At 59.5% G+C, this 56,717-nt stretch carries 57 protein-coding genes; 25 read left to right on the forward strand and 32 right to left on the reverse strand.

Features of this window, described 5'->3' with window-relative positions; all coding sequences use genetic code 11:
• The first annotated feature begins 657 nt into the window (after positions 1–657).
• The 5 genes from EXQ56_04795 to EXQ56_04815 all read left to right on the forward strand — a co-directional run bounded on the left by EXQ56_04795 (position 658) and on the right by EXQ56_04815 (position 4,739).
• On the forward strand, positions 658–960 hold the full coding sequence (locus tag EXQ56_04795) for a YtxH domain-containing protein (protein MSO19771.1): 303 nt from the start codon (positions 658–660) through the stop codon (positions 958–960).
• A gap of 136 nt (positions 961–1,096) precedes the next feature.
• Positions 1,097–1,624 carry a hypothetical protein gene (locus EXQ56_04800; GenBank protein MSO19772.1) on the forward strand — a complete coding sequence of 176 codons (528 nt, stop codon included), beginning with the start codon at positions 1,097–1,099 and terminating at the stop codon, positions 1,622–1,624.
• Between the two features lie 33 nt (positions 1,625–1,657).
• A complete protein-coding gene (locus EXQ56_04805) occupies positions 1,658–2,383 on the forward strand; it encodes a glycosyltransferase (protein MSO19773.1) in 726 nt (241 codons plus the stop codon).
• Positions 2,384–2,516: 133 nt separating this feature from the next.
• The gene (locus tag EXQ56_04810) at positions 2,517–3,401 is read left to right on the forward strand and encodes a hypothetical protein (GenBank protein ID MSO19774.1); all 885 of its coding nucleotides are present in this window, start codon (positions 2,517–2,519) and stop codon (positions 3,399–3,401) included.
• 171 nt (positions 3,402–3,572) lie between these two features.
• On the forward strand, positions 3,573–4,739 hold the full coding sequence (locus EXQ56_04815; protein MSO19775.1) for an alpha-hydroxy-acid oxidizing protein: 1,167 nt from the start codon (positions 3,573–3,575) through the stop codon (positions 4,737–4,739).
• 110 nt (positions 4,740–4,849) lie between these two features.
• Here EXQ56_04815 and EXQ56_04820 read toward each other — a convergent pair whose 3' ends face one another.
• From EXQ56_04820 to EXQ56_04840, 5 genes are all read right to left on the reverse strand, one after another.
• Entirely contained in the window at positions 4,850–5,170 is a 321-nt protein-coding gene (locus tag EXQ56_04820) for an iron-sulfur cluster assembly accessory protein (protein ID MSO19776.1), read from the reverse strand.
• 114 nt (positions 5,171–5,284) lie between these two features.
• Positions 5,285–6,466 (reverse strand): cysteine desulfurase, encoded by a 1,182-nt coding sequence (locus EXQ56_04825; GenBank protein MSO19777.1) that lies wholly within the window; start codon positions 6,464–6,466, stop codon positions 5,285–5,287.
• A gap of 165 nt (positions 6,467–6,631) precedes the next feature.
• Positions 6,632–7,186 (reverse strand): hypothetical protein, encoded by a 555-nt coding sequence (locus EXQ56_04830; protein ID MSO19778.1) that lies wholly within the window; start codon positions 7,184–7,186, stop codon positions 6,632–6,634.
• Positions 7,187–7,215: 29 nt separating this feature from the next.
• Positions 7,216–7,434 (reverse strand): hypothetical protein, encoded by a 219-nt coding sequence (locus EXQ56_04835; protein MSO19779.1) that lies wholly within the window; start codon positions 7,432–7,434, stop codon positions 7,216–7,218.
• 55 nt (positions 7,435–7,489) lie between these two features.
• A complete protein-coding gene (locus EXQ56_04840) occupies positions 7,490–8,218 on the reverse strand; it encodes a TrbI/VirB10 family protein (GenBank protein MSO19780.1) in 729 nt (242 codons plus the stop codon).
• Positions 8,219–8,509: 291 nt separating this feature from the next.
• Between EXQ56_04840 and EXQ56_04845 the strand changes: the two genes are divergently transcribed.
• From EXQ56_04845 to hemW, 3 genes are all read left to right on the forward strand, one after another.
• Complete coding sequence (locus EXQ56_04845) at positions 8,510–9,574, forward strand: class I fructose-bisphosphate aldolase (GenBank protein MSO19781.1); 1,065 nt, start codon at positions 8,510–8,512, stop codon at positions 9,572–9,574.
• Between the two features lie 12 nt (positions 9,575–9,586).
• On the forward strand, positions 9,587–10,744 hold the full coding sequence (locus tag EXQ56_04850; GenBank protein MSO19782.1) for a cupin domain-containing protein: 1,158 nt from the start codon (positions 9,587–9,589) through the stop codon (positions 10,742–10,744).
• Between the two features lie 136 nt (positions 10,745–10,880).
• Entirely contained in the window at positions 10,881–12,056 is a 1,176-nt protein-coding gene (gene hemW / locus EXQ56_04855; GenBank protein ID MSO19783.1) for a radical SAM family heme chaperone HemW, read from the forward strand.
• Positions 12,057–12,121: 65 nt separating this feature from the next.
• Here the strand turns inward: hemW and EXQ56_04860 are convergent, their stop codons facing one another.
• Together EXQ56_04860 and EXQ56_04865 are read right to left on the reverse strand one after the other, a co-directional pair.
• Positions 12,122–12,451 (reverse strand): PilZ domain-containing protein, encoded by a 330-nt coding sequence (locus tag EXQ56_04860; GenBank protein MSO19784.1) that lies wholly within the window; start codon positions 12,449–12,451, stop codon positions 12,122–12,124.
• A 227-nt stretch (positions 12,452–12,678) separates the two neighbouring features.
• Entirely contained in the window at positions 12,679–15,735 is a 3,057-nt protein-coding gene (locus EXQ56_04865) for an ATP-dependent helicase (GenBank protein MSO19785.1), read from the reverse strand.
• 401 nt (positions 15,736–16,136) lie between these two features.
• On the opposite strand from EXQ56_04865, the gene EXQ56_04870 reads away from it, so the two are divergent.
• Together EXQ56_04870 and EXQ56_04875 are read left to right on the forward strand one after the other, a co-directional pair.
• A complete protein-coding gene (locus tag EXQ56_04870) occupies positions 16,137–16,463 on the forward strand; it encodes a hypothetical protein (protein ID MSO19786.1) in 327 nt (108 codons plus the stop codon).
• A gap of 164 nt (positions 16,464–16,627) precedes the next feature.
• A complete protein-coding gene (locus tag EXQ56_04875) occupies positions 16,628–16,978 on the forward strand; it encodes a hypothetical protein (protein ID MSO19787.1) in 351 nt (116 codons plus the stop codon).
• On the opposite strand, the gene EXQ56_04880 is transcribed toward EXQ56_04875, so the two are convergent.
• The 12 genes from EXQ56_04880 to hisI all read right to left on the reverse strand — a co-directional run bounded on the left by EXQ56_04880 (position 16,965) and on the right by hisI (position 26,577).
• Positions 16,965–18,008 (reverse strand): GNAT family N-acetyltransferase, encoded by a 1,044-nt coding sequence (locus tag EXQ56_04880; protein ID MSO19788.1) that lies wholly within the window; start codon positions 18,006–18,008, stop codon positions 16,965–16,967. The two genes, EXQ56_04875 and EXQ56_04880, sit on opposite strands and share 14 nt — an antisense overlap.
• On the reverse strand, positions 18,008–18,694 hold the full coding sequence (locus tag EXQ56_04885) for a 1-(5-phosphoribosyl)-5-[(5-phosphoribosylamino)methylideneamino] imidazole-4-carboxamide isomerase (protein MSO19789.1): 687 nt from the start codon (positions 18,692–18,694) through the stop codon (positions 18,008–18,010). The genes EXQ56_04880 and EXQ56_04885 overlap by 1 nt, the downstream gene beginning before the upstream one ends.
• A gap of 29 nt (positions 18,695–18,723) precedes the next feature.
• Positions 18,724–19,341, reverse strand: coding sequence for an SAM-dependent methyltransferase (locus tag EXQ56_04890; GenBank protein ID MSO19790.1), 618 nt, complete (start codon positions 19,339–19,341; stop codon positions 18,724–18,726).
• A gap of 123 nt (positions 19,342–19,464) precedes the next feature.
• Entirely contained in the window at positions 19,465–19,887 is a 423-nt protein-coding gene (locus EXQ56_04895) for a DUF2087 domain-containing protein (protein ID MSO19791.1), read from the reverse strand.
• A gap of 34 nt (positions 19,888–19,921) precedes the next feature.
• Positions 19,922–20,707: an imidazole glycerol phosphate synthase subunit HisF gene (gene hisF / locus EXQ56_04900; protein ID MSO19792.1), complete on the reverse strand. Its 786-nt coding sequence runs from the start codon at positions 20,705–20,707 to the stop codon at positions 19,922–19,924.
• A complete protein-coding gene (hisH, locus tag EXQ56_04905) occupies positions 20,697–21,380 on the reverse strand; it encodes an imidazole glycerol phosphate synthase subunit HisH (protein MSO19793.1) in 684 nt (227 codons plus the stop codon). Before hisH ends, hisF begins: the two co-directional genes overlap by 11 nt.
• 39 nt (positions 21,381–21,419) lie before the next feature.
• A complete protein-coding gene (gene hisB / locus EXQ56_04910; GenBank protein MSO19794.1) occupies positions 21,420–22,085 on the reverse strand; it encodes an imidazoleglycerol-phosphate dehydratase HisB in 666 nt (221 codons plus the stop codon).
• Positions 22,082–22,762, reverse strand: coding sequence for an HAD family hydrolase (locus EXQ56_04915; protein MSO19795.1), 681 nt, complete (start codon positions 22,760–22,762; stop codon positions 22,082–22,084). Before EXQ56_04915 ends, hisB begins: the two co-directional genes overlap by 4 nt.
• Positions 22,759–23,868: a histidinol-phosphate transaminase gene (hisC, locus tag EXQ56_04920; GenBank protein ID MSO19796.1), complete on the reverse strand. Its 1,110-nt coding sequence runs from the start codon at positions 23,866–23,868 to the stop codon at positions 22,759–22,761. The genes EXQ56_04915 and hisC overlap by 4 nt, the downstream gene beginning before the upstream one ends.
• Positions 23,869–23,876: 8 nt before the next feature.
• Positions 23,877–25,166, reverse strand: a complete 1,290-nt coding sequence (gene hisD, locus EXQ56_04925) for a histidinol dehydrogenase (GenBank protein MSO19797.1) — start codon at positions 25,164–25,166, stop codon at positions 23,877–23,879.
• A 121-nt stretch (positions 25,167–25,287) separates the two neighbouring features.
• The gene (locus EXQ56_04930; protein MSO19798.1) at positions 25,288–26,160 is read right to left on the reverse strand and encodes an ATP phosphoribosyltransferase; all 873 of its coding nucleotides are present in this window, start codon (positions 26,158–26,160) and stop codon (positions 25,288–25,290) included.
• Positions 26,161–26,577, reverse strand: coding sequence for a phosphoribosyl-AMP cyclohydrolase (gene hisI, locus EXQ56_04935; protein MSO19799.1), 417 nt, complete (start codon positions 26,575–26,577; stop codon positions 26,161–26,163).
• A gap of 320 nt (positions 26,578–26,897) precedes the next feature.
• Between hisI and EXQ56_04940 the strand changes: the two genes are divergently transcribed.
• Together EXQ56_04940 and argS are read left to right on the forward strand one after the other, a co-directional pair.
• Positions 26,898–27,080, forward strand: a complete 183-nt coding sequence (locus tag EXQ56_04940) for a hypothetical protein (GenBank protein ID MSO19800.1) — start codon at positions 26,898–26,900, stop codon at positions 27,078–27,080.
• A 38-nt stretch (positions 27,081–27,118) separates the two neighbouring features.
• Positions 27,119–29,137 carry an arginine--tRNA ligase gene (gene argS, locus EXQ56_04945; protein ID MSO19801.1) on the forward strand — a complete coding sequence of 673 codons (2,019 nt, stop codon included), beginning with the start codon at positions 27,119–27,121 and terminating at the stop codon, positions 29,135–29,137.
• A gap of 274 nt (positions 29,138–29,411) precedes the next feature.
• On the opposite strand, the gene EXQ56_04950 is transcribed toward argS, so the two are convergent.
• The 3 genes from EXQ56_04950 to EXQ56_04960 are packed head-to-tail and all read right to left on the reverse strand — an operon-like array spanning position 29,412 to position 32,081.
• Positions 29,412–30,320 (reverse strand): tetratricopeptide repeat protein, encoded by a 909-nt coding sequence (locus EXQ56_04950; GenBank protein MSO19802.1) that lies wholly within the window; start codon positions 30,318–30,320, stop codon positions 29,412–29,414.
• Complete coding sequence (locus EXQ56_04955; GenBank protein ID MSO19803.1) at positions 30,320–31,102, reverse strand: hypothetical protein; 783 nt, start codon at positions 31,100–31,102, stop codon at positions 30,320–30,322. Before EXQ56_04955 ends, EXQ56_04950 begins: the two co-directional genes overlap by 1 nt.
• Before the next feature lie 16 nt (positions 31,103–31,118).
• A complete protein-coding gene (locus tag EXQ56_04960) occupies positions 31,119–32,081 on the reverse strand; it encodes an ABC transporter ATP-binding protein (protein MSO19804.1) in 963 nt (320 codons plus the stop codon).
• A 128-nt stretch (positions 32,082–32,209) separates the two neighbouring features.
• On the opposite strand from EXQ56_04960, the gene rsmA reads away from it, so the two are divergent.
• The 5 genes from rsmA to EXQ56_04985 all read left to right on the forward strand — a co-directional run bounded on the left by rsmA (position 32,210) and on the right by EXQ56_04985 (position 37,365).
• On the forward strand, positions 32,210–33,052 hold the full coding sequence (rsmA, locus tag EXQ56_04965; protein MSO19805.1) for a ribosomal RNA small subunit methyltransferase A: 843 nt from the start codon (positions 32,210–32,212) through the stop codon (positions 33,050–33,052).
• A 173-nt stretch (positions 33,053–33,225) separates the two neighbouring features.
• Complete coding sequence (locus EXQ56_04970) at positions 33,226–34,236, forward strand: PhoH family protein (GenBank protein ID MSO19806.1); 1,011 nt, start codon at positions 33,226–33,228, stop codon at positions 34,234–34,236.
• Positions 34,233–34,775: an rRNA maturation RNase YbeY gene (gene ybeY / locus EXQ56_04975; GenBank protein ID MSO19807.1), complete on the forward strand. Its 543-nt coding sequence runs from the start codon at positions 34,233–34,235 to the stop codon at positions 34,773–34,775. Before EXQ56_04970 ends, ybeY begins: the two co-directional genes overlap by 4 nt.
• Before the next feature lie 15 nt (positions 34,776–34,790).
• Positions 34,791–36,125, forward strand: a complete 1,335-nt coding sequence (locus tag EXQ56_04980) for an HlyC/CorC family transporter (GenBank protein ID MSO19808.1) — start codon at positions 34,791–34,793, stop codon at positions 36,123–36,125.
• Complete coding sequence (locus tag EXQ56_04985) at positions 35,959–37,365, forward strand: GTPase Era (GenBank protein MSO19809.1); 1,407 nt, start codon at positions 35,959–35,961, stop codon at positions 37,363–37,365. Before EXQ56_04980 ends, EXQ56_04985 begins: the two co-directional genes overlap by 167 nt.
• A gap of 95 nt (positions 37,366–37,460) precedes the next feature.
• On the opposite strand, the gene EXQ56_04990 is transcribed toward EXQ56_04985, so the two are convergent.
• Complete coding sequence (locus tag EXQ56_04990) at positions 37,461–38,864, reverse strand: sigma-54-dependent Fis family transcriptional regulator (GenBank protein MSO19810.1); 1,404 nt, start codon at positions 38,862–38,864, stop codon at positions 37,461–37,463.
• A gap of 59 nt (positions 38,865–38,923) precedes the next feature.
• On the reverse strand, positions 38,924–41,209 hold the full coding sequence (locus EXQ56_04995; GenBank protein MSO19811.1) for a HAMP domain-containing protein: 2,286 nt from the start codon (positions 41,207–41,209) through the stop codon (positions 38,924–38,926).
• A gap of 322 nt (positions 41,210–41,531) precedes the next feature.
• Between EXQ56_04995 and EXQ56_05000 the strand changes: the two genes are divergently transcribed.
• The 8 genes from EXQ56_05000 to EXQ56_05035 all read left to right on the forward strand — a co-directional run bounded on the left by EXQ56_05000 (position 41,532) and on the right by EXQ56_05035 (position 49,106).
• Positions 41,532–42,470 carry an ABC transporter permease gene (locus tag EXQ56_05000; protein MSO19812.1) on the forward strand — a complete coding sequence of 313 codons (939 nt, stop codon included), beginning with the start codon at positions 41,532–41,534 and terminating at the stop codon, positions 42,468–42,470.
• Between the two features lie 23 nt (positions 42,471–42,493).
• On the forward strand, positions 42,494–43,939 hold the full coding sequence (locus tag EXQ56_05005; GenBank protein MSO19813.1) for a hypothetical protein: 1,446 nt from the start codon (positions 42,494–42,496) through the stop codon (positions 43,937–43,939).
• Positions 43,940–44,060: 121 nt separating this feature from the next.
• The gene (locus EXQ56_05010) at positions 44,061–44,867 is read left to right on the forward strand and encodes an ABC transporter permease (GenBank protein MSO19814.1); all 807 of its coding nucleotides are present in this window, start codon (positions 44,061–44,063) and stop codon (positions 44,865–44,867) included.
• 70 nt (positions 44,868–44,937) lie between these two features.
• Positions 44,938–45,180 (forward strand): AbrB/MazE/SpoVT family DNA-binding domain-containing protein, encoded by a 243-nt coding sequence (locus EXQ56_05015; GenBank protein ID MSO19815.1) that lies wholly within the window; start codon positions 44,938–44,940, stop codon positions 45,178–45,180.
• Positions 45,180–45,590, forward strand: coding sequence for a type II toxin-antitoxin system VapC family toxin (locus EXQ56_05020; GenBank protein ID MSO19816.1), 411 nt, complete (start codon positions 45,180–45,182; stop codon positions 45,588–45,590). Before EXQ56_05015 ends, EXQ56_05020 begins: the two co-directional genes overlap by 1 nt.
• Before the next feature lie 128 nt (positions 45,591–45,718).
• Entirely contained in the window at positions 45,719–46,819 is a 1,101-nt protein-coding gene (locus tag EXQ56_05025) for a hypothetical protein (protein MSO19817.1), read from the forward strand.
• A 157-nt stretch (positions 46,820–46,976) separates the two neighbouring features.
• Positions 46,977–48,227, forward strand: a complete 1,251-nt coding sequence (locus EXQ56_05030; GenBank protein ID MSO19818.1) for a metal transporter — start codon at positions 46,977–46,979, stop codon at positions 48,225–48,227.
• Between the two features lie 210 nt (positions 48,228–48,437).
• The gene (locus tag EXQ56_05035) at positions 48,438–49,106 is read left to right on the forward strand and encodes a metal-dependent transcriptional regulator (GenBank protein ID MSO19819.1); all 669 of its coding nucleotides are present in this window, start codon (positions 48,438–48,440) and stop codon (positions 49,104–49,106) included.
• Between the two features lie 180 nt (positions 49,107–49,286).
• On the opposite strand, the gene EXQ56_05040 is transcribed toward EXQ56_05035, so the two are convergent.
• From EXQ56_05040 to EXQ56_05075, 8 genes are all read right to left on the reverse strand, one after another.
• Positions 49,287–49,865, reverse strand: coding sequence for a gliding-motility protein MglA (locus EXQ56_05040; GenBank protein ID MSO19820.1), 579 nt, complete (start codon positions 49,863–49,865; stop codon positions 49,287–49,289).
• Between the two features lie 209 nt (positions 49,866–50,074).
• Complete coding sequence (locus EXQ56_05045; GenBank protein ID MSO19821.1) at positions 50,075–50,722, reverse strand: ribonuclease HI family protein; 648 nt, start codon at positions 50,720–50,722, stop codon at positions 50,075–50,077.
• A complete protein-coding gene (locus tag EXQ56_05050; protein ID MSO19822.1) occupies positions 50,719–51,531 on the reverse strand; it encodes a hypothetical protein in 813 nt (270 codons plus the stop codon). The genes EXQ56_05045 and EXQ56_05050 overlap by 4 nt, the downstream gene beginning before the upstream one ends.
• 212 nt (positions 51,532–51,743) lie before the next feature.
• Positions 51,744–52,193 (reverse strand): putative toxin-antitoxin system toxin component, PIN family, encoded by a 450-nt coding sequence (locus EXQ56_05055; protein ID MSO19823.1) that lies wholly within the window; start codon positions 52,191–52,193, stop codon positions 51,744–51,746.
• A gap of 28 nt (positions 52,194–52,221) precedes the next feature.
• A complete protein-coding gene (locus EXQ56_05060; GenBank protein ID MSO19824.1) occupies positions 52,222–52,494 on the reverse strand; it encodes a hypothetical protein in 273 nt (90 codons plus the stop codon).
• A gap of 178 nt (positions 52,495–52,672) precedes the next feature.
• Positions 52,673–53,635, reverse strand: coding sequence for a D-2-hydroxyacid dehydrogenase family protein (locus tag EXQ56_05065; GenBank protein MSO19825.1), 963 nt, complete (start codon positions 53,633–53,635; stop codon positions 52,673–52,675).
• 105 nt (positions 53,636–53,740) lie between these two features.
• Positions 53,741–54,982, reverse strand: coding sequence for a C4-dicarboxylate ABC transporter (locus EXQ56_05070; protein ID MSO19826.1), 1,242 nt, complete (start codon positions 54,980–54,982; stop codon positions 53,741–53,743).
• The gene (locus EXQ56_05075; protein ID MSO19827.1) at positions 54,979–56,418 is read right to left on the reverse strand and encodes an MmgE/PrpD family protein; all 1,440 of its coding nucleotides are present in this window, start codon (positions 56,416–56,418) and stop codon (positions 54,979–54,981) included. The genes EXQ56_05070 and EXQ56_05075 overlap by 4 nt, the downstream gene beginning before the upstream one ends.
• Positions 56,419–56,717: the final 299 nt, after the last annotated feature.

The raw sequence follows: 56,717 nt of genomic DNA on the forward strand, positions 1-56,717 counted from the left end.
AGATATTCTAAGCAACAATGCGCGCAAGGCCGCGCCGTACGGCAGGATGGCCATCAAGAAACTTCCGCGCCGCGGATACTCCCGTTCGCCGATCAGTGACACCAGCGAGCGTCAATGTCACATAACCCTCTTGCGCAAGACGGCGCGCCTGGGCGCGGTGGCGCTCGTCTAGTTGTGCCTCGCGTGAATAGATGAGGATGGCAGGGCATAGCCTGGCGATGGCAGGACGGGCCAAATACACCGGGAGCGTCGCACCCAAGGCCGGTATTTTGATCGTGCGAGTGACAATCTCCACCGACAGGTTTCCTTGCGCATTTGGCAGGAATGAATCGCTGGAACCCGCAAGAAGTTTGCCTGGGTCAGCCGCTGTCAGTACCAGTCCCAACGCCTGCCCAATCGTCTGCAATGCCCGGCGGCGCGTCCACCGACGTGGCTCTCGGGTTCCCTCGTCTCGATTTAGACTCGCAGTCATCTGGAATTGACTATTCATACAGGTTGCCGAATCACTGTTCGATACCGCTCCCTTCCAGCCGCGGAGTGGGCGGTAAACTAGGGAAAATATAGCCCACACTAGCTCAGCGCTAGGCAACAATAGATTGAGTTCCCTTCCTGTGGGTGCTAGTATAGAGCCAGTTCAGATCTATAGGGGAGGTCAACATGGAAGACAATAATTCCGGAACCAAATTTGTTTACTTTCTGACCGGCGTAAGCATCGGCGCGTTGGTAGGAATTCTGTTTGCCCCCAAGTCGGGACGCGAGACGCGCGAATACATCTCCAACAAGGCCGAAGAGGGTCGCGATATGCTGGCCAAGAAGAGCGCCGAGTATCGCGATCAGGCGACGGAATATTTGGAGCGCGGCAAGGGAGTCATCAGCCAGCAGAAAGAGCATCTGGCCGCTGCAATCGAGGCGGGTAAGACTGCCTATCGCGCCGAAAGCAAGGCCAACTCAGGCCACTAAGTGAGTCCGTTTCCGCTGCGACTCCCCCCTCGTAGCGCAATTTGGCAGCCTTCTCCGGTGGGCTTGCAGACTGGCTCATCCGGTTGGCTGTAAGTGTGAGTTTTCGACAGGAAGATCACAACAGGCGGGCATCCTTATGAACAACGCAATCTCGGGATCACTTGAGGGCACCATCTTGTTTCTAGCCACCGTGGTCGTCGCCGTACTTGTCGCGCAGACCATTCTGATGGCGTTGTTCGTCATCGCCTTCCGCCGGTGGTCCGACAAAACCTCCGCCAAGCTCGACGCCATCGCCAATGTCACGGTCCCGGCCGTTCAATCGTTGCGCGAACTGGTTGACGATAGCCGCCAGCGCTTCAACACCATCGGCGCGAATCTTGAAGAAATCTCTACGATGACCAGCAAGCAAGTACAACGAATCGACGGCGTGGTCAGTGACGCTTCCGAGCGCGCGCAGTATCAACTGGTGCGCCTCGACAGTCTGGTTTCTGACACCATCACCAAAGTGGAAGTTACGTCGGACGCCATTCAACGCGGCGTGGTGCGACCTGTGCAGGAGATATCCGCAATCCTGGCCGGCGTGAAAGTGGCAATCGACTTCCTGCGCCGCCGCAACCGCCACTCGATAGACCGCGCCACCCACGATGAAGAAATGTTCATCTGATCCGCCCGCTCACCAACCATCGGAACACAGTCCATGCCACCCACAACAAAGGACGCACTCTGCGCTCCCGGTGAGGATGTAGCCATTCTATTTGCCCGCGCCCCCGTGCCGGGCCAAGTGAAGACACGCCTTATTGACTCTGGCCCACAGCGTCTCAGCGCGGAGCAGGCCTGTGCGCTGCATGTAGCCTGCACCGGGGACGTAGCCGATCTATTGGATCGCGCTCTGCCTTCTGCTCGGAAATGGCTATTCTGGAGCAAAGCACCTAGCGCAGAATATCCGCTTGCCGGGCTACGATTGCCGTCGTCATTTGGCATCACGCTGCAATCAGGTCTCGATCTCGGCGAGCGAATGGGCCGCGCCCTGGAGCGCACGTTACGCAGCGAGGCGGCCCGCGTGCTCCTGGTCGGCAGCGACAGCCCGACTCTGCCGGAGGCATATCTGCAGAAGGCTCTTGAACTCCTTGGCACATCCGACGTTGTGCTGGGACCAAGCGAGGACGGTGGCTTTTACCTGATCGCCTGTCGCCGTTTTGATCGCGGCCTGTTTAACGAAGTCGAGTGGGGTGGCCCGGATGTCTCCGCGCGAACGCAGACCAACGCGCGACATCTGGGAATTTCTCTGGGGATACTACCTCGCTGGTATGACCTCGATCAGTGGTCTAACGTAGAGCGAATGATCGAGGAATCCCATGCGGGAGCACCGCTACCCTCACGGCTCGCCGAGTTCTTCGGTGCATCCAACACACAGTCGTCCTGAGCGAAGCGAGAACCTGCTGCTGATTTTCGTGGTGCGGGCAACATATCCTTCGCTGCGCTCAAGATGACATCAGAAAGGTACTATTAATTTCCTGGGAAGCCCTGAAGCCCAGCAGACTGCTAGAATAATCACGATGACACACTCCCTGCCCGAACATCCACTCTCGATTGATGACGAGTCTCTGCGCCAACTGCGCTCACTGCTGCGCCAGCCCGAGGAGCAGATTAGCCTGGCCGAGGTCGCGCTATGGATTGCCGCATGCGAGTACCCGCATCTCGACCGCGCGAAGTATCTCTCGCAACTCGATGCGCTGGCCGCACCGCTGCCCCCACACATCGCGGGCGAGACCGACCCGAACAAAAGCATCGCGGCCATCAATCAGCGGCTGTTCGTGGAAGAGGGCTTTCGCGGCAATTCGGAGGACTACTACGACGCGCGCAACAGCTATCTGAACGAAGTGATGGATCGCCACTGCGGCATTCCCATCATGCTCTCGACGATCTATCTGGAGGTAGCCAGTCGCATAAACTTCCCACTGGTCGGCGTGGGCATGCCGGGACATTTCCTGGTGAAGCACACCTATATCGACATCTTCATCGACCCCTACGAGCAGGGCAGCATCATCAGCGAAGCCGAGTGCGAACAGCGCATGCACAAGGCGCTCGGCAGGGAGATACCCTTTGACCGTGAGCTGCTCGCGCCCTCGCCCAAGCTGCGCACCGTGATGCGCATGTTGAACAACTTGCGCAACGTTTACGCAGGCACGCGGCAATTCACCCGCGCGTTGCGCATGACCGAACTGGCGTTGGCATTGAACCCGGAGTCTGGCGGCGAGTGGACGCTGGTGTTGGCGAACGATCTACGCCAGAAGGCCGGCCTGCTAATGGAACTGCGCCTCTACTCACCTGCGCTGGCCGCGCTTGAGCGTTATCTGGAGATCATCCCCGAAGCCGACGACGCAGCTGACATCCGTAAAGCCGCCGTGAACATTCGCCGCACCCTTGCGCAGATGAATTAGGTCCTCTGCAATTCTGCAATCGCCATCTACTCTCTCCCTATTCTCTTGAAAGCTCGCCGCGCCGGAGTGTAGAATCGGCCCTGGATTTCCGTGGCGGATATTGCGCTTGTGGCGGAGGGGAACATGGATCGACGCGATGCACTGCAAACGATGGCTGGAGCCCTGGCTGGCATGGTGGCAGCGGGTACAACCGCAGCCAGTAAGGCCGCTGCGCAATCAACCAACGCAACTGCTCCCTCCTTCACCACCACGCATATTCCCGATACTGAGTTGCCGGTGAATGTACTTGAATACGAGCCGGCCGCGCAGAAGCGTATTTCGCAGATGGCCTACGACTATGTGGCTGGCGGCGCGGGAGATGAGATCACGCTGCGCGCCAACCGAAGTTCGTTTGACCGCATTCGGCTGATGCCGCGCGCGCTGGTGGATGTGAGCAAGCTTGATACGAAGCTCAAGCTGCTCGGGCAGGACTTCGACTTCCCCATCATTCTCGCGCCCACCGCGTATCACAAGCTGGTGCATCCGCAAGGCGAACTGGCCACGGCAGCGGGCGCGGCGGCGGCGGGAGTCACTTACACGGTCAGCACCTTCGCGACTACTTCCATTGAGAAAATCGCGGCCTCCACGAAGGGCCGTCTATGGTTCCAACTTTACGTTCAGCCGGACCGCGACTTCACGCGCGACCTGATCCAAAAAGCCGAGGGACTCGGCTGCAAGGCGCTTGTAATTACCGTGGACACCCCGGTGCTGGGCGTGCGTGACCGCGAGAAGCGCTCGCGCTTCAACCTGCCGCCGGGGATCGAGCGCGAGAATCTGGTGGGCCTCGGCTCGCCCGCCGCGCGCGCGCATAGTCCCACGGAGTCCGCCATCTTCTCCGCCGCGCTCGATCCCACGCTCACCTGGGATGTAGTCAACTGGATACAGTCCATCGCCAAAGTGCCAGTGATTCTGAAAGGCATCATCAACCCTGCTGACGCGCGTCGCGCCGTCGAGCAAGGCGCGCACGCCATTCTGGTCTCCAATCACGGCGCGCGCAACCTGGACACTTCTCCGGCCACGATTGAGGCGCTGCCGCATGTGATAGAGGCTGTCGATGGAAAGATTCCAGTGCTGATGGATGGTGGCGTGCGCCGCGGGACGGACATCGTGAAAGCGCTGGCCATGGGCGCGAGCGCGGTGCTAATTGGTAGGCCCTATTTGTGGGCGCTCGGCCTGCAAGGAGCTGACGGCGTCCAGCGAGTGGTGAATATGCTGCGCACAGAACTGGCTGCGGCGATGGCGCTGTGCGGGACGACCAACATCAAGGAGATTGATAAGAAAGTATTGTGGCCGTATTGAGAACGCGCGACGTCAAACGCGTCACAGAGCCGCGACCGTCAGGAAGCGGACACGCACAACGGGCATCGGATGCCTGCGAATGTGTCCGCTCCCTGACGGTCGCGGCTCTGTCACACCGAAAATGAAGTCCCGCAGCCGCAGGTGCTCTTGGCGTTGGGGTTGTGAATCAGGAAAGTCTGCTGCATCAGGTCCGCCTTGTAGTCGAGCGTCATGCCATTCAGAATCTCCAGGCTCTTGGGATCAACGAAGACCTTCGCGCCATCCAACTCGTAAACATTGTCGGTGGGCCGCTGCGTCTCATCAAACAGAATCGAGTAGCTGAATCCCGAGCAGCCGCCGCCGAGTACGCCCAGGCGCAGACCCTTCAACTCCGGCTTGCCGGCGACCACATGCACAATGCGCTTGGCGGCGCTGGGTGTTAATTCAATCATTCATCCACCTCGTAAAATTCCGTATCAGAGCCCCGACCGCCAGGGAGGGGGCACGGTCAGTGGTCAGCAACATTCGGCGAGCGTGCCCCCTCCCTGGCGGTCGGGGCTCTGATACTATCTTGCCGACGTGGGCACCAGTTCGCGCAGGCTGGCGACGGCCTCGACCATGCGCCGCGCGACGTAGTCCACTTCTTCTTCCGTCGTGAATCGCCCCAGCCCGAAGCGGATGGTGCAGAGCGCATAACGTTCATCCACGCCGAGCGCCTCAATCACGTGGCTGGCCTTAATGCTACCGGACAGGCACGCCGATCCGCTGGAAAGTGCAATGTCATTCAGACTGAGCAGCAGCGTCTCGGCATCGAGATTCGCAAAGCTGATGCTCATATTGTTCGGCAGGCGATTGGTCTGGTGTCCGTTGACGACCACATCGCCAACGCCGCTGAGGATTGCCTGTTTCAACTTGTCGCGCAGCGCGGCCAGGCGCGCACCTTCCGCGGCCATTTCAATTTGATTGATGCGACAGGTCTCGCCCAGTCCCACAATGCCCGCGACGTTTAACGTGCCGCTGCGCACGCCTCCCTCCTGCCCGCCACCATCGGCGATGGGGGCGACAACATCACCGGGCCGCTCGCCACGGATATAAATTGCGCCGACGCCCTTGGGGCCGTACATCTTATGCGCAGTCAGAGAGAGCAGGTCAATGTTCATCGCGGCGACGTCCACGGAAACCTTGCCAACGGCCTGCGCCGCGTCCGTGTGCAGCAGGATGCCGCGCGCGCGAGTAATGCGACCGATCTCGGCAAGCGGCTCGATGGTGCCGACTTCGTTGCTGGCGGCGATCACGCTGACCAGCACCGTACGCGGAGTGATGGCGCGCTCGACCGCGACCGGGTCCACCATGCCGAAACGGTCAACGGGAAGAACCGTTACTTCAAAGCCCTGCGCCTCGGCGCGCTTGCAGGATTCCAGAATCGCCTTGTGCTCGATGGCCGTAGTAATGATGTGCCCGTCGCGACCGGCGTTGCGAGCTACCTGGTTCAGAACCACGCCCTTAATCGCAAGATTGTCTGACTCCGTCGCACCAGAGGTGAAATAGATTTCAGAGGGCTCCGAGTTGATCAGGCTGGCCACCTGCTGTCGGGCACGTTCGACAGCTTCGCTGGCCTTCCAACCGAACGAGTGGCTGCGGCTGGCGGGATTGCCGAAAACTTCAGTGAAATAGGGCGTCATGGCCGCAAGCACGCGGGGATCAATGGGCGTGGTGGCGTGATAATCCATGTAAATGGGTAACTGCATGGGAAGCCTCTGCATTGATTCTAACACAGGGGGGATTTATGGGAGTGCCCGGGTATTTCTTAGGATGGTTTAAGGGAGCCGCGACCGTTAGGAAGCGGACCGGCACGGCGATTGTCCGCGACTGCTGAATCGGTCCACTCCCTAGCTGTCGCGGTTCTGTTAAACCTAGGTCAGCTTCCACCAAAGCAAATTGCGCCAACGGCGAAGGTAATAGAAGAAGGCGGTAAGCATCAGGAACAGCACCGTAAACGGAAACGCCACCGCACGCAGAAGTATCGCCGCACCGTGCCGCAGGTTCACGCCCCAGCGCGCACCGAGAAACGCCTTCAGCGTGCCGCGATTTTCCCAGCTCAACCAGAAAAAGTCGGCATTTTCATTGACGATAATAACCTTGGCAGGAATCAGCGCGAGCGCCAGCGTCCGCCACAGGGACATCACCGCTTCGCCCGTACACAGAATGACCAGTACGGTGTAGCCATGGCGTCGGAACTTGCGTAGCAACCCAATCTTGGCGCTGCGCCCCAAATAGTCACCGACAGCGTACACTTGCGCGAAAGCCGGCGAAGCCCGATCAGGCCAGCAGGTTGCCAAGTGGTAAGGTGCATTCGGGTAGAGTCTCCGGAGGCTCCGGCAAGCGCGGTCGCTTATCTGCGGCGCGCCGCTTTCAATGATTAGGATGTCGCCCGATTGGGGAAACTTCTTGCCGAAGAAATACTTCATTCCTGCTCTCCCTTCCCTAATATTCGCAGCTAGTAGAAGTCCGAGCAGGAGAGGAAGAATCCACAGCGCGGGCAGACCATTTTGCAATGGATGTTCGATAGCGCCGCCGAGCAGTTGGGGCAAAAATCGGCGGGCACGTCGGCGGTGTCTTTAGCGGACCGGCCCAAAGCCGAAGTGGACTCAGGAGTCGCCGGGGACGGCACTGGCTTCTGGGGAAGAATGTAATGGTCCTGAATGGAGCAAGCCATGAAGAGATTATAGGCTATGTGCCGGTTTACCAAAACCCAAAATCCTGGATCCCAATTATTCCGGTTCCCGGCTCAGGGTGGGCCGCCGTTCGCTGCGCGGTACGACGAAGGTGCCGTCGTCCTTGCGCTCCAGGGCAACTTCCTGCATGGTGGGATTGAACGTCAGTGCGCGGTTCAACTCGAGAGTTAATTCGCTTCCTGGCGGCAAGTCGGCATTCTTGCCCCTCTTGAATATCCGCGCAATCACCGCCGCTGCAACAGCCGCGCCGGCGCCAATCGCAGCACCCTGCCCACCGCCCACATTAGCTCCGATAATGGTCCCCATGGTGGCGGCGGAGGCGATGCTGCGGACCTTGACGCCGTCCTTCCCAGATCCCTGGATAGTGCCTTCTCCGCCCAGTACTTCAGTGTTCTCGCCGGCCTTGCCGCCGGTGATGGCCGCCGAAAGCGGCAGCACATCGCCAGCCGGTGTGGTGATTTTTTCCGGCCGCAGTTGAATCTCCGCCTTGCCCGAAACACGCCCCGGCGCCTGCACACGAACAACCGTACCTTCGACTAGACAGCCATGTGGGAGCGCCTGCGTGTCCTCCACGAACACCGGCATCACCAGACGCGCTTTGAATGGATCGCCCGACTGTGCGTCCTGAGTGTTCAGATGGGTTTCCAGAACCACTTCAAGCACTGTCCCGGCAGGCATGGTAACCACCTGCGCGCGGGCCGGTTGGTCCGTAGCCCAGACCAGGGCGCTTACTACCGCCATCATCCATAGATGCTTCGTCTTCATCGGCTGCCTCCCTGGCGCAGGCTGGAATTGCATGTTCATACATATCATAATGCGCGGATCTTGCCTACGGTTGCCTTAACTATAGCAAAAACCACGGGAAAAACCCCGCGCCGTCCTAAAAATCAGGATGATACGGCTACCTGAGCCTTGCCGCCCGCGCTTTGGTAGCCGCTTCAAGCGCGTTTCTTGGCGTGGGCTTTTTCGCTATCCCGCCGAAAATCCTGAATACGCCGCTCCCGCATTTGCTAGAATAGCTATTCACCAACCTTGGACTAGTTGGAGTCATCGCCCATGTCAAACGTTACGACGAAGATTGAAGAAATTCTCGGTGTCGACGGCGCCGCGCTGCTCACGCACCAGTGCAGGACCATTTCGAAGGACTTGCTGCACCTGCCCGGTCCAGACTTCATCGACCGCGTGATGGTGGGCACGGACCGCCCGGTAGCGACGCTGCGCAATTTAGGATATTTGTTCAATCACGGACGCTTGAACGGGACCGGATACCTATCGATCCTGCCGGTCGATCAGGGTATCGAGCATTCCGCCGGAGCATCGTTCGCGCCCAACCCCATCTACTTCGATCCAGAAAATATCGTACGCCTGGCGATTGAAGGTGGATGCAATGCGGTGGCCACCACGCTCGGCGTGCTGGGCTCGGTCGCGCGCAAGTACGCGCACAAGATTCCGTTTATCCTGAAGTACAATCACAATGAGTTAATCTCCTACCCGAACCAGTTTGACCAGATCAAATTCGCCTCCGTCGATCAGGCGTTTGACCAGGGCTGCGTGGGCGTGGGTGCCACGATTTATTTTGGCTCAGAGGAGTCCAAGCGCCAGATACAAGAGGTTACCGAAACCTTTGCCTATGCGCATGAATTGGGAATGTTCACGGTGCTATGGTGCTACCTGCGCAACCCCGCCTTCAAGACCAAGGAAAAGGACTACCACGTTGCCGCTGACCTGACTGGGCAGGCCAACCATCTTGGCGTCACCATTCAAGCCGACATCATTAAACAGAAACTGCCGGAGAACAACGGCGGATATACCGCGGTAGCGAACTTTGGCAAGACCCACAAGAAGGTCTATTCCGAGTTAAGTTCGGATCATCCAATCGACCTGACACGCTATCAGGTGGCCAACTGCTACATGGGCCGCTCCGGGCTGATTAACTCCGGCGGAGCCTCGGGCGACAACGACATTCAGGACGCCGTGCGAACCGCCGTCATCAACAAGCGCGCCGGTGGAACAGGGCTTATCTCCGGGCGCAAAGCCTTCCAGAAGCCCATGGCCGACGGCGTAAAGATTCTCAACGCCATTCAGGACGTCTATCTCGACAAGGGCATTACCGTAGCCTAACTTCACAGGGCGATGTCTGCCGGAGATTCCCGCGTGGCCTCGCAACTCTCATCCACGAAAACCACTGCCTCGCCAACCACCACGGCGGCGCGCGACACGTTTCGCGCCGAGATCGAGCAGTGGCAGATGGGGCCGCTGTGGGAGATTTACCGCGCCGTGCTGACGCGCGAGCCGCAGCTACGCGAAGTGCCGTACCTGTGGCGCTGGAGCGTGGTGCGCCCGCGGCTGCTGCGTGCTGGTGAGCTGATCACCGCGCTCGAAGCGGAGCGCCGCGTACTGATGTTTCTGAATCCCAAGAATCCAGCTCGTATCGGCGCGACCGCCACTCTCTACGCGGCGGCCCAACTCATCCTACCGGGCGAGACGGCGCGCGCGCATCGGCACTCGCCCGCCGCGCTGCGCTTCCTCATCGAGGGGCGCGGCGCATACACGTCGGTCGAAGGCGAGAAAATTTTCATGGAGCCAGGAGACCTGATTCTGACACCGTCAGGTCAGTGGCACGATCACGGCAACGAGGGCAACGATCCGGTGATGTGGCTCGATGGGTTAGATATTCCCTTCACCGCATTTCTGAACAGCATGTTTCTGGAAGACGGTGCGGAATTGCATCAAGCCGTATCACTGCCTGCCAACCACTCGGAGACGCTCTACGGTCGCTCCTTGTTCCCCGCCGACTCTTCCGCCGGTGCGCGGCTTTCGCAACCGGGATCGGCATCGCCCGTGCTGGCTTATCGCTGGGGTGCCGCGCGCGAGGCGCTGGCGTTACTTGCCAAGAGTCAACCGCCTGATCCTTTCGATGGACATCTTCTGCGCTACGCCAACCCCGCCACCGGCAGCGAGGCGCTGCCCACCATGGGCTGCCGCATCCAGATGATACCCAAAGGTCTGCACACGCGCGCGCACCGGCACACCATCAGCACCGTCTACCATGTAGCCGAAGGCAGCGGCTGGTCGGTCATCAACGGTGTGCGCTTTGACTGGCAGAATGGCGACACCCTCGCCGTGCCGACGTGGTGCTGGCATGAGCACGTGGCGGAGACCGCCGACGCCGTGCTGTTTTCCATAACCGATGAACCCATCCTAAAGCCTTTCGGGCAGATTCGTTGGCAGGAATTCATCGAATCAGAGCATCAATCCGTGCAATCCAAATTCAGCGAATCCGCGATCTAACAAACCCGCCTCGCCAGCGAGCGAACCGGGTGGGACGAGCACGGTGTGCGGCGACTCGTGCATAAACCGCGCCGGGCGCTGGATTTGAGCGCCCCAGCCCGCTTGCTGACGAGCGCGGCTCTGTTACAGTAATCACATGGCCGCTGGTATCTATCTCAGCATTCCGTTCTGCCGGCAGAAGTGTACCTACTGCAACTTCGCCTCGGAGGCACGCGCCTTCTCTGCGCTGCCGTCCTACCTCTCTGCACTGAGCAAAGAAATAGCGCAGAGCTCCGCTCGCTGGGAGCAGGCCGGACTTCCGCGTTATGAAGGCGCGCCAGCTGACAGCATTTTCATGGGCGGCGGCACACCGGGACTTCTGAACGGTGGTCAGCTACGGAATCTGATTCTGTCCATCTCGGCGCGATTCTCCCTGGAGCCGGATGCTGAAATCACCATCGAGGCCAGCCCGGAAAATATAGGTTCCGAAGGAGGCGCCGAACGGGCCGCCGAGTGGGCCGCGGCGGGAGTGAATCGCGTCAGTATGGGAGTGCAGTCGATGGTTGAACGCGAGTTGCGCGCCGTCGGGCGCCAGCATACCGCCGCCACGGTAGCCGAGGCCTGCAACCATCTGCGGCAGGTGGGAATCTACAACATCAGCATCGACCTCATCGCCGGACTCCCGCACCAGACCGCAGAAAGTTGGCAGGGGTCCCTGGATGCGGCGTTGGCGTTGGGCGTTCCGCACATCTCCGTGTATATGTTGGAAGTGGACGAGAACAGCCGCTTGGGCGGCGAGCTGCTGCGCGCTGGTCCTCGCTACGGCGCCGGCGCTGTCCCGCCGGAAGAAGCGATCGTCGAATTCTATTTTCAAGCGATGGCGCGACTCAATAGCAATGGATATGAACACTACGAAATATCCAACTTTGCCCAGCCAGGACGGGCCTCGCGGCATAATGAAAAGTATTGGACCGCGGCTCCCTACTTCGGATTCGGCGTGGATGCCCACTCTTACGATGGCCACCACCGCTGGGCCAACACCGATTCCATTGACAGCTATCTGCAAGGCATCGAGAGCAACGCGCTCATTTTCAATGAGCCCCGCGCCTTGAGCGACACGGAACGTCGTGAAGAAAGATTTTTCCTCGGCTTGCGCCGCCGCGAGGGGATTCAGCTTGACCATCGGGATGTAGAGAATGCGGAGGTGACAGCACAGATTAATAGCTGTATTGCATCCGGTTGGGTTGAGCGTAATGAGGGAAGAGTCCGCCTCACCAATCAAGGTGTAGTTTTCTCAAACGAAGTTTTTGCGGGATTTCTGGGTATTGCCTGAGGAAAGGAGAGCAGAACAGGAAACCTGGAAATAGAAATACGGCACAGGAAGAAAGCGCGAGTACCTTAGTTTTCGCGGACAAACTCGTAGCGTTCGATAGTGGCTGCAATCCCCACATGTGAGGAGCTTCCGTTGCCATTCTGCGCGACACGCACAACCTTACCGATACACTTGATGCGCACCGGGCTCCCCTTGGTTAGCGGTTCGGGAAGAGTCATGAGGAACTCGACTGAGGTTCCCACACTCATCGGCGACTGGAAATCAAAGTAGATCCCGCTGGAGCTTACATCGCGTGTCTGCACTGTCTGCGCGCCGTTCTTGGCATTCTCCGGTCGGATGGAGACTGGCAGTTGCATCGGGAACCGACGGGCTCGGCGTTTGTCAGTGGCGTTCATGCAAGACCTCTCTGCCTGCTGTAATAATTTCTACTGCTACTTACACTTTCGATTCTCCGCTACACGTGGTCTTCACGCAATAGTCCGCTGGTCCTATTATGGGTAGGAGGTAACTAGTACTAATATCAGCTTGGAGCCCCTCGCCTAAATCTACGGAACCTTCAGTGGATCATCAACTTATCACTGCTTGAGTTTGTCATGTATCCATTTGCCGATCCAGTTTTCGTTTAATTGTCGCGCTGCTCATGCTGAGGGCAAATGGGACGATAGGCGCAGTTGCGGCAAGTCATGAAACCGGGCTGGGCGGGAAACGACTCGGCGGAAATGCGCTGATGTGCATCCTTGAATTCATCCTCTAGTGCGATCAACTCATCCGCGCTGCGTGAGGTGTGGAGAAGCTCCTGTCCGGTCAAGTTACACAGGGCGATGGCCTCCGGCTTGACGCCCAGCACCTTGCGGCATGCTTCAGCATAGAGCGTCAACTGACGCATCTCATCGGTTTCCTTCTGCGTCTTCGGCCGCCCGGTCTTGAACTCCAGCAACTCCACCTCTCCTGCTTCATTGCGATGCACCTGATCGATTCTGCCGGTAACGCGGCAGCCTCCAAACTGCATCTCGAAAGGCTTTTCCTGGTGCAGTAGCTTGATCTTCCGCTCTTTCCACGCATCACGGAGTTGCTTAAGCTGCGCCATCCCCTGCTCGCGATACTTGGCCTCCTGAAGCGAATCGTCCATCGATACCTTGTCCCAATGCTGATTCAGAATCGCTTCGACTTCGAGGTCGGATAAATCCTTGCGCATTTCGCAGACGAGACGAACCACTTCGCGCGCAGCGGCATGCATCACCGTCCCAAACAGCAGAGCGGGCGCGGCGGGAACGGGAATTTGCAGAACATAGCCAAAGTAGTATTTTAAGGGACAATCCAGGTAGCTTTCCAACTGCGAGATACTCAGTGACACCGGGCGGGTGGCATCCTCGCGCCGTGGGACCAGACCAAGCGGCAACGATTGCGTGGCAGCATTCACCCGATCCAATGCAGCGTGTAGAACGGGAGATACAATGGGCCGCGTCCAAACCAGATCGGAAGGCGGCACGTCCCGCAAGTCATCCACAAAAGGCGATGGCCGGCTGGCCTCATTCGACACGGTTACCAACGTCAGTGACTCACGAGCCCGTGTGAGTGCGACATAGAACAGCCTCCGCTCCTCTTCCAGATGATAGTCACCCGTGGGCAGCGCCCCTTTCCACAGCTCCTCCGGAAGCGCGATCAATGGCTTGCGATTCGCTGTTGGGATTGATCGGCGTACCAACCTCCAGGCAAACACATGGTCGAATTCCAGCCCCTTCGACGCATGAATCGTCATCAATTGCACGCGGCCCAAGGGATATTTACTTGCCTCCGCGGCGCCCCCGGAACTTATGCTTTCTCCGGCGAGTTCCCCGGCGGCGAACAGCTCCGTCTGTCCTCCGGCGGGCGCGGCCGGTTCACTGCGTCCGCGCTTTCCTCCCACCAAATTACGGGTGAACTCCGGTTCCTCATCATCCGGCAGAGTGATCCTGCCGCCTGCTTCCTCGAAGTAGCCAAAGTATTCGAGAAATTCCTCGAGCAATCCCGTCTCGCATTTTTCCTCATTCCATGTTTCGAAGAACTCCCGGAAAGTCTTCAGCGGCGTGCGCTCTGACTCCGCACGCGGAAGGCCGATATCGTCGGCCAGCAGAGGAAACCACGCTGCTACGCGCACCTCCGTCGCGCGCTGGCGACAGCACAGGAGAAACTTTGTAAAATCGTCGCAGCCCGTCCATGCCGCTTTTGACGCCGCCAGCGAAAGACTTATCCGCTCACGGCTGGCGCGCTTGCAACACTCCGCGAACACTTCGTCCGGCATATTCCAGCGCGAACTGCGAGCGAATGATCGCAGCACTCGCGCCATGCTAACACTGTCTTGCGAATCGCCGATGACGCGCAGAAACGCAATCAAGTCGCGCACCACGGGCAGATCGTTGATTGCCAACCCACGAATCGCAAACGGAATCCCCCGCTCACGCAATGCATTGACCAGCAACTGGCGGTGCGCGTGCGCGCGATACAGCACGGCAAAGCTGGAATAGTCGATGACCTTGTCTACGCCAGTGGAATTGGCCTGCGCCTCCGTGACAGAGCGCGCGATCTCGTCCGCCGTGTGGCGAGCCTGCGCGTGCTCGTTGGCAAACTCCCACACTTCCACCTGCGGTCCGGCAGGCCTGCTGGCAATGAGTTTTTTGTCCGGCAGATAGCGATTCTTATTGCGAGAGATTGCGCTACCCGCCACGGAAAGAATTTTGTCGGTGGAGCGGTAGTTGCGGTCCAGCACGACGCGCGCGTGCCCGGCGAACTGCTCGCGAAACTGATCGAAGCTGGCGAAGCTCGCCCCGCGAAACCGGTAGATCGCCTGATCATCATCGCCCACCACGGTGATGTTGTGGGGCTCCCCCGCCAGTCGCCGCAGCAGTTCGAACTGCGCCGTGTTGGTGTCCTGGAATTCGTCCACCAAAATGAAGCGAAACTCCGCTCGCAGGCGCGAGAGCAACTCAGGGGAGTCATCGAGTAGGCGCACTGCGCGTGAGATCATCGCGCCATAACTCAGGTAGTTCTGTTGCTCCTGCATCTCCTCCAGCAATTGATAGACGCGCGCCACCTCACGCTGGCGCTTGAGTTCGGCCTCGAACTCCGCCACCGGATCAATCACCTTCTTCGGCTTGCGTTGCTTGCTTCCAATCGCTTCTGGCTCTGCTAGTGCGAGGGGCGGACCCGCCACTGCCAAGCGGTGAACATAGTCATTGTAATCGCCCGGAGAAACGAGGTTGTCGTGGCAGCGCGATGCAAAATCGACCAAGTCGCTCAGGAACTGCCCAGGGTTGGATACTTTGAAGTAATGATCGAGATCCAGCTTATCGAGATTACGGCGCAGAAATATCCACTGATCAATCTTGTCGAGCGGGCGACTGTCGGTCTCGCTGCCGATCAGATCATTGCAAAACGAATGGAACGTGGAGAATCGCGCCCCTGCCGCGGCTGACCCGAAGCGCTCGGCAGCGCGCTGGCGCATCTCCGAAGCGGCTTTGCGCGAGAACGTCAGCGCCAGGATGTTCTCCGGCTTGAGGCCCTTGACCTCACTTAAAAGATGTCCGACACGCTCGATCAGCACACGCGTCTTACCCGTGCCCGCGCCGGCCACAATCAGCAACGGCCCTTCGCCGTATTCCACGGCCCGCCGCTGCTCGGCATTTAGTTTGATATTCGGCATGGGTCACCAATAATTGTACCGGGCGGAGGACAATTTTCGCGGTTAATTCCCGCTATATAATTCGAAAACGTAAGCCCGCGGTCGGCAGGCCTCCTACTCATGTAATTGTGTGTCCAAGCAACTCGGAATAGAGTGCTTTGTCCTGCCGCAAATTCGCTTGACATTACACGAACGCAGGCAGCTTAATTGTCAACGATAGGGGTCTGGAGCCCCTCCAGCCGTCGGCTTTGCCGCCGCATCACCGAAAGGAGATCACCGTGCGCGTACACATCTTCGGAATCACCCTCGCGTTTATCCTGGCCAGCGGCAGTTTGCATGCCCAGCAGAACCCTCTTATGGGCACCTGAAAGACGAATCCGGCAAAATCCAAGGTTTCCCTTGGCTCACCGGCTATTACGCAGGTGGCCAAATACGAGCCTGTTGGCGGTGGGGCCGTGAAGTACACGTCGGATCGGGTCGCCTCCGACGGCACGAAAAGTCGCATCGAATTCACGGCCTTCATGAACGGGTCACTGGCCCCCTACAAGGGAGTGGCGGGCCGCGACGCGATCAAAATCAAGAAAATCGACCCCAACACCTATGAGGTTTTCTACCTGAACGCCGGGCAGGTCGTTCAGATCAACTTCTGGATCGTTTCCCCGGACGGCAAGACAATGTCCACCGTCTCCACCGGCGTGGGTACCGACAACAAGGTTTATAGCCGCCTCGTGGTCGCCGACAAGCAATAGCAACATAGCGGATAGTTGGTAGCGTAGCCACGTCATCCCGGCTGGCTGGATTGCCGTGGCAGGTCATGCCGAATTCCGACACGGAACAAGATACCCTTGCTGTGCCGGAATCATTGCTGGGAAGGTGAGGATGGACCATCGGGAGATCGTGCTACGATCAAGTCATGGGTGCTGATCGCTTCAACGTGCCGCTCTACCGCCCTTTCGAAAAACTCATCTCCATCACGGTGCGTGGCAAGCAGATGCAGGTTCCGGAGAACCAGATACTGTTGCGCGCCTTTCAGTATCTCTGTCCCGAGACCATCCCTTATGGCCGCTATTGCTGGAACGAGGAGTGCCAGTACTGCCGCGTGGTGATCCGCAAGTCAGACAGCGACAAGGTTTCGCAGGCGCTCTCCTGCAAGCTGATGGCAGAAGAAGGTTTGCAAGTCATGGAACTCGCCCCCGAGCTGCAATGGAACCTGAGCCAGTTGTTTCAGGAAACCGCTCAAGACCCCATGCCTACGGACGAATAGCCAATCCGTCTACAAGTGACTCCTGTCCTTGCGAACCAGATTCCCAGGCAAATGCCGGAAAACTTTGCATCGTGGAGAACCCTGCTCTTCGATATAGATTCATGGCGCCGCCGTTGGCGTCGGTGGCGGTCAGGGTTACGGCCTGGAAGCCACGGGCGGCCAGCACGTCCAGCGCCCGCTGCAACAGACTGTACCCCACTCCAGCCCCCTGCTGTTCTGGGGAAACGCACAACTGGGTGATGTGCGCCACTCCCGGACTGACCACGCTGGTAAGCAACATTCCACACGGCTGGCCATCAAGATGCGCGAGGGGAGTCGCTTCTGGATCGTGCCCGCCGTCTCGATACGCCAGCAGCGACGCGGGCGGACAAAACTCCCCGCAGCCGGGATAGTGAATGATGTTGTCGAGAAAGCGTAATGCACCAGCCTGGGTGCGGTATTGGTCGCTGACCTCGCAGTCCACGTGCCCTGCGTAGGAACGCGTAATAAGATTCGCGGAATCAAGAAATTTTCCGGCCTCCCACTCGGAAATCACTAACCCGAAAGGCAAATGTGTGGCGGAGGCTGAGGGCACCGATGACAGCTTCAGCTTCAAAAAGCTACGTCCAAAGCAGGTGTACCCGCGCCCGGCGAACAGCGCGCGCACGGCGGGCGTATCGATGTGCAGCAACTGCGCCTCGATGCGTCGCACGCCGGGAATGGCCTCTAAAGTCTCCAGCGTGTGCGCGAGCAGAAGACTGTAGATGGCGTCATTGCGCCAGTCAGGGCAGGCAAACACATCGCCGACCAACCCCTTGCCCGCTTCGCAAACGTAGAAAGTGAAGCCCACGGCGCGACCGTTGCTCATCGCCGCGTAACCGGTCAGCGCACGCCCATCCAGGAAGCGCCGTATCATGCCGACGGTCGCCGTATAGTCCCACAGAAGGTTGTCCCGCCATGCGCGAGCCTCATCCGCCAGCAGCGACTCCATCGCTTCGGTGTGCAAATGGCGCAGATCAACTATTTCAACGGAATTTTCCATAACAGACATCAGGGTCGGGGAGCAACAAGTCGAAGCTTTCCGGTATAGACGGCCATGCCCACCGCGGCGTCCATACCCATCTGCTCAAGCGCATCGACCTCCTGCTGCGTGGTGATCCCCCCGGCGGCGATGATCGGTAGCCGCGTGGCCGCGCGCAGCCGGGCGAACCAGCGCAGGTTGGTGCCTTGCATCATTCCTTCTTTGTCGACATAGGTGCATAGCAGCCCGCCGCAATAGGGCTCAACCTGTGGGATTACGTCTTCCGCGCGCAACCCTGTACGCGCACGCCAGCCCCTGACAACGATGCGGCCCCGGCTGGTATCGAGCGCCAGAACGATGCGCCGCTTCCCCGCCGCGCGGCGCACGGAGCGCAGAAACTTTTCGTTCACGCCATCCTCGCCGAAGGCCGCCGTGCCGATGATGATCTGCTGTGCGCCCAGCGCCACTAATTCGCGCACGCGCGCGACGCTTCGCACGCCCCCCCCCACACGCACCGGCCTGCGGCGGCAGAGTCGCGCCACCATCTTGTCGTTATTGCCCGTACCCAGCGCGGCATCCAGATCAATCACATTGATGACCGGGAAACCGCGAAACTTTCTGAGCATCACCATCGGGTCTACTTCGAGTTTTTTCTCACGACCGCGCACGAGCTGCACGGCCATCCCATCCATCAGATCAATGCACGGCACGATCATAGGCACGTTCCTTAGTGGAAATTACCGACTTATTTAATGGCCCGGCCCGCGATCTGCGGCGCCACATGAGCAAGTGGCAGGCGGAAATGCTCGATCTCCACACGCGCGAATCCGGCGTCCTCAATGGCTTGCCATGTTTCGCGGTCGGGGTGGCATCCGTTGCCGATCCACATTTCGATCGGTCGCAGCCATCGCTGAACCTTGCGCAATCGTGTGCCCAGCGGGGCGGCGACATGCTCCAGAAACACAAACTGCCCGCCCGGCTTCAGCACCCGGCGTATTTCGTTTAACACCTGTTCCGGATTAGCCACCGAGCACAAAACCAGCGTGCTGACAACTGCATCCTGGCTCGCATCTTCGACGGGCAGCCTCTCCGCGTATCCATGTCGAAGATCAGCCACCACGCCCGCATCCATGATCGCGCGCGCGAGATGGCGATCCATGTGGACGTTGGGCTCGACGCCAGTCCAGATATTGTCGCGCGAGTAGTAACGCAGGTTCGGGCCTGTGCCCGGCCCTATCTCCAGTATCTTCCCGCGCAGGCCGCCGAGCAGCACGCGTTTGCGTTCCGCCGTCAACGCATCATACCTTGGCCCGGCATGCGACATCAGCCAGGCATGGAACCGCGCGCCCATATCGTTCCTCATTCGCGGCGCCGCTGTATTCCCATCTGGTGACGACTCAGCAGCGCTCATGACGCATCATTCAGATCACATCGCTCACTGCGTCCCTCTACTCAGTGCGTCACGTTGCTCAGTGCGTCCCGTTGCTCATGGCTGCTTATTTCGAAACGCTTCGCGCTTGGCGGCAGCCTCAAGAATGGCGTCGTTTACCACGGCGGACTGGTCGATGGCGCTGATCTCCGGGGCGAACAGCGCGGCATTCGTGTCCGCGATCAACTCATACATCCGGCCATCCGCCGAGCGGCTCAAATATTTCTCGTCGATCAAATTGCGACGCAGTGCGGCGTGATCCACCTGCATCGTATTTCCCACCGCACCACTCCATGCTGTAAGCGCCGTCTTCAAGTCCATCTCGGAGTACACCCGACCCGGCTCCAGCGTCAGAGCGATGGACTTCAAGACTATCGAGCGGTCGCGCGGTTTGCGCGGCAGATCGCTCGACCGGCCCGTAGTGCAGAGTTGCGCGAGGCGCTTGCGAAATTCATCAGCGGTGATACTCTCGTCCGGCATTGCTGAGAACTCCTCGGTAAATTGGTACAAGAAGCTACAATCGCACGGGAATTCCGCGCGACTTTAGATGATTTTTGAGGTCGCTGACGCGAACCTTGCCATAGTGGAAGATCGACGCGGCTAACGCAGCGTCGGCCTCACCGCGCGATAGCACGTCGGCAAAATGCTCCGCCGATCCCGCTCCGCCCGAGGCGATCACCGGAATCCTAACGGCGCGGGAAACGGCGCTCGTTAATTCGCAGTCAAAACCCGCTTCTGTGCCATCGCAATCCATGGAAGTCAGTAGAATCTCTCCAGCGCCCAACTGTTCGCCTTGAGCGGCCCACTCGATCGCCGACAACTCCACGGGCCTGCGACCTCCGTAGGTGAATACGCGCCAACCACTGGTGCTCGATTGCAGCTCCACGGGCCGCTCACACTCGCGGCGAGCGTCAATGGCTAATATCACCGCTTGCGCACCGAACTCCTCGGACAACTCGGTGATCAGCGCGGGCCGCTCCACGGCGGCAGTATTTACCGACACTTTATCCGCGCCCGAAGTGAGAATGGCACGCGCGTCCGCTACCGACCGAATCCCGCCACCCACGGAGAGCGGAATAAAAACCTTCTGCGCGGTGCGGGCAACGGTCTCGGCAATCAACTTGCGACGCTCATGCGAGGCGGTGATGTCGAGGAAGACAACTTCATCTACGCCTTCGAGATTATAGGCCGAGGCTAATTCAGCAGGATCACCCGCGTCGCGCAGCTCAAGAAAATTGATGCCCTTCACGACGCGGCCATCCTTCACGTCCAGACACGCAATCACTCGTTTAGCCAGCATGTAAACCTCGTGCGCTGACCGCCCCGGATAACTGCGCACACAGCGCCGCGAAATTGCTCACCACTTGCAACCCCAGGTTGCCGGACTTTTCCGGATGAAACTGTGTGCCAAATACGTTGCCTATTTCGAGCGCGGCAATGAACTCCCCGCCATAGTCGGCCACCGCCGCAGCCAATGGCCTTCCATCGGCGGCAGGAGAGGCAGCAAGTTCGCGCGGCAGGAAGTAGGAGTGCGCGAAATAGACGAAGGGCCGAGAAGCCATCCCCGCGAAAAGTCTGCTGTGCGGCGCGAGATCTAATTGATTCCAGCCCATGTGCGGAACTTTGAACCCCGCAGGCATGTCCTCGGGAAAACGGCGAACCGAGCCGGGAAAGATCCCGAGGCCCGCGTACTCCGGGGCTTCGTCGCTGCCCTCGAACAACGCATGCATGCCCAGGCAGATTCCCAGATACGGAATCCCCGCGCGTATGCGGTCGCGCAGCACACCGATGACCGCCATCTGATCAAGTGAGCGCATCATCTGCCCAAAGTGGCCCACCCCGGGCAACAGAATCGCCGACGCTGCGGCCACATCCTGGGCAGAATAGGTAACGCGGTGGGGAACGCTCAGAAACTTCAGCGTGTTCTCTACCGAGCGCAAGTTGCCCGCGCCGTAATCAATCACCGTAATCATGCGTGTTCCCTGCCCTGCGATTTATTTCTACAGCAGACACTAGAGCAAACCCTTGGTACTGGGCATCTCGGACTTTAGGCGCGCGTCCATGGACGCCGCCATCTTCAGCGCGCGCGCGAAGGTCTTGAAGATTGCCTCCACCGCGTGATGCGTGGAACGCGCACCGAGCAACTTCAGATGCACATTGGCTCGCGCCTGATTGGCAAAACCACCGAAAAAATCTTCTACCAGTTCGGTTTGTAAATCGCCGACGATGCGCTGGCGAAACTTCGCGTTAAAACCCAGGTACGGTCGACCGGAGAGGTCCACGGCAGCCACAGCCAGAGCCTCGTCCAGCGGCATGATGAAGTAACCGGCGCGATTGATGCCGCGCTTGTCACCCAGGGCCTCGCGCACGCACTCTCCCAGCACAATTCCGACATCTTCCACGGTGTGGTGTTGGTCAATGTCCAGATCACCAGTGGCCTGCAAATCAAGATCGAAGCCGCCGTGGCGGGCAAACAGCTCCAACATGTGGTCAAAGAACCGGATGCCGGTGGAGATTTGGTAGCGTCCCTTTCCTTCAATAGTCAAATGAGCGCGGATCTGAGTTTCGGTGGTATTGCGCTCGATCATCGCGTCGCGCAGCTTACCGCTTCGCTGCTTAATGACGCGCGAACCGATGGCGGCGGATTTAGTTTTGACTGGTTTCTTTACAAGACTCATGGCAGGACACGCTCCAGTTCATTGATGTCGGAAATTACGGCGCGCGCGCCCTGATCGCGGAACCATTGTCCCAGTTCTTCGCTTAGTCCGTTGCCGGATTTCACGACACCGATGAACGGAACCTCGGCGGCCTGCGCGGCGCGGAAGTCATCCATCACGTCGCCGATATAGAAAACCTCGGCGGGCGAGACTTCCTTCATGATCTTGAAGATGCCCTCCGGGTCAGGCTTCTCGCGCGACACTTCCTCCATGCCGATCAATGGCTCAAAGCGCATGGTGGGGGCAAACTTGGAGAGTGTAAACTTCGCCTCCCAGCTCTCGCGCCCCGTGAACAGGGCAAAGCGAAATTTTTCCGCGAGACGCTCCAGCAGTCCCACCCTTGGCAGCCAGCGCTCGCGCGAGATCATGCCCGAGCAGTTTTCACCAAGGTAAAACTTTTGAAAGATGGCAATCACTTCGTCGCGTTCCATGCTGCTGCCGTGCTCACGCGCGATTTCCATAGTCAGGTCCCAGTCGTTGTTGGAGTTGCCGCGATTCTTGTATCGTTGAATGTCAGCCTGCGTAATCTCCGCGCCGCAGATTTCTTTCACAGAAGTGATAATCGATGCGCGGTAGGAATTGGTCACGTCCACCAACACGCCATCCATGTCGAATATCAGCAAACGTCCGCTACTCATCGCGAGCCGCCTTGAGCGGAAAGTTGCCGGACTGCCCGGCGCAACGCGCGAATCAACGTGCGCGTCTGCATGAGCGTGCCCACAGTGAAGCGCACGTTGCCAGAGATTTCGTAGTCGCGGTCGCGGACCAGGATGCCACGTTCAGCCAGCAGGTCGCGAATAGCGCGATGCTGCTCGCCAAAATCGATCAGCACGAAATTCGCGTCGCTTGATCCATAACTCAGGCCCAGCCGCTTCAGCTCATCGCAGAGCAGCTTGCGCGAGGCGAACATCTCGGCCACATATTTTTTGACATAGCCGGGATCTTTGATCGCTTCGAGCGCCGCGATCACCGCCACGGCATTTACGCTGTAAGGCGACTGTCCCTTGCGGATCGCGGAGATATTCTCCGCTTGCGAGAACAGGCAGCCGATTCGCAGCGCGGCAAGCCCGAAGGCTTTCGAGAAAGTCCGCGAGACGAACAGGTTCGGAAACTTGCCGAGCCAGCCGATGGCGGTCTGTCCGAAAAACTCGAAGTAAGCTTCATCCACCAACACGGCGGCCTGCGGCGCGGCGCGCAGGATCGCGCGCAGTTGCTCGGAAGATGCCGAGGTGCCAGTGGGATTATTGGGATTGGCGATGAGTACAGCGCACGTACGCCGCCCGACGGGAGTCTCGAGATGCTTCACGATGGCGTGTGCCGGGAAGCTCAGGTCGGGACGAAAGTCGATCTCGTCCACAATGCCACCCATGACCTGTGCGTAAAAGCGGTACATCGCATAGCTGGGGCGCAGAATCAGCACTCGGTCGCCGGGATCAACGTAAGTATTGATTATGAGCTGAATCGCCTCGTCGGTACCGTTGGTGAGCGCCAATTCTTCCCGCTTCACATGGAAGAAGAGCGCCAGCGCGGGAACCGCATCATCATATTCCGGATAGGCAGCCAAGTCGGCAGGCCGAAGCTTCGCTAGACGCTTCACCACATGAGGTGAACAACCCACGGTGTTCTCGTTGAAGTCGAGACGCATCTTGCCGCTGCGCCCGCTGGACGGCGGGTGATAGGGCGTCATGCGGGCAATGGCGCGGCGGGGCTTCAACAATGAGGTGGCACTTTTCTTCACTGGCATGATGGCAACTATTTCTTCCTTGTTATAGAACTTGTCTTCATACGGATTTCCACGGAGCGTGCATGCGCCTCCAACCCTTCAGAGCGGGCAATGGTGGTGATAGTCGGAGTGATGCGCGCCAGCCCGGCGCGATCCAGTTGCTGCACAGTGACAACCTTCAGGTAGTCGAGCACAGAGAGTCCGCCGCGCAAACGCGCCATGCCGCTGGTGGGCAGCACGTGATTCGGTCCCGAAGCATAGTCGCCCGCGGCCTCCGGACTGTATGGCCCCACGAAGATGCTCCCGGCGTTCTGTATCGCGCGTAGCGGAAATCCAACGGGCACGCAGAGATGCTCGGGTGCAAAGCGATTGGCCAGCCTAATGGCTTCGTCGCGGTTCTTGATAACGATGATCGCTCCGTTGTTGCGGAGTGACTCAGTCGCGGGAGTTCCTTTCGGCAATGTCGCGAGTTGCGCTGCAAGCGCGCGAGCGATGCGCTCTGCGAGACGACGCGAATCCACCAGCACAATTGCTGCCGCATCCACATCGTGCTCGGCCTGCGCCAGCATGTCGGCTGCGATGAATTCAGAATTCGCCTCACGGCCCTCTGCGATGATCAATACCTCAGTGGGTCCGGCGACAAAGTCAATCGACACGTCGCGCGAGACGAGCCGCTTGGCGGCAGCCACGTAGGCGTTTCCGGGACCAACAATCTTGGCGACTCGGGCGATGGTCTTCGTTCCATACGCCAGAGCCGCGATGGCTTGCGCCCCGCCCACGGTATAGAGTTCGGTGATGCCGAGCTCATGGGCAACGGCGAGAATCTCCGGCACCAGCTTCGGCGTGCAGACTACAATGCGTGGCACGCCGGCCACTTGCGCCGGGATGGCCGTCATCAGCAGAGTGGACGGCAGTGGGTAGCGGCCTGCGGGAATGTAGCAGCCGACGCTGTCGAGCGGGCGGATGAGCTGTCCGGCGCGAATGCCCGGAGCGAGTTGCTTGCGCCACTCGCGCGGCATCTGCAGGCGGGCGAACGTTCGGATGTTGCGCGCCGCTTGCGTTACAGCGCGGCGGAAAGCGGGCGAGACCTCGCGCGCGGCGGCAGCGATGTCATCGGCGGATACGGCAAAGCCAGCAGCGGTCTTGCCCGCATAGCGATCCCACTGACGCGCGTAGCGCACCAACGCGGCGTCGCCAGCGCGATGGACGGCCTCGATCACCGGCTGCACCGTGCGCTCGGCATCCTCGAGGCGCACGGCGCGCCGCGCGAAGACGCGGTTGACGGCGCGGGTGTCGCTGCTATCGATGATGCGGATCAGGGGTTGGGGCATAAACTTATATCATGCGCTACAAACAGCTCGACCGAAAATCCCGCGCCAAGAAAATCGCTTGACGCGGCTACCAGTGCACAAATCTCACGGCACAACAATTGTGCCGTGGCTACATCACGATCTTGTTCAGTGGGTACTCGACGATTCCTTGCGCGCCAGCGCCCTTCAGGCGCGGGATGATGACGCGCACCAGCTTTTCTTCGAGAATGGTGTTCACCGCGATCCAGCCGGTTTCGCTGAGCTGCGAGATAGTCGGTTGTTTCAGCGCGGGCAGCACGGCAAGTACGGCCTTGAGATTATCTTGATGCACGTTCAGCATCAGGCCCACGCGCCCGTGCGCCAGCATCGCACCTTCCAGCAACATCTTGATGTTGGCGAGTTTCTCCTGCTTCCAAGCGTCCTGCCATGATTGCTTATTGGCGATCAACACGGTGTTCGACTCGAGCACCGTGTCGACAATTTTCAGCTTGTTGGCGCGCAACGACGAGCCGGTCTCGGTTACCTCCACGATGGCATCGGCCAGCAGCGGCGGCTTCACTTCGGTCGCGCCCCAGGAAAATTCCACTTTCGCGGTTACGCCGTGGCGGGCCAGATATTTCTCTGTGGCCTTCACCAACTCGGTGGCCACGATCTTGCCTTGCAGGTCCTTCGGACCTTGGATGTTGGAACTCTCGGGCACGGCCAGCACCCAGCGCACTTTGCCGAAGCTGGCCTTCGAGTAAACCAGATTTGTTACTACGACGATGTCGGCATCATTTTCGATGACCCAGTCGTGGCCGGTGAGACCCGCATCGAGCACGCCGTCTTCCACATAGCGCGCCATCTCCTGCGCGCGGATCAGCACGCACTCGATCTCGTCGTCGTCGATATTCGGATAGTAGGAACGGGAGCCCACGGTGATCTTGAAACCGGCGCGAGCGAACAACTCGATGGTGGCGTCCTGCAAACTTCCCTTGGGGATACCCAGCTTGAGCTTGCTCATTTACTTGGCCTCCTTGGCCAGTGCGGCGGGTTTCGGCGCATAGTACGCCTTAGGATCATAGGACCGCGGCTCAACCTCTACCAGCTTGCCGTCTTCCACGCGTCGAAAAAAACAGGAGTAGTAGCCTTCATGGCAGGTGCCTGGGCCGAGCTGGTCGGCGACGCAGAGGATCGTGTCGAGGTCGCAATCGACAAGCACCTCACGGACCTTCAGCACATGCCCGGAGGTTTCCCCCTTCATCCACAGCTTGTTCTGGGAGCGGCTGAAGAAGGTTACGTTACCCGAGGCGAGGGTCTTGTCGAACGCCTCCTGGTTCATGTAGCCAAGCATGAGCACCTTACCCGTGCCGGTCTCCTGCACCACGGCGGGGATCATGCCGCCGCTTTTCTTGAAATCCAGTTGGAACTCTGTGCTCATTTCCTTCGCTCAACTTTCTGTAACAATGCGATGCCGGGGTCCTATCAGAGCCGCGACCGGGAAAATGGCCGCAAAAAAACCCGCCAGTTGGGAAGCTAGCGGGCCGCTTGGTACCGAGATAAATTCTATGCGCTGGCTGAAACGGCTCCGCTATGTCACACAATGGTGTGCGTGGTGGTGGACGTGCCCAGAGTCGTATTGAATCCGTTGTATAACCATGAATTTACAAAATATCGCACCCGGAGCATTCTGTCAACCGTTACCGCTCTATTCGAAATTTGTTATAGTTACGCATTGTTGGACCGTACGAAGGACGCGCTATGGGGGGACTCGACTTGAAGGAGACTTTGTTGAGCATTGCCTTGATGGTGGGAATCCTTGGCGCGAGCTGGTTCTTCACGGAATGGTTTACGCGCAAGATGTATTATCGCTGCCGCAACTGCATCACCATTAACGCCAAGCGCCGCTCGCACTGCCGCAAATGCGGCCATCCCCTGCCGTAAGCCCAATAGGCGCGTGATATAGTGAAGTTTTTGCAAGGATGGAGAAGCCCGTCTTGTATCTCGCAACACAATCTCGAATTCAGCAGGCCGTGCGCGACTTCGCGCAGCGACAGTGGCAGCTCGATGTGAATGTGCTGATTAGCGTGCCGCCGCAGCCCGCGATGGGCGACATGGCGCTGGTGCTGGCCATGGAATTGGCGCGCAAGCTGCGCCGCCCGCCAAAGCAGATCGCAGAGGAAATTGCCACCGAGGCGCGCTTGGTGCCTGGCGTCGCACGCGTCGAGGTAGCAGGCGCGGGTTACGTGAACATCTTTCTCAACCGCGCAGCCTATGCGAGTCGCATGATGGCGGCGCCTATCGCCAAAACTCAAGTCTCGACTGCGCTCCCGCTCGCGGAAAAAATTATCGTTGAGCACACCAACATAAATCCCAATAAGGCGGCGCACATCGGACATTTGCGCAACGCGGCGCTGGGCGACACTTTTGTCCGCCTGCTGCGCGCGCGCGGGGCTCCGGTGGAGGTGCAAAACTACATCGACAACACCGGCGTGCAGGTGGCCGACGTGGTCGCTGGCTTCCTGCACATGGAAATGAAATCTCCGGATGATGTCGCGCGGCTGATCGCTGATCCCACGATTCGTTTCGACTACTACTGTTGGGATTTGTACGCGCGCGTCTCCAAGATCTTTGAGGAAGATAAGTCTCGGCTGGAGTTGCGCCGGCGGACGCTGCAAGAGATCGAGCATGGCGAGGGCGACACGGCCAGAGTGGCCGAGATGGTGGCAACGGAGATTGTCCGCTATCATCTGCGCACCATGCTGCGGCTGGGCGTGGAGTACGACGTGCTGCCGCGCGAAAGCGAAATTCTGCACCTGCGGTTTTGGGATCAGGCCTTTGAATTACTCAAACAGCGGGAAGCGATCTACCTGGAAAGCGTAGGTAAGAACGCCGGCTGCTGGGTGATGCGGCAAAAGGGAGCTGCGGAGACCGCTGCAAAGGAGATTGACTCGGCAGCCGCAGCAGCCACAGTGGATGACACCAAGGTCATTGTTCGGTCCAACGGCACCGTTACCTATGTGGGCAAGGACATCGCCTATCAATTGTGGAAATTTGGGTTGTTGGGGCGCGACTTCCACTATCAGCCATTCCATACCTACCCAGACGGCAGAGTGCTCTGGGTGAGCAGCATGACGAGCGGGCAAGCGGGCGCGCCCGCCTTCGGCCAGGGACAGAAAGTCTACAACGTCATTGATGTCCGGCAATCGTATCTACAGGACATTGTCGCGCAGGGACTGCGCGCGCTGGGCTATGAGAGCGAGGCGGATCGCTCGATTCACTTCTCCTATGAGATGGTCGCGCTATCGCCGCGCACTTGCGAACTGATGGGTATCGAGCTGAGTGCGGAGGATAAGGCGCGTCCGTTTGTGGAAGTGTCTGGACGCAAAGGACTGGGCATCAAGGCGGACGACTTGATCGACCGACTGATTGACGAGGCCCGGCGTGAGGTGGACTCCCGCCACCCGGATACTCCGGACGAAAAGCGGGCCGAGATCGCTCAGAAGATCGCTATTGGAGCGCTGCGCTACTTCCTGCTGAAGTTCACCTGCACGTCGGTGATCGCCTTTGATCTGAAAGATGCGCTGAGTTTTGAAGGCGAAACGGGACCGTACGTGCAGTACGCCGTAGTGCGCGCCCGCAACATTTTCCGCAAACTGTCCGATGAAGGCGGCCGTTTCGATTTGAGCAGAATTACACCGGAGCTGCTGGCGTCGTCGTTGAACTCGCCGGAAGGAGATAGCTTCTGGCAACTGCTATATTTGTCCAGCCGATGGGAATTTGCAGTCGAGCAGGCCGTGGCGACATCGGAGCCTGCCGCGATGGCCAAATATTCATTCCAACTGGCTCAGGCCTTCAACTACTTCTACCACCAGCATCGCATCCTGATCGAGCCGGATGCGGACCGCAAGATGTTTCTGCTCTGGCTGGTCTCCGTGCTGGATAGCCACCTCACCCACGCGATCGAGCTGCTGGGCATCGAAGTCCCCGCCGCGATGTAGCGTGGCTGATCTTCAATCAATGCATCACCTAATTGATGGATACCCGCATAGGATTGATGGAAGAACAGCGTGTAACTGTGTCCACAGTCCTAGTGAAAGAACGGGACTGGAGGCACATTGGCAGAAGTATCACACACCCACATAATGGAAACAGACTAAGCGAAAGTCCTTTAAGCGCGGCAACCGGCTCTCTCCTCTCCGACAGCCGGTTCCCCGCCAAGGACGACAAAGAAAGCCTTCTAGCAATCTTCTGATTGGGCTTCTGGTTTGGCTTCTAGTTTGGGTTGAATGCCTCGGGCGAGGGCAAGTTGCTCCGCGAAACAACTGAACTGGGATCGATCGCAACCTTCCCTTCGGGCTCGAGCAAGTAGGGCACTCCCGTGGGATCGACGGGCACTGAGGACAACAGTCCGGCAAGGACCAACTCTTGTAAATTATTGGGCCAGCGCTTTTCACGCTGCTGAAATTCGCGAGCAAGTCGTTCGAGCTCATCGACGTCATCGGCTGCCTTCAGTATCTTGAGTTGAAGCTCCGCATTGGCACGAATGGTTTCGTCCTGTGTAGTGGCATGAATCTCCGACCACAAGTAGCGGGAGATGTCCCGGTTGCCGCCTTTGGCGGAGATCGCGGCGGCCATCACCTTCATCCATGGCTGGGCTTTGGGGTTTTTGCTACCCTCCAGATAGGATTTCGCGGCCTGCTCGAAATCACCGAGTTCCCAGTAATAAGTAAATCCCAGGTAATGCCATAGACGCCACGCATCCGGGTTCGCGGCAATGCCCCGGCGCAGCAGTTCCACCGCGTGATCCGGGCGTCCCGCTCCACGCGGTGCCGGAGTTGACAGGAAAAAATTACCGACGGAATAGACCACCAAAAGTTGGGGGTCCAGCTCAACTGCAGTGTTCAGGAGCGGGAAGAGAAGCGAAAAATCCTCTTGGTGATTCACCCGCTGCGTGCCGAAATACTGTACGGCACGGGTCCAATAGAAGTCGGCGAGTAAGCCATTTTGGCCCATGCTCAACGAACGAAGGACCGTTCCCGGCAATACGTAGTCGATAGGCTGCGATTGATTCCTTAGCACATCCAGATGGAGATCAATTTTCTGCTGGACGGCGGCAGACGCCAGCAAAACGCAGAGCACTACCGGCAGGATGATCTTAGTCTGCAAGCCTTGCTGGGGCATTACTTCAAATCCTTCCGGCTGAACATGAGGACAGACGCCAGCAGCAGCACGCTTCCATAGCAGATCGCGTAAACAGTGTTGCTGACAATCAATGAAGCAGCCACAGGCTGACCGTTTGACACCCAGGCGGAAACGCGGAAGTTGCTGAAATTGGGCAGGAGGTAGTAGACGAATTGCACGAGGGAACGAATCAGAGGGTTCTCCGACATGGTGGCAAACATCCGGACATCCTGGGCGAAGGAGCCGATGAAATAAAGCAAGAAGGTATAGAGCGCGGCCAACACGGGGGTGGTGAAACAGGAAAAGAACATGCACAACGCGCTCACCAGGATCAGCTCCAAAACTATGAAATAGATGGCGGCCCAGATGGAAACATCCTGAGCCTCATAGTTGTGCACGAGATAGAAGAGCGTCGCCCACAAGCCCGCTGTCATCACCGCCGTGTTCACCAGCACAGTAAAATTCAGGCCAGCAAATTTTCCCACCACAAATTGCCAGCGGCGGATCGGCTTACTGAGGAGCGGATACAGGCTGCGTTTGTCGATTTCTTTATGCACCGAACCAATCCCCAAAAAGATGGCAATGACCAAACCAAACATGGAGATGGCACTTAACCCGATATTGATGATGATGATTTTATGAATGCCGATGGATATCTGGCCGAAAAGCAGCGCTGACCCGATCATGATTACCGCGAAGGCAACCAGGTTATAGAGCACGCGATCGCGCACCGCTTCGCGGAAGGTGTTGCGGGCGATGGCCAGTGTCTGCGCTACAATCATCGTCGTTCCACCCTTATCAAGAATGCGGCCCGGTCCTATCGACCGCGGCAGGAGCGGAGCGATCCAGCAGGCCGACGAAATAGTCTTCCAAGCTGAAGCGAAGCGGGTTCAGCGAAATCAGGTGAGCCCGCCCGGCAGCACAGATCGCATGTAATTCCCTCACCCTGTCCTCGCCAACCTCCAGACGGAAATGGCCGCCTGAACTCACTGCCGGCATACTGGCGAGCGCCTCCAACTTTCTTTTAGTTTCTGGCTCGTCGCACTCCACGATGGCTTCATATCCAGATTCGCGGCGCAAAAGATCGGCAATCCGTCCGACGCCGACCAGCTTACCCCTGCCCAGAATCGCCACGCGGTCGCAAAGCGCCTCGGCGTCGGACAGTATGTGTGTGCTGAAGAAAATCGTTTTGCCCTGCTGCTTGAGATGCAGAATCAGATTGCGCACGTCGCGCCGGCCAACGGGGTCCAGCCCGGACATGGGTTCGTCGAGCAGCACAATTTGCGGATCATGCAGAACGGCTTGCGCGATGCCGATTCGTTGCAGCATACCCTTGGAAAACTTCCGTAGAGCGGTGCCCCGAAACTCCTTGAGACCGACTTGATCCAATACGGTCTCTCGCCGCTCGTGGCGCTGGGCGGCTGTCATAGGAAAAAACCGGCCAAAATAGTCCAGCAACTCGTCTGGCGTTAGGTAGTCGTAGAAATAGGGATTCTCGGGCAGATAGCCGACCTGATTAAAAGTCTCCGGAGTGCCGATGGGCGAGCCCAAAATACTCGCGGTACCTTCAGTGGGGGCAATCAGACTGGTAAGAATTTTGAGAGTGGTGGTCTTGCCAGCACCGTTATGGCCCAGAAAGCCGAAAACCTCGCCGGTCTCCACAGATAGCGTGAGGCCATCGAGGACGCGGCGCGGCCTCTTTCGCCAAAAACCGGTCAAGTAATCTTTGCTGAGTCCGATGATCTCAATTGCTGCCATAATAACCAACCAGGAATTATTATAATCAGTCCGCAACCAGCTTGGGAATGACACCAGTGTATTACCTGTTTACTAATTGAATTCGTCCGCCCAGTGAATTCGGGATTCTCCCCCTGCGCTACAATCAGGATATGGCACGCTCAATTTCCTCTGCGCCTTCCTCCAAGACCGGTGCGCCACTGGGGCAGCACTTTCTCGTCGATCGCCGCATCGAACAGCGGATATTTGAGGCCGTGCGCCCGACCTCCCGTTCCGTGGTGCTGGAAATAGGCGGCGGCCCTGGCAATATGACCCGCCTGCTGGCTGAACGCGCAGCGCGGGTGGTCTCGGTGGAAATCGACCGCAAACTCGCCGCGAAACTGGAAGAACAGTTCGCCGATGATTTCCGAGTGGAAATTCTAACCGGAGATATTCTAAAGGTCCCCATTGATGAGATCGCACAGCGTTACGGCGTCGCGCGATTGCTGGTTTTTGGCAACCTGCCGTACTACATCACCTCGCCGATTTTGATGAGGCTATTCGCCAACATGCAAGTGATCGACCGCATCGTAGTGATGATGCAGTACGAGGTCGCCATGCGCATCATCGCCACGCCGGGCACTTCGGAGTATGGCCTGCTCTCGGTAACCTGCCAATACTATACCGAGCCCAAACTTCTGTTCCCCATCCCGGCACACGCGTTCAATCCACCACCCAAAGTGGTATCGGCGCTGGTGAGTATGCCGGTCTGTCCGCAGAAGCTGAGCCTGGGCATTCAGGACGAAGCCGATTTCTGGCTATGGATGCGGGCCGCATTCGCGCAAAAACGGAAGACGCTCGTGAATAACTGGAAAACTCTCGCGCCCGCCCCGGTCATCATGGCTGCGATCGGCAAGGAAGGATTCGACTCGCGCATTCGCGCCGAAGACCTTTCTCTGCGAGAGCTGGCCATATTGTACCGAAACACCAGTCACACCATCCACCACCAAGGCTAGGCTCTCGATTCACTTGCGCCTCGGCGCCCTTGCTCTGTTGTCTCTTTTCTCCGGAGCGAAAGAACCTGTCAGCGATTGACCGCGCGGGACAAGCTTGCTAAGGTTTAGATTGGTTGCGAAATCCTTGCGGGACTCGCCCGCCATGTTTCACCCCATTGCCGCTTGCTCCTTGAATGAAGAAAGACGTCAAACTTAGTTCTGGCATCGAAACCCTGTTTGGCACCCGGGATGAAAACCTGCGGCTGCTGGAATCCGAACTTCGCCTGACCCTCCAGCTCAAGAACGAAGCCATCGAAATTGACGGGGAGCCGCTCGATGTGGAGCGCATGGAGCGCCTGCTCGACGATTACGACAAGCTGATGCAGGAAGGCGTTATTTTTTCCAATGGCGACCTGCGCGGCTTCCTTAAAATCGTCGCCGATGATCCCTCCGCCAGTCTGCACAGCCTGGTAACCAGCAGCCGGAATCGCAATTTAGGCAAGAAGGCGGTCGTGCCCAAGAGCCTTCATCAGCGTATCTACATGGAGTCGATTGATCGCAATGACATGGTCTTCGGTATTGGTCCCGCCGGCACCGGCAAGACCTATCTAGCCGTAAGCATGGCGGTATCCTATCTGCTCGCGCGCCGCGTGAACCGGATCGTCTTGGCACGTCCGGCAGTAGAAGCCGGCGAGCGGCTAGGCTTCCTGCCCGGCACGCTCCAGGAAAAGGTGGATCCGTTTCTTCGTCCTCTTTACGATGCGCTGTACGACCTGCTGGAAGCCGAGAAAGTCGAGCGGTTTCTCGAAAAAGGAGCCATCGAGATTGCGCCCATCGCCTTCATGCGCGGACGCACATTAAACGACAGCTTCGTGATTCTTGATGAAGCGCAGAACACTACCGGCGAGCAGATGAAGATGTTTCTCACTCACCTCGGCTTCAATTCCAAGATGGTCATCACGGGCGACATCACCCAGATTGATCTGCCCGGCGACAAACGTAGCGGCCTGCTCTCTGCGATGGATGTGGTCCAAAAAGTGGAGGGGATCAGTTTTACCTATTTTGATGAACGCGATGTGGTGCGCCACCATCTGGTGCAGAAAATTGTCCGGGCCTACGATGCTTATTCGCAAGCAACCGCGCAGACCAGCGCGGATCAGGAGCGCTTCCGGTTTGCGGGCGAGCCGGGAAGCCATCAGACTTGAAAGCCATGGAAGTCGCCCTATTGAACCAGCAGCGTAGTATTCAGATCGACTGCGCTCGCCTTCGCAGCTATCTACACAGACTAGGCGCGGAACTCTCGCCTGCTCCTTTTACCGTGGCGTTGGTATCCGATGTCGCCATCCGCCGCCTGAACCTGGCCTTCCGACATAAGGACTCCACCACGGATGTCCTGTCCTTCCATTCCGGCGACGCCGAGAGGAAAAAACTTCGGATAGGGCATGGAGAGAGAGCCCCCAACATTGAGGAAACTGTCGGCTTGGGCGACATCGTGATAGCCGCGCCCACCGCTTCCCGTGCCGCCGGACAATTTGGCTGGACCCTCACGCAGGAGCTTCAGGCGCTCGCGCTGCATGGACTGTTGCATTTAATGGGGTATGATCATGAAACGGATCATGGGGAGATGGCTCGGGCTGAGCGACGATGGGGACGGCGATTTGGATTGCCGCAAACGCTGCTCTCGCGCCAGTACACGAAGTCGCGCCGGCCAAAAGAATTCCGCCGGAAAGCCGTGCAGTCCTAGTTCCGCGTCAACATTATGCACCTGCTGATTACCACGCTCTTTATCATCTGCTCGCTGCTGCTGGCGCTGTTCGTCTTCGTCAGCCGCCTTGCCCTGGGACGGGGACGATTTGCCGTCCGTGGCGCTAAAAATGATCTGCCGTATTTCACCGAGATGATCGAGCCCAAGCTGGGCCTCTCCGAGGAGCGCGCGCAGTGGACGTTTCCCGTGCTGGTCCAAGCAACGATCTCCCTGCAAGGGTTTTTGCTGGCGGCCTGGAACATGGGACAACCATTTGATTGGGAGACACTGCTCCAGCAGGCCGCCATCCTGCTTCTGAACGTGATTCTCTTCGGTCAGGTCATTCCTTATGTCCTGCTGACGCACACCGACGGACGCTGGCTTGTCCATAGTCTGGGGATTCTGCGCGCCTCCATACTGGCTTCCATGCCGCTGGTGGCCATTAGCCAATTTTTGCATCACATCGCCACCCTCGGTGGCCCCGCGGAAGAGGACCGCGAGCCAGCCACTGCAACGGAAAATATCGAAGCTCTGATTGAGGCCGGCGAAGAAGAAGGCCTCATCGAGAAAGACGACCGGCGGCTCATCCAGTCCGTGGTCGAGTTCGGCGACAAGACCGTGCGCGACGTCATGACGCCGCGCCCGGAGATCATCGCCGTCCCACACAGGACCACGCTCAGCGACCTGCGGCAGATACTCGCCGAGCATCGCTTCACTCGGCTCCCGGTTTACGAACAGGATATTGACCACATTATCGGATTCATTCACGCCGGCGATCTATTCGCCGTCGCCGAGGACGAGCACTCCGAGCGCACCGTGCAGCAGTTGTTGCGCTCGGTGCCCTTCGTCCCGGAAACCAAACGCATCTCGGAGCTGCTACAGGATCTTCAGACCGGCTCACAGATGGCCATCGTGGTGGACGAGTACGGCTCGGTCGCCGGACTGGCCACGGTGGAGGACATGGTCGAGGAGATCGTCGGCGAAATCCGCGACGAGCACGACGAAATGGACGTGCTCCCGCGCGGCGAAAACAGTTGGAGCGTTCCCGGCGGATTAAGTTTGGATCGCTTGCAGGGCCTGTTTGACATTACTCTGGGAGAGGCGGGCGAAGCGTCCACGGTGGCGGGCTTGATCACGCACACGCTCGGACGCGTCCCGGCAACCGGCGAAACATTGGAGCGCGATGGTCTGCGCTATCGCATCACGGAATCGAACGGACGGCGCATTACGCGGCTGGATGTCAGCAGCCTGGCCATCCCGCAGGGCGATGGCCAGGGCACGCTATTTGAAACTCAATCTGGTGGAGATACAGCGCCACGATCAACTGAAGATTCGGCCGGGATGCATTAGCCAGCGCCGCGATCCAGCTTCATCCAGCCTGCTGAGCGAGACTCGAAAACAAATAAAGGAATTATTTGAAATTATGCCCACTCGAAAGAAATTTCGATACTACCCGCCCATCGTGCCACCGCTGGCGACGGAATTAATATCTCAAAGTGGGATCAGTCGAATGGGCCGCCTGGCCGCTTCGGCAGGATCAGGCGGGCCGGCGACAAAGATACGCAGCGGGTTCGTGACCATCCTCGGGCGTCCTAATGTCGGGAAGTCCACGCTACTGAATGCATTGGTCGGATCGAAGATCGCCATTGTCGCCGATCGCCCGCAGACCACGCGTGCGGCATTAACCGGCGTTGTCACCATTGACTCAACCTATCGCTACGCCGAGGAGCTGCTGAAGTCCCTGCCGCGCGTGGATACTCCGCCCCCCACCGCTGCGGCCACGAACAAGGGCCAAGCTACGGGCAAAGACAAGGGCAAAGCCGCCCAGCCCGCACAGGAAAAGCCTATCGCTCAGGTTGTATTTCTAGACACGCCCGGCATCCATGATCCTGAAAATCGCATGGGCAAGCACATGATGGATCAAGTGCGCGAGTCGCTGGCCGAACGCGACCTGTTGCTCTACCTGATGGACTGCTCGCAGTCATTTACGAAGCGCGATGAAGAGGCGCTCGATTGGGTACGCCGCGCCGCGGCCCCGTCGTTTCTGGTTCTTTCCAAGATTGACCGAGTATCAAAATCGGAGCTGCTCCCGCTGCTCGATCAATACAGCAAGCTGCTCGACTTCAAGGAGATTATTCCCATCGCGGCGCAAACCGGAGTGAATCTGCCCCGGCTGGTCGAGCGCATCGTGGCCTACATGCCCGAGGGACCGCTCTACTTCCCCACCGACCAGATCACGGAACAGCCCATGCGCTTCCTGGCCGGCGAGATCGTCCGGGAAAAAATCATTCGGCACACCCAGCAGGAGCTGCCCTATACCAACGCCGTGCTGGTTACACAGTATGAGGAAAAACCAGCGCTGGTGCACATCGCCGCGGAGATTTTTGTCGAGCGGGACGGGCAGAAGGGCATCATCATCGGCGCGGGCGGAGCCATGCTGAAAATCATCGGCACGGAGGCGCGCGTGGAGTTGGAGACCATCATCGGCCAGAAAGTTTTCCTGGAGATTCACGTGCGTGTCCGTGAAGGTTGGCGCGACGACGAGCATTTCCTGCAAGGATTGGACTGGCGCAAGATGGCCGGCCAGTAAATTATTTAGACCAGCCGCGACCGGAAAGGGCGGTTCCCCAACGAACACACCAGCCTGCGCCGAACCGCTCCTTCCGATCGCGGCTCGGTTACACCCTACCCAGGCGTAATGCTCAGCGTTTTCATTTTGCGATAGAGGTGGCTGCGCTCCAACCCCAGGTCCTGTGCGGTGCGGGAAACATTGCCGCGATTCTCTTCCAGCTTGCGCAGGATAAAGTCCCGCTCATAGGCCGCGCGTCCCTGCCGCAGCGTGGTGAGATCACCGCCCGATTTTCGCGCTCCACCCTCATGCCCCGCCCCCCCCGTCGGCCCAGCGCGAAACAACAATGCCGGCAGGTGCTTGCGCTCGATCTTCGCCTGCGGGGTCATAATCACAATCCGCTCGATCAGGTTTTTCAACTCCCGCACATTGCCCGGCCAGCGGTAGGAGGCCAGCGCCGCCAACGCCTCCGGCGAAATCGTTTTCGCCTTCCTGCCATAGCGCTCGGTAAACTCGGCGATAAAATGCTCGGCCAGGCGTGGGATGTCCTCCTCGCGCTCGCGCAACGGGGGAACCACGAAGGGAATTACGTTCAAGCGGTAGAAGAGATCCTCCCGAAAATTGCCGCGCGCAATCTCCTCATCCAGATTCTTGTTGGTGGCGGCAATCACGCGCACATCCACGCTCACCGAGGTGGGCGAGCCGACTGGATCGATTCGCTGCTCGGCCAGGGCGCGCATGACCTTCGCCTGCGTCTTCAGGCTCATGTCGCCGACCTCATCCAGAAACAGCGTGCCGCCATCAGCCTTTTGAAATTTGCCGGTCTTGTCCTGCGCGGCTCCTGGAAAGCTGCCCTTGCGGTGTCCGAACAGATCGCTCTCAATCAACTCTTCCGGCAGAGCCGCGCAGTTGACCTCCACGAACGGACCGCTTGCCCGCAGGCTGTGCTCATGCAACGCGTGCGCGACCAGCTCCTTGCCGGTGCCGCTCTCGCCGTAGATCAGCACGCGCCCATTGGTGGGCGCCATCAGCAGCAATTGCTGCCGCAACGCCTTCATCGGCACGCTCTCGCCGATGATGAGCGAACGCTGCTCGCGCTCGCCGCGCAGTTGGCGGTTCTCTTCGAGAAGCGCCTGATGCTCCAGCGCGTTTTTCACCACCACCAGAGTTTTCTCAATGGACAGCGGCTTCTCCAGAAAATCAAATGCTCCGAGCTTGGTAGCCTTCACCGCCGTCTCGATGTTGCCGTGTCCGGAGATCATCACCACCACCACGTCGGGATGCGCTTCCCGGATGCTGCGCAGGACTTCCAGGCCATCGGCCAGTCGATCACCGAGAGTGGCGCCATCGCCCAGCCAAACATCCAGAAGGACCACCTGAAAACGCTCCGCGTCGAGTACTCGCAGGCACTCCTTTCCGCTGGCGGCGGACTGGGTCAGCCAACCCTCATCCTGCAGGATGGCGGTCAGCGACTGACGGATTCCAGGTTCATCATCGACCACCAGAAGACGTTTCTTCATCGCTCGTTACTCACCTTTTTTTTACAGAGCCGCGCGCAATACGGTTCCCACTATGGCTGCTAGGAAATGTTTACTGGCAACTCCACGATGAACCGCGTGCCCAGCGGAGCGTTTTCCTCCACGCGGATGACCCCATTATGTTCCGCCACGATGCGGTTGACGATGGCCAGCCCCAATCCCGTGCCGCGATCCTTTGTGGAATAGTACGGAAGAAAAAGCCTTTCTTTGTCTTCGGGCGAAACGCCGCAGCCGGTGTCGGCAATCTCGGTTTCCACCACCAAACGTTCCGCGTCGGTTCGCGTGGAAATCACGATCTCCTTCACCAGCGAACCACCCATGGCCTCCGCGGCGTTGTCCATCAGATTCACCACCACGCGGCGGAACAACTCGGGATCAACGGAAACCAGCGGCAGGTCCTGCGCAAGACGCGTCGAGATGCGAATCCCTTCGAGCCGCCCATTGAAAGAGCCGAGCGCGCTTTCGACGATCTGGTTCAGGTCCGCCGGCGCGGGCCGCGCTTGCGGGAAGCGAGCAAACTGCGAGAATTCGTCCACCAACTTTTTCAGCGTTTCGACCTCTTTGCCAATCAGCTCGCAGGACTCCTCCACCACACGCGTCAATTCACTGGAACCCGGTAGCGTCTTCGGCTGACGATCCAGCCACCAGCGAATGCGCTCGGCCGAGAGCGCGATGGGAGTCAACGGATTCTTGATCTCGTGCGCCACGCGCTGGGATACTTCACCCCAGGCCGCTGCCTTCTGCGCCGCCAGCAGGTCGCTCAAATCCTCTACCACCACCACGAACCAGCCATTCTGCGAAACGTCAGCCGCCGCTCCCGGAGGGGCCCCCGGCAACGAGGTCATGGTAACGGCCAGATTCATGCGCCGCCCCGTCCCCGGAACCTCGCGGGGCATCTCCAGGTTACGGGTGGACTGGCCGAGCCTCCCGGCGCGCTTCAGCAGATAATTCCACTCCTCCCAATCCTCGCTGTCGAATAGCTTCTCGAAGGGCATGCCATCGCTCAAGCGCTCGCCGAACAGCCGTCGCGCCGCCGGATTGCTGCCAAGGATGGCGCCGTCTGATGAGACCGAGATGACGCCGGTGGGAATGCTCTCCAGAATCGCCTCCGTGAAGCGATGGCGCAGGTCAATCAGGCGATTGGCTTCTTCCAGCGTCAACCGCGCGTGCTCGCGCTCAGTCCGCCCAGCGGCAAGCTGCGCGGTCATCTCGTTAAAGTTATTCACCAAAATGCCCAGCTCATCGGCGGCGAGCGTCTGCACGCGGAAGTCGAGATTGCCGCGCGCCACTTCCTGCGTGGCTTCGGCCAGAGCCTGAATCGGCGTGGTCAACTGGCGGGAGAGTATCAGCGCGAACCAGGTCGCAATGAACAAAGTAACGATGGCCAGCAGCCACAAGATCGAGAGAAACGTGCTGCGCACAGTACGCCGCTCACGCGCCAGTTGCCCGTATTCCAGGCTCGCGGCATCCAGCCGTTGCGCGGCGGCGGTTAAGTTGGCGGGCAACAGCGTGCCCACGATTACGATGGCTTCCTGGCCATCGCTTAGATCAAACCACTGGCGGCTGAGCGCGACATTCGACTCCTTCCACACCGCCATCCGCGCGCCCTCCGACGACGCCGACAGCAACTCGCCGCCGGGGTCAATCTCCGGCAGCGTCATCGGCGTGCTGGGCCGGCTGACCTCCGCCATGATGCCACCCTGCGCATTGACCACCGCGAGGTAATCCAAATCCTCCAATCTCAAGAGCCGGCGCAGCTCGGCCTGGAGAGCCGGTCGCGCCTTACTCCACTGGGCAGAGGAGGCCGCCAGATCATCGGTCACGCGCAGCACGTCGCCGGCATTCTTGCGCTGGGCAAACTGATCGAGGCCATTGGCCAGCTCCCGCGCATCGCGGCTCATGGTCTCCACGGGACGGCTGAACCATTTGTCGAGCGCGCGATTGACCAGGCTGTACGAAAAGAGGAACAGGAAGATAACGGGGATGACCGACAGCCCAATCGCGCCAGCCACCAGCTTGGTCTTGAACTTTGCGCCGAGTTGGTTGGCACGCCGCTCCAGGTAAAGTTTCAACAGGCTGCGGAACAGGATGAAGCCGAAGATAACCAGTCCTAGAAAAATAATGGACGACAGTGTAAACAGCAGCAGAGTCTGGCGAGAGTCGTTCGGCGCGATGAAGGGCAGGTTGAGCGACGTCAGTCCGAACAGGCTGACTACCAGCACCACCATCAGAACGCTGCTGCCGATGATGAATCCGGGGCGCATGCGCAGGTCGCGCGAGGCCGGCGCCGGGTTATGCGGGGGGGAGGATGAAGTTGGTTCTGTCATGCGTTGAACTATGGCCCCAGAACGGCCCCAGAGCGGACGGAGCAACAGAGCCGCGACCGGAAGGGAGCGGTCGTCGGCAGCCTAACTAATCCGGTAAGCCCGCAAACCCCGCCCTTCCGGTCGCGGCTCTGTTTACCAAGGTCTGCCAAACGGGGTCAGTATATCATGATGCACGCCAGATGAACCCCAGCGGGCCGGACCTGTCTGCTATACTCGCTCACCGTGGGACAATTTAGTGGTGGGTAGTGGTAGGTACTGGCGGGACACCTTCGGCTGCCCCAACCCGTCCACAATATTCTGGTCCGCGAACTTTCCGGGACACATGAGCGCTCCTCGATCACTCGCCGCCAATATCGTCCAACGACTGCTGTACACCCTGCCGGTCGTCTGGATCGTCGTCAGCCTGGTCTTCCTGCTGATCCATCTGGTGCCGGGGGATCCCGTCGAACAGATGCTCGGTGAGCGCGCGCAGCCCGCCGAGCTCGATCAACTGCGCCACCAGATGGGGCTCGACCTACCGCTTGGCCAGCAATATATCAACTACTGGAAGGCTCTGCTGCACGGTGATCTGGGAACCTCCTTCCGCTTTAATGCTCCAGTGGGCGGACTGATCGCGGCTCGCTATCCCTCGACGCTGCTGCTTTCGCTGGCGGCATTGCTGGTAGCGCTCGCGCTGGCAGTGCCCGCCGGAATTCACTCGGCCGTGCATAAGGGCAAGTGGCCGGACCGCCTGCTGGGATTCTTGAGTTTGCTGGGCCTATCATTTCCGGGATTCGCGCTGGGACCGGTGCTGATCCTGATCTTCTCGATCTATCTCGGCTGGTTGCCGGTCTCTGGATCAGGCGGACTCGCCTATCTGGTGCTGCCCGCTCTGACCATGGGCTCCGCGTTGGCGGCCATCCTCACGCGCATGGTGCGCACGGCGATGCTGGAAGAGTTGAATCAGGATTATGTGCGCACGGCGCGCGCCAAGGGTCTGACCGAACGCATCGTGCTCTATAAGCACACGCTGCGCAACGGACTGATCTCGGTGATCACGGTGGTTGGCCTGCAATTCGGCGCGTTGCTCGCTGGAGCGATGGTTACGGAAACAATTTTCTCCTGGCCGGGGATTGGGCGCCTGACCTTGCAGGCCATCAACTCGCGCGACTATCCATTGGTGCAGGGGTGCTTTCTAACCATCTCCATCACCTACATTCTGGTGAATCTAATTACTGATCTGATGTACGCGCAGGCCGATCCGCGCCTGCGCGAAATTTAGGCATTACGGAAACAGGAGGAACGATGTTGGCAACTCGATTCCATCACTTCGCACGAATCGCGCAAGTTCGCGCACTCGCGCCGCTGCTCACGCTGGGCTGCATGATGATATTTTGCCCGACTGGAGCAACGGCGCAGATGCCGAATAAAGCCGAGAGCAAGAATATGGAGTTAGTCGGCACCAGCGATCTGCAAGGGCGACCCGCCTATCAGCCGGTGATCCACCAGCACGGCAACCGTTGGATTGCCTACATTGGTCTGCATGTCGGCGCGGCTCCCAATCCATTGACCGGCGTGGTCGAGGGCAACGGCACGATGATCGTGGATGTTACCAACCCGCGCCAGCCGCGCGCGTTGGCGCATATTCCCGGCGACCGGCTGAACACCAACCAGCCGTCGGAGGCCCAGATGGTGCGCGTCTGCGACATCGCCGGTGGAACCTATCTGCTGCGCGACGGCGGCAGCCGCACGCGCCATGAGGTGTGGAACGTAACTGACCCGGCGGCACCCAAGTTCACCTCCACCGTCGTCGACGGACTATGCGGCACGCACAAGAACTGGTGGGAGTGCGATACCGGCGTGGCCTATCTGCCTTCGCAGGACCCGCGCTGGCGCAATCGCATGACCAAGATTTACGACCTCTCCGATCCCGCGCATCCGAAATTCATCCGCGACTTCGGCCTGCCGGGGCAGGAGCCCGGCGCCACGTCGGAGCCTGCGCCGCCGCTGATTCACGGGTCTATCTCTTATAAGGGCCGTGTCTATATGGCGTATGGGTCATCCAACCACGGCGTCATTCAAATCCTGGATCGCGAGAAACTCATCAAAGGCCCCGCCGAGCCAACGGCGGAGAATCTGCGCGCGCCGCAGATTGGCCGCATCGACATGCCCGTTTATTGGGGCGGACACACCGCCTATCCGATGCTCAGCGTCGCCATGCCCGGCTACGAAAACCAGGCCGAAGGAAAACTGCGCGACATCCTCATCGTGGCCTCCGAGACCACCCGCAACGACTGCACCGGCCCGCGCCACCCGCTGTTCATGATGGACATCACCAACCCCGAGACGCCGTTTCCCATCTCCAGCTACCAGCTTCCCGACGCGGGCGGCAACTTCTGCGACCGCGGCGGCCGCTTCGGCGCGCACTCGGTGAATGAGTCATTCGCTCCGGTCTACTACGGCAAACTTAGTTTTGTTTCCTACTTCAACGCGGGCGTGCGCGCTCTGGATGTTCGCGATCCATTCAACCCCACCGAGGTCGGCCACTACATTCCGCCGCGCTCGGATCGCACCCAGCCCACCTGCACCGTGGTGGTGGGCCAGCCGCCCACGGGCTGCAAGACCGCCGTTCAAACCAATAACGTCGAGACCGATCCGCGCGGCTATATCTACATCGTGGACCGCGCCGGCACCGGCATGCACATACTGCAACTATCAGGCGACGCGAAGTCCATGGCCGGCGGAAAGTAGTCAGAGCCCCGACCGCCAGGAAGGGGGCACCTTCATCGGAAAGTTGCAATCGGCAAACGTGCCCCCTTCCTGGCGGTCGGGGCTCTGAAGTAATGCCGCACAGCACGGGACAATCTTCGGAATGAAGCGCAACCCACTGACCATCTCGAGCTTGATTATCATCGCAGGGCTGCTGCTGTGTGCGCTGGCCGCGCCGTGGCTGGCGCCCGCCGACCCTGCCGCGCAAGAGCTACCGCAGCGACTCACAACTCCCAGCGCGCAAAACTGGCTGGGCATGGATGAGCTGGGCCGCGACGTGCTCTCGCGATTGATCTACGGAGCGCGAATTTCCGTGCAAGTTGGCGTCTCAGTGGTGGCCGTCTCGCTTCTGGTGGGCCTGCTGATCGGCTCCGTGGCCGGTTACTACGGCGGCCTGCTGGATCGCTTCATCAATCTATTCGTCATCAACTCACTTCAGGCCTTTCCAGGAATACTGTTGGCGCTGGCCATCGTGGCCTTTCTGGGACCGGGGCTGGGCAAGCTGATCTTCGCGCTGTGCATCGGCGGCTGGATCGGCTACGCACGCCTGGTGCGCGGCGAAGTGTTGAAGGCGCGCGAGCGCGATTACGTGCAGGCCGCTCGCGCGCTGGGCGTTCGCGATGTACGACTGCTCGTCCGGCACATCTGGCCCAACATAATCGCTCCGGTAATTGTGCAGGCGGCCATCGGCCTGGGTGGCGCAATTCTGGCGGAGGCCACTCTAAGCTTCCTGGGCCTCGGCGTTCCGCCGCCCGCGCCCAGTTGGGGCAGCATGTTGAACGATGGCCGGGCCCACCTGTTCGACGCGCCGCATCTGGTCCTCTTCCCCGCCCTCGCCGTGATGCTGGCCGTGCTGGCCTTCAACTTCCTCGGCGACGCCCTGCGCGACCGCCTCGACCCCCGCGCGTGATGGCGCGCGGCCGCACCGGAAGATTTTTTGATATATACTTATGATATATACTAAACAGTGGAGGGTTGCGATGCCGAAACGGGTGATTGCCAAATTATTCCAAAACGGGCGCAGCCAAGCAGTGCGCCTGCCGCGGGAATTTCGATTTGAAGGGGACCGCGTGCGGGTGCGCAGAGTTGCCGGGGGAGTTCTGTTGGAGCCTGTCATTTCCGATGTAGACAAGTGGTTCGCGGCGATGGACCGATTCAGGGAGGAACCGATTCTGAAAACGGGCCGCCAACAACCGAAGGCGCCGAAACGCAGGATTTTCTAGTGACCTATCTGCTGGATACCAATGCCTGCATCGCGCTCATGAATGGCAAGCCTGCCTCCGTGAGCTCTCGATTCCAGAAGGCCGCCGAAGCCGGCTCGCAGTTCTTCGTGCCGAGCGTGGTGGCCTTTGAGCTGTGGTATGGGGTTGCCAAAAGCAGGCGGCCCGCTTTCAATACTTCGCGCGTGGAAACTTTCTTCCGGGGGCCGGTGCAGTTGCTGACGTTTGATGAACAAGACGCCAGGACAACGGGAAGCGTCCGCGCGGCGATGGAAGCGATTGGTCGTCCCCTCGGGGCGTATGATCTGCTGATCGCAGGGCAAGCCCTCCGCCACAAAATGACGCTGATTACCGCGAATGTCAAAGAATTCAGCCGCGTGAAGGGGCTGCTGCGGGAAGATTGGGCCGCGTGACAGCGCCGCGCACACGGCGCAATCACGAAAACATATATTTACATTTTTAGTTAATGCATATTAATATACTCTCTGAACTTCGTTTTTCACTAGTTGGAAACTGAGGCTGATATCGGAGGGTGGTTCTTATGTCGCGTAAACAGGCTGGGTGGTTTTCCCTATGCGTGTTGGCGCTTACGGCTGGCACGGCGGCGGTGCTGTTGCTGAATCAGCGCCTTGTCGCGCAAACAGGCGCGCAACCAGGCGCACAGCAGGGGAATCCCGCCGACTCCTCCACCGCTGCGGCGGCTGCCGCTGCGCACGCACGCCACCTACCACCGACCAAGGGCAGTCACCGCTATCAATACGCAACTCCCAGCGACGAGCAGCGCTTCGATGCCAGTCAGGTGTACGACCCGCACATTCCACCGCCCACCGTCGCGCCCAACGGCATTCGGGAATTCACGCTGGTGATTGAAGAGGGCGTTCCGCATGAAGTAGCGCCCGGCGTGAGCATTCCGTCCTGGACCATCAACGGAACCGTGCCCGGCCCCGTGCTGCGCGCCACCGAGGGCGACCGGCTGCGCATCACTCTGATCAACAAAGGTAGCCTCCCGCATACGCTGCACTTCCACGGCATTCACGCCGCTACGATGGACGGCGTGTTCGAGTTGGTCCCGCCGGGCGGCAGCTACGTCTACGAATTTGTCGCGGGGCCATACGGCATTCTCCCTTATCACTGCCACGCCATGCCCGCTTCGCAGCATATCCAGAATGGGTTGTATGGCATGCTCATCGTCGATCCCAAAGTAGGCCGCAAGCCCATGAAGGAACTGGCCATGGTGATGAGCGCATTCGACATTGACCGCGACGGCGAAGCCGACTTCTACACATGGAATGGGCGGGCCTTCCAGTACGCCGACAACCCAATTCCCATTGAGCAGGGTGATCCGGTGCGCATGTACGTCCTGAACATGTTCGAGGAGACTATGGTGCCGCACCTGCACGGAAATTTCTTTCAGGTCTACCCCTCCGGCACCACGCTGAAGCCAACAGAGTACACCGACGTGAAGTCACTGAACATCGCCGAGCGGGCGATTCTGGAATTCCAATATGACTTCCCCGGCGCGTACATGTTCCAGTGCCACATCAGCGAACATATGGAGCAGGGCCTAATGGGCTGGTTGCAGGTTGCTCCGCGCACGGCGCTCACGCAGACGCGCAGCGCACCTGCAACGCGGATGCCGTAGTACGGTGTCGCGGAACTGTTTTATGTTGTCATCTATTAGGTTGTCATCCTGAGCGCAGCGAAGGATATGCTTTCTCCGGCGGTTTGGAGGAAATGCGAAAAGCATATCCTTCGCTGCGCTCAGGATGACAATTTCCGAGAGCAATTTTCGAGAGTCTATGACTACACCGACAGAGAATAACTCGAAAAGCTTTTCGCGCCCCGCGGTGGTCGCCAGCGCGCTGCTGCCCGTCGCGGCGGTCGTGGGGACTATTCTGCTCTTCCTGTCGCGCGGCACGGGACTCAGCCTGCAATCACCCGCGCCGATTGAGAATATTGCTTTCGAGCGCATCATCCTGCATCCGGGCGAGATTGAGGCCCACGTGCTCAACACTGGGCCCGAGCCACTGACCATCGCGCAGGTTCAAGTGGGTTGGACGAATCGCGCCAGTTGGGAATTTGAAGTTGAACCAAGTCCCACCATCAGCCGCCTCGAACGGGCTACGGTGCTCATCCCCTACCATTGGATACCGGGCGAGCCTTACGAGGTGGTGCTGATTACCGCCAACAGTTTGCTGTTTACCCATGACATTGAGATCGCCGCCGAGACGCCTCGCATGAGCGCGGAGATGTTCGGCAGCTTCGCGTTGCTGGGAATCTACGTCGGCGTGCTGCCCGTGTTTCTGGGCATCGGCTGGCTGCCATTTCTGAGAGCGCTGCCGCGCCGCTGGTATTACTTCCTGCTCAGCCTGACCTCCGGCCTGCTCGTCTTCCTCGGCGTGGACGCACTGCAGGAAGCGCTCGAAAATTCTGCCGATGTCCCCGGTCCATATCAGGGAGTGGGGATCATACTCATCGGAGTCCTGTTGAGCATCGGAATGCTCTACTCCGTCTCCGGCTGGATGAAGCGCAAGCAACAGAACTCCGGGGCGGGTCCCACTCCGGAGTCGCCATTGTTTCTGGCTTACTCCATCGCCTTCGGCATCGGCGTGCATAACCTGGGCGAAGGACTGGCCATCGGCGGCGCGTATGCGCTCGGCGAATTTGCCGCCGGAACCATGCTGGTGCTGGGCTTCACGCTGCACAATCTGACCGAGGGTGTGGCGGTCGTCGCCCCGCTCATCGCCCCGCAGGCCCCACCGGAAAGCGGCGCGGCGCGGCCGCGCTGGATACATCTGTTGTGGCTGGGAAGCCTGGCGGGCCTGCCCACCATCATCGGCACGCTGCTCGGCGCCATGGCCTTTAGCGCCACCTGGGCCGTTTTATTTCTGGCGATTGGCGCGGGCGCAGTGTTCCAGGTGGTAATCGAGATTACTCGTCATCAGATCCGCAAGCAGGGCGCGGGATCAATGTTCACGGCTCATAATCTGGCGGGCTTTGCCGCGGGCCTGGCGATCATGTATGTTACGGGACTGTTCGTTACGATTTAGCAGATAGATGAAATACTCTATCGTCATCGTCGTCATTCCGAGCGCAGCGAGGAACCTGCTTTGCTTTTTGAACGGACATCTGCTGGGCGTTGAAAAGCAGGTTCCTCGCTGCGCTCGGAATGACGACGAATTGTAGATTGACGCCCCCCAAAGATGGACGGACGGCAAATGGTGCGGAGATGACCGCGCTATACTTGGTTGAACTTACTTATGCCCACGATTGCATCGGAAAATTTGCTGAAGGCCATACTCGAGCTGAGCGAGAACGGCGAAGCGGTGATCGCCGCACGGCTGGCGCAGTTCCTGCGCATCTCGCCCGCCGCGGTCAGCATGGCGCTGAAGCGTCTGCTGCACAGGAAGGACATCCGCTTCACTCCCCGCAAGACCATCCTGCTAACCACCAAAGGCTTTGAGCAGGCCTGCGCGCTGGTGCGCAAGCATCGTCTGGTGGAGCGGCTCCTGGTGGACGTGCTGCATATGCCGTGGGAAAAAGTTCACGACGAGGCCGAGAAACTGGAGCACGCCATCTCGCCCGAACTGGAGGCTCGTCTGCTGGAATTGTTTGGCGCCGCCGGGACCTGTCCGCACGGCAGCCCATTTACGCCGCAGATGCCGCTGGGACAGCATCGCGATGAGGTCGCGCTCGCCGACGCACCGGTCAACCAGCCACTCCGCGTGGTGCGTATCGCCGAGCTGCATGAGCACGAGGAGAATTTCCTCGAATCGCTGGCGGCTCTGCATTTGAAGCCGGGAACCACGGTTCATGTCGCGCGAAAAACTTTTGATGGGATTCTGGAAATCAAGACCGGCGGCAAGAACGTTTCAGTGTCCCAACTGACCGGCTCGCGCATTTGGGTGCGCCATTCCGCAGTCGTTTGACAGTGCCGCGTGCCAGTGTTGCGTGACAGTGCCGCGCGCGTCAGCAAGCGGACACGCCCGCACCGGCACACGGTTTAATGTCACGCCACGGCATGAATGGGAGCGGGATTTGCGCGAGTCGGGCATCGTAACACCGCCGAGCGTGTCCGCTTGCTCACGCGCGCGGCACTGTGACGGCGCTTAACCGTTGCGGAGTTCGTTGAGGACCAGGCGGGAGATTTCCTTGATGGTCTCGAAGACGCCCTCGCCCTTGTAGGCCACCGCTTCAATGACTGACTCATCCTTGCGGCACAGTTCCTTCTTGAGGACATTCACGGGCAGCGCATTGGGCAGGTCGCGCTTATTGAGTTGCAGGACGTAGGGCAACTTCATCAGATCGTAGCCGTGCTCTTGAGGATTCTCGACCAGGTTGTCAATGCTTTCAAGATTCGCTTCGAGGCGCTCCTCCTGCGAGTCGGCGACAAACACCACGCCATCCACGCCGCGCAGGATCAGCTTGCGACTGGCATCGTAGAACACCTGTCCGGGAACGGTATAGAGGTGGAAGCGCGTCTTAAAGCCGCGTACCGTGCCCAGGTCGAGCGGCAGGAAATCGAAGAAGAGCGTGCGGTCGGTTTCCGTGGCCAGCGAAATCATCTTGCCCTTGTTGGGAGCCATCTCGAACACCTTCTCGAGATTGGTGGTCTTGCCTCCCAGGCCGGCGCCGTAATAGACCAGCTTGCAGTTGATTTCCTTGGCGGCAAAGTTGATAAAACTCAATCGAAATCCATAAGTCCCTGAAAAGGATAGATACCGCTACGCAACACTAATGAATGCCAGATTACACCATCCTGTGCGCTTATATCACGGAGATTTTGCCCGGAACAAGTCACCAAACCGGTTCAAGCTCCAGCGAATCAAGCCTTCATGATTCCATACAGGCGACTCCCAACCGGCGCTTGCGGACGCTCACTTGCGCCTGCGAATGCTTACCTCTTCCTGCGAATGGTTACCTCATAGTCCTGGCCTTCTTCTAACGCCGGCAAGGGAGCCACCGGCCGGAGGCGCCCTTTTTCAGCAACTGCCAAAAAATTGATCACCGGCTCCGGGGCGTTGGCAATAGGTGGGGCGATGGGACGCAGTGGTGCTGCCGGAGTCGTGGTAATCTGCCCAAACCCGCCGGAGCGCGCGCGGTCCATCGCCAGATTGGCCAGCCGGTCGGCATCGGCGTTGCGTTCCCTCGGCACGTGGTGGATGGAAAACCGTGGAAATCCAGAGGCCAGCCGCTTCACTTGATCGAAGATCGGCTTCAGGTCTGGACTCTTGACCTTGTAAACACCCTGCATTTGCCGGACAACCAGCTCGGAGTCGCAGTAAACTTTCACGCCGCGCGCTTGGTGCGCCTTGGCATATTCGAGCGCGGCAAGCAGTCCGCGATACTCGGCGACATTGTTGGTCGCGATGCCGATGAATTCAGATAACTCGGCGATGGTCCATCCCGCGGTGTCCCGAACCATCGCTCCATATCCAGCCGGCCCAGGATTCCCGCGCGATCCGCCGTCCACATGAAACACCAGTTCCGCAGGCCCGCCGTGGCCCGGATTGGCTGGGTCAAAACCTAGCGAAGCCTGACTCATAATGTCGGATACTCAGAGAGAGCTTGTGCGCGGGCGCGTTGGGCGGCCTCGGGATCTTCTGGCGCGCTCTCTTCCACATTTCCAGGCACGGCTTCAGGGGCAAAGTACAACATGCGGTCGCAGCTCTCGCAATGGACGATCAGCTCGCCGGATAGCACCTGGCTGACGGCATGCGGTCGCATGTGAACATGGCAGGCAGAGCAGCAACTTCCCTTGACGATCGGCACCACGGCCAACCCTTTGCGGACCTTCAACACACGCTCGTAGCGCTCAAATAGACCGATCTCGATTCCAGTCTTCAATTCTTCCCGCCGCTGGCGCTGGCCCAGCAACTTTCTTTCGTCCTCCGCCTTGCGCGCGCGCGCCTCGGCAACCTGCTTGGTGACCTCGACGCGCTCCACGGCCAGACTGCGCTCGGCTTCCTTCAGCTTGGCGTCGAGCGACTCGGAGGCTTCCATCTCCGCCAGAATCTGATCCTCGGTCTGGCGAATCTGCTGCTCGTGATACTCCACTTCGTGCAGCAGAGCTTTGTACTGTTCGTTGGTTTTCACCTGAAGCGATTGCGACTTGAAGTGCGAGATTTTCTCGCGGAACGTGGCGATGTCCCCCTCGCGCTTGCGGCGACTCAACTGATTGTCGGCGAGCGCCTTCTTGTCCGCCTCGACGCGCGCGACGTGCTGCGCCAGCGTGGACTCGATCTGGGCCACCTCGCGCGGCAGACGGTCGATCTCGGCGACCAGATCGCGGATCACCAAGTCCAATTGTTGCAGCTCGACCAGTCGTTGCAGCGTGGCGTTCATTTGCGGCATTTGAGGCACAAAGGCCCAACCGTTCACAGAAGTTCGGCGCGGAACACCAGGGAATCAGCACACCGGCCGGGCCTTCATGTTACCACAATCCCGCCGCCGGTAAGTATTCAGCGCGCGTCATGCTGTGGTATTAGGCTGTGGTATTAGCCTGTGGTATTGGCTGTGGTATAAGGCTGGTAAACGCCTCGCCTGCCTCCGGATTCCCACGTGTTTCAGCGGGCCTCGGTTGGTTCGCCGCGCTCAGCTTCCTTAAGAATCTCGATCATTGCGGCGGGAGTAACAATCCGGGTGGATTTGTGCTGTTTCAGGGATAAGAGTTCCTTGTCGCCGGTGACCAGAAACTCGGCCTGGCCGGCTTCAGCCAGCGCCAGCAGGTAGATGTCCTTGGGGTCCGGGGCGACGGGCCCGCCCGACTCTGATTCGAGGTTCCGGCAAAAGAAAGAGAAATCCCGAAGGCCCGCCGCGAGCAACTCGGCCGCGCTGGCGCGCAGTCTCGTCCGGAAAAACGGTCGGCCAAGCACATTGCGGAGTTCCGCTATGAGCGCGTCGCTGGCAACCAGCATGAACGCCTTGCGCTCCCAGGCGTCGACCAGCGTAGCCGGTGCGCCCAAGGGCGGAAGCAGGGCGGAGAGCAGGACATTGGTATCCAGGATTAGGCGCATTGATTTAACGCATTGTGGTTGAGGCGCATCAGGATCGCATGGCGCGTTCCCGATACTGTTTCGCGCGAACGTCTTCGACGGACTCGTCAATCATCTTCTGTAGCTCGTCCGGAGAGACATCGGCGAAAGCATCGCTGGCTTCGCGCACCGTCTGATGAAAGATGCGCCAGCGGACCGCTTCCTCAATGAATTTCGAAATGTCGCCCTTGCGCATCCCCTGCGCCCCCAAAAAACAGCGCAAGGCATGATCCGCCTGCTTGGACCAAGTGATGGTCAAGCGAGTGGTTTCAGGCTCGGACATGGCGCCTTTAGTCATATAAGCATATATCCGCTTATAAGTGTAACGGGATGCCGTTCGGTAATGTGGCGCTCCCGCTCCTTGGTCAACTCGACCGCACCCTTCAGATAGGGGCAAGGAAAAACCGAAAAACCTGGCACGGAGGGGACGTTTTCCATCGTATTTTACTTTATAAAGCTCCTTAATGGTCGAAGTGGGGGACTTCCTTGCCGTCCAGAAAGTCGAGCAGGACGCTGCACGCCGCGGCGGCGAAGCGGCGGTAGCCGTCGTCGGTGGGGTAGCCGATGTGCGGCGTGAGCACGACGTTCGGGAGCTTTGTTAGCGGGTGGCCGGGCGGGAGCGGCTCTTGATCGAAAACGTCGAGGCCGGCGCCGGCGATGCGCCTTGTGGCGAGCGCGGCGATGAGTGCGGGTTCATCGACGATTGGCCCGCGCGCGGTGTTGATCAGGTACGCGGTGGGTTTCATCATGGCCAGACGCCGGGCGTCCAGCAGGCCGCGCGAGGTGGCAGTGAGTGAGGTGTGAATGGATACGACGTCGGACTCCGCGAGCAGATCGTCCAGTTCGCGCCGCTCGGCGCCGGCGGCCTGCGCGGCGGCGGCGGTGAGATTGCGGCTCCAGCCGAGCACGCGCATCCCAAACGCCAGCGCGATGCGCGCGACGTGCTGTCCGACCTGGCCGAGGCCGACGATGCCCAACGTCTTGCCGTGCAGCACGGGCGTCGCGGGCGTGGTCCACTCGCCGCGGCGCACGGCGGCGTCGTTCGCGGGAATCTGGCGCATCACGGCGAGCGCGAGCGCCAGCGCCAGCTCCGCCGCGCCGATCGAGCCTCCCGCCGAGGCCTTGGCAATGACGATGCCGCAATCATGGGCGGCGGCGAAGTCGATGTGGTTGGCGTGATTGCCGGTCTGCACGATGATGCGGACGCCGGTTAGTTGCGCCAGCAGTTCGCGCGTGAAGCGGGTGCGCTCGCGGTTGGCGATGAGGGCGTCGCAGCCGCGCAGCGCGGAGGGGTCGCCGAACGGCGCGGTGAAGATGTGTACGTCGATAGGCTTGCCGTGCGGATCGGCGCGCTCACGCAGACGGCGCACGCCGTCGGTCGCGTCCCACGCGTTGTGAATGTCGTCGAGGATGGCGATGCGCATGTGGGAATGGCCTTTATCAGAGCCCCGACCGCGAGGGAGGGGGCACGCTCAACGGAAATGGATATTCGGCAATCGTGCCCCCTCCCTGGCGGTCGGGGCTCTGATCTACCCGAACAATATCCAGCACAATACCGCGCCGACCACAGACATGGATAGGCCCCAGACGAGCAGCCCGTTGAATAGTTTTCTTACGTCGGTGCCGGGGGCCGCGCCGGCAATGTAGAGCGCGCCGACGGTGGAGAGCGACGACAGATCCACCAGGCTCGATCCGACGTTCATTGACCAGGCGATGCTCAGCGGCGGTATGCCGCCGAGCTTATGCGCCAGATCAGGCACCATCGGCAGGAACGCGGGCAGCACCACGCCGGAGGTGCTGCTGTATACCGACACGATGCCGGTGCCAAAGGCCACCACCGCTTCCACTGATCCGGGTGTGGAGACGTTGGCGATGAAGCTGGTGATCAGCGCGAGGCCCTGCACTTCCTGCATTAGAGCGATGAGCACGGTAACACCCGTTACCATCAGGATGACGCCCCAGGGCATGCGCTGGATGGCTTTCGACTCCTCCACCGTGCGCAGCAGAATCAGCGCGGCGGAGAGGATCAACCCCATCATGCCGACGTGCAGTTTTAATCCCGCCACGGTGGCAATGAGAACGACGATGGCGATGGTGGTCAGCCAGTGGCGCGTCTCCATCGCGCCCGCGTCCTGCTCCTCCACCTTCACGGATTTATCGTGATGAACGAATAGCTTCCATCCGCCGAGCAGCAGGAATCCGCCGAAGCCGACCAGCGTGTGCGCCAGCGCGTTATACGCAAACGTCTGCCACTCGACGCCACCCAGGCCGATGCGCGCCATCACGCCGTGCGCCACGATGCCTGTCGGCGCAAAGGGCGACAACGTCCCGGCGAGCGCGCCGTTGCCGGTCATAATGACCATCAGCAGCGGAGGAACTCCCGCGCGCGCGGCGACGGCCATCGCCGCCGGAGCCAGCAGCGCGCTGGCCGGCGTGGCTCCCGCGCCGATGGTGGCCAGGATGAAGCCAATCACAAAAAACAGAATGGGCAGCACGCCCGCATGGCCTCGGCACAAGCGCGTGGCCTTCGCCGTCAGACGCGCAAGCGTGCCGTTGCACTCGGCGATGGCGAACAGCAGCGTCACGCCCACCAGGGTGATGAACAGGTCAGTCGGAAACCCTTCCACAATTTGGGCCACCTTCATATCGCCAAGAAACACGCCGACGATCAGCGCCATCGCCATGGCCAGAACGCCGACGTTGATGCTGGTCACGCAACTCAACGTAACAACGAGTATCAGTGCGCCGACTGAGATCCATGCAAGGTTCATCGTTTCACCACCTCTGCGGAGTTCTTCATCACCTTTACCAGATCCCTGATGTCGGACATATTTTCGAGCGACTCCACCATATTAAATATCTCCATCACGCGCGACTCAGGCAGCACCAGGGACGCGCAGTCGCTGAATTTCTCGTAGAGATCCTCGCGCGTGAACGGCAGGTCGGGACCGCCGCGATAGCGCTCGTCGGCTTGTTGAACAAGAGTTCGCCCGTCCTCCAGGTCCACTTCCACTGTGCTGCGAATCTTCTCCCAACCCTTGGCCTCGATCTCTGGATCGAGTACTCGCTCCACTTTTCTCATCATCTCTTGTACCGGCGCAGATTGCACGAACTCATCGTTGAACTCACGGATGCCCGCCTTGCGGCGCAGCGCGATGGCGCTGACCATGAAAGCGGGGCAGAACTTGGCTTCGAGTTCGTTATGGGCAATCGGATAGCGCAGAGGGTTCAGGATGTTCGACCCGGCGCGCACGCGGATGGCCCGTATCTGTTCGGGCCGGACATCATGGTCGATCACCAGACGGCGCATAGCGTCCATGGTGGGATGGCCGAGCACGCCGCAGGGGTACGGCTTGATCGAGACACCCGGCCAGACGATCACATGAGGGTTGCCGAGTTTTCCGACAATACGGTCCCCGTCAAAACCATTGCCGTGACTGAAGACCTGCATGAATCCCCACGGTGGATCCAGCGCATCCTTGCCGCCCGAGAAGCCTCGCGCGGCCAACTCCGCCGCGATAACTCCGTTCTGCGCCGCGCGCCCCACGTGCAGCGGCTTGGTCATAGTGCCGAAGTTCACGCGAATGCCCGCCGCGCTGCTGGCGGCGATGGCCAGCGCGTGCGCGGTCTTGCCAGCGTCCAACCCCATCAGCTTGGCAGCGGCCACCGCAGCGCCGAACGTGCCGATGGTGCCGGAGGAGTGGAAGCCCTTCATATAATGATTCGGATGGATGGCCTCGGCGATTTTGCACTCAACCTCAAAGCCGGTTAGAAACGCTTCGAGAAACTGTTGGCCACTCACGCTCTGCCGTTCACCGATGGCCAACGCGGCGACCAGGGGAGGGATGGTCGGATGTGTCAGCAGGCCGAAGATGCGGTCGGCGCTGGTGGCGAGCTGGGTGTCGTCCCAGTCGAGCGCGTGCCCGCTGGTGCCGTTAAGCAGCGCCGCCGCTGCTGCGCCGGTGCGGAAGGCCTGCGGGCCGAACGCGGTGGACTCATCGCGGCTGTCGGACTCGCGCAGGTAGCCGCGCAGAATGTTGCTCGCGTCCTGCGTGGAGCCAGCCAGCATCACGCCCAGCCCGTCGATGACGCAGCGCTTGGCCGTGGCCACGGCCGCAGAAGGAAAATTCTGCCACGCGGCCTTGCCGATGAATTCGACGATTCCGTCCGTAACCCGCGCGTCCGTAACGCGCACCTGCTCAGTCATGTTGTTAGAATCCTAATCTCCGGTCCCGCGCCATCATAGATCATAACCCTAATGGCCGCTACTGGCCTCTACGGGAAATGTGGCGGCAGCGGCCGGTAGTGGGCCAGTTTGAATCATTGTCATCCTGAGGAGCGCAGCGACGAAGGATATGCTGTGCGACTGCGCAGAAATTAAAAGCAGATCCTTCGCTCCGCTCAGGATGACAACATTATTTCATGATTAGGAATTTCAAACTGAGCCACTATCGGGGAAATCTACAATGATTTTCTTAAATACCAATTGACGACAATAATTATTTA

The sequence above is a fragment of the Acidobacteriota bacterium genome (assembly GCA_009691245.1).
Classification (GTDB): Bacteria; Acidobacteriota; Terriglobia; order 2-12-FULL-54-10; family 2-12-FULL-54-10; genus SHUM01.

Excerpts from the sequence above, each read along its gene's own strand:
- EXQ56_04860 (MSO19784.1), bottom strand. The coding sequence starts at position 12,451 with ATGAACGCCACTGACAAACGCCGAGCCCGTCGGTTCCCGATGCAACTG.
- EXQ56_05000 (MSO19812.1), top strand. The coding sequence starts at position 41,532 with ATGAGCGCTCCTCGATCACTCGCCGCCAATATCGTCCAACGACTGCTG.
- EXQ56_04805 (MSO19773.1), top strand. The coding sequence starts at position 1,658 with ATGCCACCCACAACAAAGGACGCACTCTGCGCTCCCGGTGAGGATGTA.
- EXQ56_05075 (MSO19827.1), bottom strand. The coding sequence starts at position 56,418 with ATGACTGAGCAGGTGCGCGTTACGGACGCGCGGGTTACGGACGGAATC.
- hemW (MSO19783.1), top strand. The coding sequence starts at position 10,881 with ATGGCCGCTGGTATCTATCTCAGCATTCCGTTCTGCCGGCAGAAGTGT.
- EXQ56_05035 (MSO19819.1), top strand. The coding sequence starts at position 48,438 with ATGCCCACGATTGCATCGGAAAATTTGCTGAAGGCCATACTCGAGCTG.
- EXQ56_05050 (MSO19822.1), bottom strand. The coding sequence starts at position 51,531 with ATGCCGCAAATGAACGCCACGCTGCAACGACTGGTCGAGCTGCAACAA.
- EXQ56_04985 (MSO19809.1), top strand. The coding sequence starts at position 35,959 with ATGGTCTGCGCTATCGCATCACGGAATCGAACGGACGGCGCATTACGC.
- EXQ56_05055 (MSO19823.1), bottom strand. The coding sequence starts at position 52,193 with ATGCGCCTAATCCTGGATACCAATGTCCTGCTCTCCGCCCTGCTTCCG.
- EXQ56_04845 (MSO19781.1), top strand. The coding sequence starts at position 8,510 with ATGTCAAACGTTACGACGAAGATTGAAGAAATTCTCGGTGTCGACGGC.
- EXQ56_05045 (MSO19821.1), bottom strand. The coding sequence starts at position 50,722 with ATGAGTCAGGCTTCGCTAGGTTTTGACCCAGCCAATCCGGGCCACGGC.
- EXQ56_04800 (MSO19772.1), top strand. The coding sequence starts at position 1,097 with ATGAACAACGCAATCTCGGGATCACTTGAGGGCACCATCTTGTTTCTA.
- argS (MSO19801.1), top strand. The coding sequence starts at position 27,119 with ATGGAGAAGCCCGTCTTGTATCTCGCAACACAATCTCGAATTCAGCAG.
- EXQ56_04880 (MSO19788.1), bottom strand. The coding sequence starts at position 18,008 with ATGTCTGTTATGGAAAATTCCGTTGAAATAGTTGATCTGCGCCATTTG.
- hisB (MSO19794.1), bottom strand. The coding sequence starts at position 22,085 with ATGAGTCTTGTAAAGAAACCAGTCAAAACTAAATCCGCCGCCATCGGT.
- hisH (MSO19793.1), bottom strand. The coding sequence starts at position 21,380 with ATGATTACGGTGATTGATTACGGCGCGGGCAACTTGCGCTCGGTAGAG.
- EXQ56_05025 (MSO19817.1), top strand. The coding sequence starts at position 45,719 with ATGTCGCGTAAACAGGCTGGGTGGTTTTCCCTATGCGTGTTGGCGCTT.
- EXQ56_04815 (MSO19775.1), top strand. The coding sequence starts at position 3,573 with ATGGTGGCAGCGGGTACAACCGCAGCCAGTAAGGCCGCTGCGCAATCA.
- EXQ56_04865 (MSO19785.1), bottom strand. The coding sequence starts at position 15,735 with ATGCCGAATATCAAACTAAATGCCGAGCAGCGGCGGGCCGTGGAATAC.
- EXQ56_05010 (MSO19814.1), top strand. The coding sequence starts at position 44,061 with ATGAAGCGCAACCCACTGACCATCTCGAGCTTGATTATCATCGCAGGG.
- EXQ56_04915 (MSO19795.1), bottom strand. The coding sequence starts at position 22,762 with ATGAGTAGCGGACGTTTGCTGATATTCGACATGGATGGCGTGTTGGTG.
- EXQ56_05015 (MSO19815.1), top strand. The coding sequence starts at position 44,938 with ATGCCGAAACGGGTGATTGCCAAATTATTCCAAAACGGGCGCAGCCAA.
- EXQ56_04940 (MSO19800.1), top strand. The coding sequence starts at position 26,898 with ATGGGGGGACTCGACTTGAAGGAGACTTTGTTGAGCATTGCCTTGATG.
- EXQ56_04955 (MSO19803.1), bottom strand. The coding sequence starts at position 31,102 with ATGATTGTAGCGCAGACACTGGCCATCGCCCGCAACACCTTCCGCGAA.
- EXQ56_04995 (MSO19811.1), bottom strand. The coding sequence starts at position 41,209 with ATGACAGAACCAACTTCATCCTCCCCCCCGCATAACCCGGCGCCGGCC.
- EXQ56_04885 (MSO19789.1), bottom strand. The coding sequence starts at position 18,694 with ATGATCGTGCCGTGCATTGATCTGATGGATGGGATGGCCGTGCAGCTC.
- EXQ56_04930 (MSO19798.1), bottom strand. The coding sequence starts at position 26,160 with ATGAGCAAGCTCAAGCTGGGTATCCCCAAGGGAAGTTTGCAGGACGCC.
- EXQ56_04895 (MSO19791.1), bottom strand. The coding sequence starts at position 19,887 with ATGCCGGACGAGAGTATCACCGCTGATGAATTTCGCAAGCGCCTCGCG.
- EXQ56_05070 (MSO19826.1), bottom strand. The coding sequence starts at position 54,982 with ATGAACCTTGCATGGATCTCAGTCGGCGCACTGATACTCGTTGTTACG.
- EXQ56_04875 (MSO19787.1), top strand. The coding sequence starts at position 16,628 with ATGGGTGCTGATCGCTTCAACGTGCCGCTCTACCGCCCTTTCGAAAAA.
- EXQ56_05065 (MSO19825.1), bottom strand. The coding sequence starts at position 53,635 with ATGCGCATCGCCATCCTCGACGACATTCACAACGCGTGGGACGCGACC.
- EXQ56_04795 (MSO19771.1), top strand. The coding sequence starts at position 658 with ATGGAAGACAATAATTCCGGAACCAAATTTGTTTACTTTCTGACCGGC.
- EXQ56_04825 (MSO19777.1), bottom strand. The coding sequence starts at position 6,466 with ATGCAGTTACCCATTTACATGGATTATCACGCCACCACGCCCATTGAT.
- hisF (MSO19792.1), bottom strand. The coding sequence starts at position 20,707 with ATGCTGGCTAAACGAGTGATTGCGTGTCTGGACGTGAAGGATGGCCGC.
- EXQ56_05030 (MSO19818.1), top strand. The coding sequence starts at position 46,977 with ATGACTACACCGACAGAGAATAACTCGAAAAGCTTTTCGCGCCCCGCG.
- EXQ56_04835 (MSO19779.1), bottom strand. The coding sequence starts at position 7,434 with ATGGCTTGCTCCATTCAGGACCATTACATTCTTCCCCAGAAGCCAGTG.
- EXQ56_04950 (MSO19802.1), bottom strand. The coding sequence starts at position 30,320 with ATGCCCCAGCAAGGCTTGCAGACTAAGATCATCCTGCCGGTAGTGCTC.
- EXQ56_04820 (MSO19776.1), bottom strand. The coding sequence starts at position 5,170 with ATGATTGAATTAACACCCAGCGCCGCCAAGCGCATTGTGCATGTGGTC.
- EXQ56_04810 (MSO19774.1), top strand. The coding sequence starts at position 2,517 with ATGACACACTCCCTGCCCGAACATCCACTCTCGATTGATGACGAGTCT.
- EXQ56_04980 (MSO19808.1), top strand. The coding sequence starts at position 34,791 with ATGCACCTGCTGATTACCACGCTCTTTATCATCTGCTCGCTGCTGCTG.
- hisC (MSO19796.1), bottom strand. The coding sequence starts at position 23,868 with ATGCCAGTGAAGAAAAGTGCCACCTCATTGTTGAAGCCCCGCCGCGCC.
- EXQ56_05005 (MSO19813.1), top strand. The coding sequence starts at position 42,494 with ATGTTGGCAACTCGATTCCATCACTTCGCACGAATCGCGCAAGTTCGC.
- EXQ56_04830 (MSO19778.1), bottom strand. The coding sequence starts at position 7,186 with ATGAAGTATTTCTTCGGCAAGAAGTTTCCCCAATCGGGCGACATCCTA.
- EXQ56_05060 (MSO19824.1), bottom strand. The coding sequence starts at position 52,494 with ATGTCCGAGCCTGAAACCACTCGCTTGACCATCACTTGGTCCAAGCAG.
- EXQ56_04970 (MSO19806.1), top strand. The coding sequence starts at position 33,226 with ATGAAGAAAGACGTCAAACTTAGTTCTGGCATCGAAACCCTGTTTGGC.
- EXQ56_04990 (MSO19810.1), bottom strand. The coding sequence starts at position 38,864 with ATGAAGAAACGTCTTCTGGTGGTCGATGATGAACCTGGAATCCGTCAG.
- EXQ56_04840 (MSO19780.1), bottom strand. The coding sequence starts at position 8,218 with ATGAAGACGAAGCATCTATGGATGATGGCGGTAGTAAGCGCCCTGGTC.
- rsmA (MSO19805.1), top strand. The coding sequence starts at position 32,210 with ATGGCACGCTCAATTTCCTCTGCGCCTTCCTCCAAGACCGGTGCGCCA.
- hisI (MSO19799.1), bottom strand. The coding sequence starts at position 26,577 with ATGAGCACAGAGTTCCAACTGGATTTCAAGAAAAGCGGCGGCATGATC.
- EXQ56_04850 (MSO19782.1), top strand. The coding sequence starts at position 9,587 with ATGTCTGCCGGAGATTCCCGCGTGGCCTCGCAACTCTCATCCACGAAA.
- EXQ56_04890 (MSO19790.1), bottom strand. The coding sequence starts at position 19,341 with ATGAGGAACGATATGGGCGCGCGGTTCCATGCCTGGCTGATGTCGCAT.